The sequence below is a fragment of the Nocardioides pakistanensis genome (genome assembly GCF_054781215.1).
This window is the reverse complement of the sequence record NZ_BAAGUV010000014.1, coordinates 1-57376: the sequence shown is the minus strand read 5'-3', so window position 1 is coordinate 57376 and position 57376 is coordinate 1. Positions and strand designations below refer to the sequence as shown.

Sequence of the window (57376 nt, the reverse complement as noted above, 5' to 3'; positions counted from 1 at the left end):
AGCGCGCGGTCCTGCGCCGTGACCCGCGGCGTCGTGGGGGACGCGGCGGCCTCCGACCCCGCGCCGGACGCGGTGACGGCTTCGTCCTGACCTGCCACGCCGGTCCCGCCCGACTGAGCGGCGGCGTCTGCCGGCCGGCGGCCGGTGTCGCGGCTGCCCGTGGCAGGGCGCTCGTCGACCTGACGCTCGCCGGGGGTGGTGGTGTCTGCGGCGGTGCTCGCCGCCGGCTTCGCTGCCGGTTTCGCTGCTGTCGCGGAGGCGGCACGCTTCGACGCGCCGCGCCGGCCTCCCGCGACGCGCGAGCCGGTGCCCGTCGTACCCGGGTCGGAGGGGGCTGCAGCGGCATCCTCGGCCGCGGACCTGTCCTCGACCACTGCCGGCGCCGCGGGCTTGCCTTTGCGGGTGGTCTTCGCACCGCCGGCGGCCAGGCTGCGGGCGGCGGCGGACGGGCGCGCGCTGCCGCTGCCGCGACCGGGGCGACCTCGCGTGCCGATCGGGATGATCTCGGCGTCAGCCACGGGCACCTCCCAGGGCCTGGTGCACGGCGTTCTCCACGGCCTGGACCCGGCGCGGCGAGATCGGTCCGGGGCCCATCGCGCGGCGGAGGTCCTCGAACGCCGACTCGGTGGTGTGCCGAGGGTCGAAGTGCAGCACGGTGCGCATCCGGGTGGTGTCCACTCCGCGGCCGTAGGTCAGGTAGGCGACCTGCTCGGGGGAGAAGTCGGCCACCCTGGACTGTCGGACCAGCGAGCCGACCTGGCTCACCGCGAACGACGGCATCGGGACCGACGGCTTGCCGAGCCGGCGCAGCGCCTGCGAGAGCATCAGGATCCCGTCGCCGGCGACGTTGAAGGTGCCGTGGACGCCGTCGAGCGTCGCGTGCCGGATCGCGCCGAGCAGGTCGTCCTCGTGGAGGAACTGCAGGCGAGCGTCGAACCCGAGCACGGTGGGTACGACGGGCAGCCGGAAGTACTGCGAGACGGGCGACTTCACGTTGGGGCCGACCGTGTTGGCCGCCCGCAGCATGGTGACCTCGATGTCCGGGCGCCGGCGCGAGAAGCCGCGCACGTAACCCTCCACCTCGACCACGTCCTTGGCGAAGCCGGAGCGGGGCAGGCGCTTGGGCGCCATGTCCTCGGTGAACATGGCGGGGTCGCGCGGCGAGGAGCCGTAGACCGCCGTCGAGGAGCGCACGACCAGCCGCTTCAGCCCCGGCGCCTTCTGGCAGGCGGCGAGGAGCTGCATGGTGCCGATGACGTTGAGCTCCTTCATCGACGCGCGGCCGCCGGCGGTGCCGGGGGTGGCGATCACGCTGAGGTGCACCACGGTGTCGACACCCTCCCCGGCGATCACCTTGGCGATCACGGGGTTGCGGATGTCGGCCCGGACGAACCGGACGCCGGCCATGTCGCCGCGCGGTGGCACCACGTCCACGCCGATCACCCGCTCGACGGCGGGGTCGGCGGCGATCAGGCGCGCGAACCTGCCACCGAGGTCCCCGGAGACCCCGGTGACGAGAACGACGCGGCCCATCAGGTGTCCACCTCGCAGGCTCCGGCCAGGTGTCGGCCGGGCTTACTTGCCCTGACGACGACGCTGGATGCGCGTCTTCTTGAGCAGCTTGCGGTGCTTCTTCTTCGCCATACGCTTGCGGCGCTTCTTGATGACAGAACCCACTGTGGACCTTTCGAGCCTTGAGTCGTTCACTCCGGCACGTGCGCCGGTGCGACAGCAGGGGCCAAGCCTACTTGCCGCGTGCAGGGCTGAGGAAATCGGTCGATCCGGCGAGATCGCGCCGCTCTCGCCGACTCTCACAGAGTAAAGCTTGGTGCGGGCTCAAGGCGGACGCGTCATGAACCGATGATCAACACGTCTCAACTCATGACAGCAGTACCAGATCACCCTGGGGGACAGTTTTTCCACGGTTTGCTCACAACATGGAGATGTGGGGGCATACTGAGGGTCCGGGACAGCTTGTCGCTGTTCAGCAGGTTTACGACGTGGTTCACGCTGGAACACTCCCCTGGGAGGGGGACGACCAGCTGTTCGTGGTCGAGCCGGTCCGCACAACGCTGACCGCCCCGGCCGCGCTCATGAGGCCTTGGGAGGGGCCTTAGCGATGGACATTTCTGGATTCGGCGTCCGGCGCCCGCGCACGATCACCCGCTCATTCGCCAGGCTCGCCGCGGTGGCCCTGGCCAGCTCCGCGATCACCATTGGCGCCTCCGGAGCCACGCTGGCGCCGGCGACCGCCGTACAGCCCGTCACCGCGCAGCCGGTGGTCGCGACGGTCAAGACCGCGCTGGCCGCACCTGAGACCTACGAGCGCCGCGTGCACCGCCTGGTGAACCTCCGCCGCGCCAACCACGGCCTCCGGCCGCTGAAGTTCGCCGGCTGCGCCGACAGCAGCGCCGAGAGCTGGGCGAGCTACCTGGCCCGCAACAACGAGTTCTTCCACCAGTCGATGCTCGACGTGCTGAACCGCTGCAACGCGCAGTACGCCGGCGAGACCCTGGGCCGCGGCGCGATGGCCCCGCGCAAGCTCGTCCGGATGTGGATGGAGTCCCCCGGACACCGCGCGGTCCTGCTGAGCAGCAAGTCCACCCGCCTGGGCATCGGCGCGGCGCCGGACGCCTACGGGCGCTGGGTGGTCGCCGCCAACTTCATCCGCCCCTGACCCACGGTCCACACGGGATCGGCCCCCTCCCCCCGGGGGCGCACGGCGCCGCACACCCCCCAGGCGCCCCGGTCCCTCCCTCGTGAAACGACGACGGTGGCGGTCCCTCACGGGACCGCCACCGTTGTCGTGTTTCAGGCTGCGCGAGCTCAGCCGGTCTGGAAGAAGCTCTTGCGCAGGTACTCGTTCACGGCGTCCTCGGGCACCCGGAACGATCGTCCCACCCGAACGGCCGGCAGCTCGCCGGAGTGCACCAGGCGGTACACGGTCATCTTGGAGACGCGCATGACTGTCGCCACCTCGGCAACCGTCAGGAACTTCACTTCGGAGATGTCTCCGGAGTTGTTTGAGGCCATCATGCACCGCACTTTCACTGCACACCACGTCCCCGGCTTCCCCACCGGAGACCTCAACGTATGTGCTTAGGTGAGAATAGAGCCTAGAGTTACCCGTGGGAAAGGGGTGACTTTTCGGACACTCTTTACCTATCGCCCGGCGTGTCGCAGAAGACACGCCGCCGTGGGCCTGATAGCGCCCCATCGGGGCACCGCGGACGTCACCACGGGTGGTGGTCCAGCCCGTTCAGCGGGAACGCCGCCTCGCGGGTGGCGTGGATCGCCCGGTCCAGCCAGGTGGCCGGGTCGTAGCCGCCGGACCAGTCCCGGTAGGCCGGCTCGCGGCCGTCGGTGAGCCGGAACGGCGCCACCCGGCCGAGCAGCGTCTGCACGTGGTCGCGCCACCCCTCGGGGGTCGGCGTGTGCGGGTCCAACGGCTTGCCGCCGACGATCGCCAGCAGGTGGGTCCACGCGCGCGGCACCACGTCGACCACGGCGTAGCCGCCGCCCCCGGTGGCCACCCACTTGCCGTCGCAGACCTCGTGCGCCAGGTCGTGGAGCGCGAGGTACGCCGCCCGCTGGCCGTCGACGGTGAGCATCAGGTGCGCGAGCGGGTCCTCGATGTGGGAGTCGCAGCCGTGCTGGGTGACGAGCACGTCGGGCTCGAACTCCCTGACCAGCGGCGGCACGACGGCGTGGAAGGCGCGCAGCCAGCCCGCGTCCGCCGTACCGGGGGGAAGGGCCACGTTGACCGCGCTGCCCGGAGCGTTCGGGCCGCCGGTGTCCTGGGGGAAGCCGGTGCCCGGGAACAGCATCTGCCCGGTCTCGTGGATGCTGATCGTCAGCACCCGCGGGTCGTCCCAGAACACCCGCTCGACGCCGTCGCCGTGGTGGACGTCGACGTCGACGTACGCCACCTTCTCGGCCCCGTTGTCGAGCAGCCACTGGATCGCCACGGCGACGTCGTTGTAGATGCAGAACCCACTGGACCTGCCCGGCATGGCGTGGTGCAGCCCGCCGGTGATGTTCGCGGCGTGGTCGACCTGACCGGTCCACACCCGCCGGGCCGCCTCGACCGAGGCCCCGACGATGTGCGCGGCCGCGGCGTGCATCCCCTCGAAGGTCGGGTTGTCCTCCGAGCCGAGCCCGTGCGCCTCGTCGACCTGGAACGGGTCGCGGCTCATCTTCTGCACGGCCTCGATCAGGTCACCGGAGTGCACCCGCGCAATCAGGTCGTCGTCGGCCACCGGCGCCGCGACCTGCGGCAGCCCGACGCCCTCGGTGCCGGGCGCGGCGATCACGCCGAGCTCGTCGGCCAGGCGCATGGTCAGGTCGACGCGCACCGGTGACATGGGGTGGCTCGGCCCGAAGTCGTAGTCGGTGAGTGTCTTGTCGAACACCACACATGCGCGGCCGGCCATGACGTTCACGCTACTACCTGTGAACCAGGCCCGTGACCGAGTCCACGCGGTGGCAGGTCCTCAGGCGCCGGTGTCCTTGCGGGATGCGCGCTGGTAGTGGAACACCGAGACCGCGACACCGCCCCACAGCAGGAGGCCACCGATCACGAGCATGATGACGGCGCTGGTTTCCATCCCGATCACTCCTTGACGGTGTGGACGATGTCGTCGTGCGGCGCCCTGCTGTTCAGCGACAGCGCGAGCGCGAACATCAGGGTCAGCAGCACGGCGCCGACCCCGAGGAACAGGATGCCGCTCGTCGGGTAGCCGCTGTAGTTCTCGCGGAGCTCCACCCAGAAGGTGTTGTAGATGATCATGAACGTCAGCAGCACCGGCGTGATGAACTTCAGCGACACCGTCCACCAGGCGCCGAGCCTGATGTAGGAGATGTCGTTGATGTGGTCACGCTGCGCGTTGAGCGTCCGGGCGATCCACGCGACCAGGAGCACCTCGGCGAGGCCCGCCACGATGAGGCCGTAGTTGTTCACGAAGTGGTCGATGGTGTCGAGGTAGAACAGCCCGCCCTTGGTGACGTACAGGATGCTGATCAGCGCCGCGAGACCGACGATGTAGTTCACCGCGGTGGTCCGGGTCAGGTCGAACTTCTCCCGGATCGCGGCGATCACGGCCTCGAGGATGGAGACCATCGAGGTCAGGCCGGCGAAGAACAGCGTGCCGAAGAACAGCACGCCGAACACCGTGTTCAGCGCCGGCAGGGTGCTGATGATCTGGGGGAAGATCATGAACGCCAGGCCGACGCCGCCGGTGCCTGCGACCTCGCCGACCTCGGCGCCCTGGGTCAGCGCCAGGAAGCCGAGCGCTGCGAAGACACCGATCGCGGCCAGGAACTCGAAGCCGGCGTTGGACAGCCCGACGATGAAGCCGCTGTTGGACAGGTCGGTCTTGCGCGGCAGGTAGCTGGAGTAGGCGATCATGATCGAGAAGGCGATGCTCAGCGAGAAGAACACCTGGCCGTAGGCCGCCACCCAGACCGCGGGGTCGTCCAGCGCCCCGAAGTCGGGGGTCAGCAGCACGTTGAGGCCCTCGGCGGCGCCGTCGAGGGTGATCGCGCGGATCACGATCAGGATCAGCATCACGATCAGGGCCGGCATAAGCACCCGGGAGGCGAGCTCGATGCCGTGCCGCACGCCGCGGACCAGCAGGACGTACACGATCACCCACGCGATCACCAGCGGGAGCAGCAGCTTCCACTGCAGGCCGCCGATCTCCCAGAAGCTGCCCGGGTCGGCCCCGCCGGAGGTGGCGAGGTACTCGCCGATGAAGAACCCGACCGTGTCGTCGCCCCACTGCTCGCCGAAGGAGTAGTAGAAGAAGCTCAAGCACCAGGCCAGGATCACCACGTAGTAGGTCGCGATGACGAACGAGACCGCCGCCTGCCACCAGCCGAGCCACTCCCAGCCGCGGTGCATGAGGTGGAAGGTCGCGGGGGCTCCCTGCCGGTAGCGGTGCCCGAGGGAGTACTCCAGCATGAGGATCGGGAGCCCGGCGGTCAGCAGCGCCACGAAGTACGGGATCAGGAAGGCGCCGCCGCCGTTCTCGTAGACCACGTACGGGTAGCGCCAGATGTTGCCCAGGCCGATCGCCGAACCCATCGCGGCGAGAATGAAGCCGAGCTTCGTGCCCCACTGGTCACGAGTGGGTGCGTCCTGACCGACGTTGCTCATCGAACCCTCCGGAGATCGTCCTGAATGGGCTGCTGGCAGGTTAGCGAACCTTCACGTGGACCGCCAGGGTGACACCCCAGGTTGCGCGCGACAACGGATCCGGTGGACTTCGAGGGTCTAGTGCATAGGATTCGCTTGTGACGACGCGAATCGAACACTGGATCAACGGTAAGCCGACGGCGCTGGACTCGACTCGCACCGGCCCGGTGCACAACCCCGCAACGGGCGAGGTCACCGGCGAGGTCCTGCTCGCCTCCCCCGACGACGTGGTCGCAGCGGTCGCGACCGCCCGCGAGGCCGCTCAGGAGTGGCGCGAGTCGTCCCTGTCGCGTCGCGCGGCGGTGCTGTTCGCGTTCCGCGAGATCCTGCACGCCCGGACCGACGAGCTCGCCGCCGTGGTGACCGCCGAGCACGGCAAGGTCCTCGCCGACGCGGCGGGTGAGGTGGCCCGCGGCCTGGAGAACGTCGAGTTCGCCACCGGCCTGCCGCACCTGCTCAAGGGCGGCTACTCCGAACAGGCATCCACCGGGGTCGACGTGTACTCCATGCGGCAGCCGCTCGGTGTGGTCGCCGGCATCACGCCGTTCAACTTCCCGGTCATGGTCCCGCTGTGGATGTGCGCGAACGCGGTCGCGGCGGGCAACGCCTTCGTGCTCAAGCCCAGCGAGAAGGACCCCTCGGCGTCGATGCTGCTCGCCGAGATGTGGCAGCAGGCCGGCCTCCCCGACGGGGTCTTCACCGTGCTGCACGGCGACCGGGACGCCGTCGACGGCCTGCTCTCGCACCCGGACGTCGCCGCGGTCAGCTTCGTCGGCTCGACCCCGGTCGCGCGGCACATCTACGAGACCGGCACCGCCCACGGCAAGCGGGTCCAGGCCCTGGGCGGCGCCAAGAACCACATGGTGGTGCTGCCCGACGCCGACGTCGATCTCGCCGCCGATGCAGCGGTCTCGGCCGCCTACGGCGCGGCCGGCGAGCGCTGCATGGCGATCTCGGTCGTGGTCGCCGTCGGCGCGGTCGCCGACCCCCTGGTCGAGGCGGTCGCCGCCCGTCTCCCCCGACTGGTCGTCGGTGACGGCGCCGCGCCGGGGACCGACATGGGGCCGCTGATCACCGCCGAGCACCGCGACAAGGTCGCCTCCTACGTCGCCGCCGGCGAGCAGGCCGGTGCCCGCGTCGTCGTCGACGGCCGGTCCGCCGACCTCCCATCGCAGGGCTTCTTCCTCGGCACGACGCTGCTCGACGACGTCACGCCCGACATGACCGTCTACACCGACGAGATCTTCGGTCCGGTCCTCAGCGTGGTGCGGGTGGCGTCGTACGACGAGGCCCTGGAGCTGGTGAACTCCAACCGCTACGCCAATGGGACCGCGATCTTCACCCGCGACGGCGGCGCGGCCCGGCGCTACCAGCGCGACGTGGAGGTCGGCATGGTCGGCGTGAACGTGCCGATCCCGGTGCCGGTGGCCTACTACTCCTTCGGCGGGTGGAAGGCGTCGCTGTTCGGCGACAGCCACATGTACGGCCAGGAGGGGCTGAACTTCTACACGCGCAACAAGGTGGTCACCTCACGCTGGCCCGACCCCGCCACCTCCGAGGTCGACCTCGGTTTCCCCCGCACCCGCTGACCCGCTCCCCCAGGTGCCCCAGTTTTCCCAAGTTAACGTGGGAAAACTCCACTTACCGCGGCAAATACGCCGTGCCAAGTACCGGTTCACCAAGCCAACGTGGGAAAACTGGGGCCGGGGAGTCACTGGGGCGGGAGGGCCTAGAGGCCCTCGGCGAGAGCGCGGGACCGGTCGCGGGCGGCCTCGAGCGCGGTGAGGAACGCGGCGCGCACCTTGTGGTCCTCCAGCTCGCGCACCGCGGCGGCCGTCGTACCGGCAGGCGAGGTGACCTGCTCGCGCAGCACGGTCGGGTGCACGCCGGTCTCGCGGAGCAGCTTGGCCGACCCGACGAGGGTCTGCACGACGAGGTCGTAGGCCGTCGAGCGCGGCAGGCCGAGGTGCACGCCGGCCTCGATCATCGACTCGACGACGAAGAAGATGTACGCCGGACCCGACCCGCTGACCGCGGTGACCGCGTCCTGCTGCCGCTCGGGCACCCGGAGCACCCGGCCCACGGCGTCCATCAGCGACTCGGCCTCGACCAGGTGCGTCTCGTCGCAGTGCGATCCGCGCGAGATCGCCGACATCCCCTCGTCGACGAGCGCGGGGGTGTTGGGCATCACCCGGACCACCGCGGTGCCCTCGGGCAGCCGGTTCTCGAGGAAGGCGGTGGTGATGCCGGCGGCCAGGGAGACGACGAGCTGGCCGGGGCGTACGACGGGCGCCAGCTCGTTGAGCAGGTCGCCCATGTCCTGCGGCTTCACCACGAGCACCAGCGTGTCGGCCTGCTTGGCCGCATCGACGTTGCTCACCACGCTGACGCCGTACCGCTCCTGCAGCTCGGCGGCCCGCTCGTGGCGCTTCTCGCCGACCAGGAGGTCCTCGACGTTGCGGCCGGCGCGGATCAGCCCGGACAGCAGGGTCTCCCCCATGACACCGGCGCCGATGATGGCCACCCGACTCATAGTCGCCACTTCCTCACTTCTTGGAGACCAAGGACCTCAGGAAGAGTGCCAGGTTCGAGGGTCGCTCGGCCATTCGTCTCATGAGGTAGCCGTACCACTCGGTGCCATAGGGCAGGTACACCCGCACCTTCTCCCCGGCCTCGGCGAGCCGGCGCTGCTCGTCGGGCCGGATCCCGTAGAGCATCTGGAACTCGTAGCTGCCCTGCTGCCGCTCGTGCCGGGTGGCCAGCGACCCGGCGATGTCGACCAGCCGCGGGTCGTGGGTGGCGACCATCGGGTAGCCCTGACCGCCCATCAGCACCTTCAGGCAGCGGACGTAGGACCGGTCCACCTCCGCGCGGTCCTGGAACGCCACCGACTCGGGCTCCTTGTAGGCGCCCTTGCACAGCCGGACCCGGGAGCCCTCGTGGGCCAGGTCGCGGCAGTCGGACTCGGTGCGGCGCAGGTAGGCCTGCAGCACGGCACCGGTCTCGGGGAAGTCCTTGCGCAGCTCGTGGACGATGCCGAGCGTGGAGTCGGTGGTGGTGTGGTCCTCCATGTCGACGGTGACCGTCGTACCTGCGTTGCGAGCGGCGTGGCAGATCGCCCGCGCGTTCTCCAGCGCGATCTTCTCCCCGTCGCCGGGCAGCGCCTGCCCGATCGCGGACAGCTTCACCGACACCTCGGCGCTGCGCGAGAGGTTGTGCGCCGACAGCGCGGCGAGCAGCTCGAGGTAGGCCGAGACGGTGCTGTCGGCCTGCTCCCGGTCGAGGGTGTCCTCACCGAGGAAGTCGAGCGTGACGTGCAGGCCGTCGCCGACGAGCTGCTGGGTGGCACCGACGGCCGAGGCGGTGTCCTCGCCGGGCACGTAGCGGTTCACGATGCTGCTCGAGACCGGCATCGCGGTGACCAGGCCCTTGACCCGGTTGCTGCGCGAGAGCATCAGCAGCGGCTCACGTAACACGTCGGCTACCTCCCGTGACGCCCGCGCGTCGTTGCGACGGGCAGGGCCAGGCTACGCGGTGCGCCGGCGCAGCGTGGCCGCACCCAGCGCCAGGGAAGCGACCGCGAACGCCGCGATCACAGCCAGGTCGCCCCACACGCTGGTGTCCACGCCGCCGAACGCGGTGGAGGTGGTCGTGGAGACCGTGGTCATCGCGTCCACGGCGTACGACAGTGGCAGCACGTCGGAGATCGCGGAGAGTACGTCGGGCATCTGGTCGCGCTCGATGAACAGCCCGCACAGCAGGATCTGCGGGATCACGATCGCCGGCATGAACTGCACCGCCTGGAACTCGGTGCGCGCGAAGGCGGACACCAGCAGCCCGAGCGCCGTACCCAGCACTGCGTCGGCCACGGCAACCACGGTGAGCATCCACACCGGCCCGGCGACGTCGAGGTCGAGCACCCACACGCACAGGAGTACGGCGACCACCGACTGCACCGCAGCCACGAGGCTGAACGCGATCGCATAGCCGAACAGGAAGTCGAGCTTGCCGGTCGGCATGGCCAGCAGCCGTTCGAGGGTGCCGGAGGACCGTTCGCGCAACGTGGTGACCGAGGTGACCAGGAACATCACGATGAACGGGATCAGCGCGAGCAGCGGCGGGCCGAGGCTGTCGAAGCCGAACGCCTTCTCGTCGAACATCCACCACAGCAGGCTGAGCACGAGCGCGGGCAGCACGAGCAGCATCGCCGCGGTGCGGTGGTCGTGACGCAGCTGGGTGAGCACCCGCCCCGCGACGGCCAGCGTGATCCGCGGGCTCATCCGCAGCTCCTGCGCGGAGACGGCGGCACTCATGCGGCCGCGTCCACGAGCGAGAGGAACGCGTGCTCGATCGAGGCCTCGCCGGTGCTCGTGAGCAGTCCGGCGGGCGTGTCGTCGGCGAGGATCCGGCCCCGGCGCATCAGCAGCAGGCGGTCGCAGCGCTCGGCCTCGTCCATCACGTGGCTGGAGACCAGCACCGCGGCGCCGGCGTCGGCGAGCGAGTGGAACAGCCGCCACAGGTCGCGCCGCAGCACGGGGTCAAGGCCGACGGTCGGCTCGTCGAGCACGAGGAAGTCGGGGCTGCCGAGCAGCGCGACGGCGAGCGAGACCCGGGAGCGCTGGCCCCCGGAGAGCCGGTTGGCCAGGCGGTGCCGGTGGTCGTCGAGCTCGACGGCGTCGATGCACCGGTCCACCTCGGCACCGTCGAGGCCCAGGACGCGGGCGAAGAAGCGCAGGTTCTCCTCGACGGTGAGGTCGTCGTACACGCTCGGTGCCTGCGTCACGTAGCCGATCCGGTGCCGCAGGCTCGCGTCGCCGGCGGGCCGGCCGCCGACCAGGACGGTGCCGGACTCGACGATCTGCACGCCCACCACCGACCGCATCAGACTGGTCTTGCCGCAGCCCGACGGTCCGAGCAGGCCGGTCACCTGGCCGTGCGGGACGGTGAAGGTGACCCCGTCCACCGCGCGCACCCCGCCGCGTACGACGTGCAGGTCGGTGACCTCGATCGCGGCGTTATTCATCATGCGATGAATTCTCCTCCCGCGCCAGCCGCGCGGTCAAGCGGTTTCGGTACGTCGGTCACCGGGACGACCGACCGCGGGCGGCGACCCGCCGGCGACGTCGCGACGACCCGTCGGGCGGCGAGGCGGCGGCCCGGCGACTCGCCGGCTGACTTGCAACGTTCTGCACCAGTTCGGCTCCCGGAATGGTGCAGAACGTTGCAAGTGGGCGCGACCGGCGAGGGTCAGGGCTCTTCGGCGGTCAGGTAGCGCTGCACGGTCGGCGCCAGCCAGGCCGCGAGCTCGTCGGCGGGCATGGACGCGATCGGCTCGAGCCGCATGACGTAGCGGGCCACCACCAGGCCGACCATCTGCGAGGCCATCAGCGAGAGCCGGCGCTCGCCGTGGTCGAGGCCGAGGATCTCCACGAGGTGCCCGAAGACGAGCCGCTGGAGCGCCGCCTCCACCACCGACCGACCTGGCTCGCCCGCGACGCCGGCCTTGATGATCGCGAGCAACGGCAGCCTGGCATCGGGGTCCTCCCACACGCTGAAGAAGACCTCGACGAGCCGCTCGCCCAAGCGGTCGGGGTCTCCCTCGGCGACCGCGGCCATCAGCGGGCGCGGGTCGACTCGCACCTCGAGGGCGGCGAGGAACAGGTCGTCCTTGGTGCCGAAGTAGTGGTGCACCAGCGAGGGGTCCACCCCTGCTGCGGCGGCGACCTTGCGGATCGACGTACCGGCGTAGCCGGCGTCGGCGAACGACTCTCGCGCCGCGGCCAGGATCTCCCCGCGGGTGTCCCCGCCACCGGCCCGCCTGCCGCGGCCGGGCGTGACTGCGCGACCGGCGCCCGCAGTGCGGCCCGTGCCCGCAGCGCGACCGGCGGCGCCAGCGCGGCCGTCGGCGCCGGCGCGACCGGCGCGCGCAGAACTTCCGGCACGCGCAGAACTACCGGCGCCCGCAGCTCCACCCGCGCCCGCAGCCCGGCCCATGCTCATCGACCGGCCCCGGAACGCCCGGTCTCCCCTGCCCCGGCACGCCCTTCGCGGCGGCGCTCGAAGTTGAGCCGGACGAACGCCAGCGACTCCATCAGGTCGAGCTCGCGGGCCTCGCGGGTGCCGGACCGGCGGGTGTTGATCTCGACCACGATGTGCCCGCGGAAGTCGTCCTCGGCGAGGTGCTCGAGCAGTTCGGCGACCGGCTGGTCGCCGCGGCCGGGCACCAGGTGCTCGTCGCGCGCGGAGCTGGTGCCGTCGGTCATGTGGATGTGCCGGAGCCGGTCGCCGAGCTCCTTGGCCATCGCGACCGGGTCGCTCTGCGAGGTGGCCGAGTGGGACAGGTCGATGGTGGCGTTGGCGTAGTCGTGGTGCGCGGGGTTCCAGTGAGGCACGTAGACCTGCATCTCACGCTTGGAGGCGCGCCAGGGATACATGTTCTCCACGGCGAACGCGATCCCGGTGCGCTCCTCGAGCTCGGCGATCCCCTCCACGAAGTTGCGCGCGTAGTCGCGCTGCCAGCGGAACGGCGGGTGTACGACGACCACGTCGGCGCCGACCTCGTGCGCCATCTCGGCGCTCTTCTCGAGCTTCCCCCACGGCTCGGTGCCCCACACCCGCTGCGTGATCAGCAGGCAGGGGGCGTGTACGGCGCACACCGGGATCTCGTGGTACTCCGAGAGGTGCTTGACCGCCGCGATGTCCTGGCTGACCGCGTCGACGCTGACCATCACCTCGACCGCGTCGTAGCCGAGTCGGCTCGCCATCGCGAACCCGTTGGCCGGCGACTCGGGGTAGACCGAGGCGGTCGACAGCGCCACGAGCGGCCCGTCGCGGTCCGCGATCGGCCGGACCTCGCGGGCAGACACCTGCTCCGCGTCGTCGGCTGCCACGTCGCTCACCTGTCCAGGGTATTCCTCACCCGGTGAACCGGGGTCAGCTCAGGATGCTCATCTGGTCGAGCCGCTCGAGGATCACGCCCTCGCGCAGCGCCCACGGGCAGATCTCCAGCTCGGGCAGCTCGAAGATGTCGAGCACCGCGTCAGCGACGAGCGCTCCGGCGAGCAGCTGGTGGGCCCGGTTCGCGGAGACACCGGGCAGCGTCGCGAGCTCGGCGTGGGTCATCGTGGCGAGGTCGGGGAGCTTCTTGGCCAGCACGTCGGCGGGTAGCGACCGCCGTACCAGGAGCCCCTCGCCCGACGGCGCCGCACCGCACACCCGCGCCAGCGACCGGAAGGTCTTCGAGGTGCCGACCGCGTGGTCCGGCGCGCCACCGCGCAGCACCGCCCCGGCGTCGCGGGCGATGTCGGCGCGGATCTGCTTGCGCAGGTGCCGCACGTCTGCCGGGTCGGGCGGGTCGCCGCGCAGCCAGTCGCGACTGATCCGGCCGGCGCCGAGCGGGAGGGACTGTGCGACGTCGGGCGACTCGTCGGTGCCGGCGGCGATCTCCAGGGAGCCGCCGCCGATGTCGAACACCGCGAGGCGACCCGAGGACCAGCCGAACCACCGGCGCACGGCGAGGAAGGTCAGCCGGGCCTCGTCCTCACCGGACAGCACGCCGACCTCGACGCCGGTTGCGGCGTGCACGTGTTCGAGCACCTCGGTGCTGTTGACGGCGTCGCGGACCGCGGAGGTCGCGAACCCGAGGATCTCCTCGCAGCCCTTGTCCTCGGCGACCAGGAGCGCCTGCGAGACGAACCCGGTCAGCGCCTCGACGCCGGCAGCGGACACGGCGCCGCGCTCGTCGAGGTGCTCGGCGAGCCGCAGCGGCTCCTTGTAGGAGAAGGCCGGCATGGGTGCGGCACCGCCGTGCGCGTCGACGACGAGCAGGTGGCCGGTGTTCGAGCCGATGTCGAGAACTCCGAGTCGCATAAGGGTTCCAGCCTCCCACACAGGACGTAGGGTGACCCTCGTGCCTGAGGTCGATCTCGTCTTTCCCCGCGCCTGGGTGGAGTTCCCCGATCCCGCCGACGAGAGCCAGGTGTTCCGCTGCGACCTGACCTGGCTGACGTCGAACTGGATGTGCATCTTCGGCCAGGGCTGCCAGGGCATCTACGCCGAGCGGCCGCTGGACGGTTGCTGCACCCTCGGCGCGCACTTCTCCGACAAGGACGACGAGAAGCGTGTGGCCTCGTTCGTGAAGCAGCTCGACGCCTCGACGTGGCAGTTCCACGACGCGGGCCGCAAGCACGGCTGGGTGGAGACCGACGAGGACGGCGACCGCAAGACCGCCGTGCACGAAGGCGCCTGCATCTTCCTGAACCGCCCCGGCTTCCCCGGCGGCGAGGGCTGCGCGCTGCACGGCCTGGCCCTGCGCCTGGAGCGGCACCCGCTGGAGACCAAGCCGGACGTGTGCTGGCAGCTGCCGATCCGGCGCACCTTCCGTGACGTCGAGCTGCCGGACGGCACCAGCTACACCGAGGTCAGCATCGGGGAGTACGACAGGCGGGGCTGGGGTCCCGGCGGCCACGACCTCGACTGGTACTGCAGCGGCAACACCGAGGCGCATGTCGCCGCCGAGCCGGTGTACGTGTCGAACGGCCCCGAGCTGGTCGAGCTGATGGGCCGGCCGGCGTACGACGAGCTGGTCCGGCTGTGCGAGGCGCACCTGCGCTCCCGTTCGGCCCTCGCCATCCACCCCGCCGACCCCCGCTGACCCTGCCGGCAGCCGAGCTCGTCGAGACCTCCGGTGGTCGAGCTCGTCGAGACCCGGTGGCCGCAGCCAGACGTCAGAACCGTTCAGCTGAACGGTTCTGACGCCGGTTCGGCCGGATCGGACGTCACAACCGTTCAGCTGAACGACTGTGACGTCGCCCGGTGGTCGAGCTCGTCGAGACCCGGCGGCGCTCAGTCCTCCTTGAGGTAGCGCTCGGCGACGTTGGCCGGCATCGGCTCGTAGCGGACGAACGTGCGACTGAACGACGCCGTGCCGTGGGAGAACGACCGCAGGTCGACCGCGTAGCGCACGATCTCCACCTGCGGCACCTCCGCCCGCACCAGCGTCCGGTCGTCGCCGACGGACTCGCTGCCGAGCACCCGGCCACGCCGGCCGGACAGGTCGCTCATCACGGTGCCGACCAGGTCGTCGGGCACGATCACCGACACCTCGTCGACCGGCTCCAGCATCGCGATCTTCGTGGCCGCCGCGGCCTCGCGGAGCGCGAGCGCGCCGGCGGTCTGGAAGGCCATGTCCGAGGAGTCGACCGGGTGCGCCTTGCCGTCGGTGAGGGTGACCCGGATGTCGACGACGGGGTAGCCGTTGGCGACGCCCTTCTCCATCTGGGCGAGCACGCCCTTCTCCACGCTCGGGATGAACTGTCGGGGCACCGCACCGCCGACGACCTTGTCGACGAACTCGAAGCCCGAGCCCTCCGGCAACGGCTCCACCTCGATGTCGCAGACCGCGAACTGGCCGTGGCCGCCGGACTGCTTGACGTGGCGGCCGTGTCCCTTGGCGAGGCCGGCGAAGGTCTCCCGCAGCGGCACCCGCAGCGGCACCTGGTCGACGGTGGCGCCGTACCGGTTCGCGAGCCGCTCGAGTGCGACGTCGACGTGCGCCTCGCCCAGGCACCACAGCACCAGCTGGTGGGTCTCCGGGTTGTGCTCGACGCGCAGGGTCGGGTCCTCGGCGGCGAGCCGCTGCAGGCCGGAGGAGAGCTTGTCCTCGTCGGCCTTGGCGTGCGCCTGGACCGCGACCGGGAGCAGCGGCTCGGGCATGTTCCACGGCTTGAGCACCAGCGGCTGGTCCTTGTCCGAGAGCGTGTCGCCGGTCTCGGCGCGGCTCAGCCGGCCGATGGTGCACAGGTCGCCGGCGACGACCAGCTCGACGGGCCGTTGCTGCTTGCCGAGCGGCACGGAGAGCACGCCGATCCGCTCGTCCTCGTCGTGGTCCTCGTGCGTGGTCTGCTCGCCGAAGAAGGAGCTGAAGTGACCCGAGACGTGCACGGTCATGTCGGGGCGGATGGTGCCGGAGAAGACCCGCACCAGGCTGACCCGACCGACGTACGGATCCGTCGAGGTCTTCACGACCTCGGCCACGAGCGGGCCGTCGGGGTCGCAGGCGATCTCGGGTCCGCGCTTGCCCTCCGGGGTGAACACCTCGGGCAGGGCGTGCTCGGGCGGCGACGGGAAGCCGGACACGACCAGGTCGAGCAGCTCCGTGGTGCCGAGACCGGTGGAGGAGCACACGGGGACCACGGGGAAGAAAGAACCTCGGGCGACAGCGCGCTCGAGGTCCTTGACGAGGAGGTCACGGTCGACGGCTTCACCGCCGACGTAGCGCTCCATCAGGGTCTCGTCCTCCGACTCCTCGATCACCGCCTCGATCAGCGCCCTCCTCTGCTCCTCGTGGGCGGGGTCGTCGCCGGTGAGCAGGCCGACCATCTGGTCGTTCTCGTGCAGGTACGCCGGCACGACCTTCTCCCCGAACGCCGCCTGGGCTCCGGCGACCACGGCGTCGTAGTCGGCCCGCGCGTGGTCGAGCTTGGTGACCACGACGACGCGAGGCATGCCGACCGCAGCGCACTCCCGCCACACCTCACGGGTGGGTACGTCGACCCCCTCGTTGGCTGCGATCACGAACATCGCGCAGTCGGCGGCTCGTAGCCCCGCGCGCAGCTCACCGACGAAGTCGGCGTAGCCGGGGGTGTCGAGCAGGTTGATCTTCACGCCGTTGTGGAGCAGGGGTGCGAGCGAGAGCCCGACGGACCGCTGCTGGCGGATCTCGGCGTCGTCGAAGTCGCTGACCGTCGTACCCTCCTCGACCCGGCCGGCACGCCCGATCACGCCCGCGGTGGTCAGCAGTGCCTCGACCAGCGTGGTCTTCCCGGAGCCGGCGGGTCCGACGAGGACCACGTTGCGGATGGACTCGGGGCGGTCGGTCGTCGGGACCGGGTCGGCGCCGAGCTGAGCAGATGACTTGCTGGCCACATCTACCTCCTCGCGTGCGGTGCATCTCACCTTTCACCCGTCGCGAGGGATGCACAAGGGGTCGAAGGTCAGGTCAGTGACGGGACGAATGGGACGTCTTCGCTCCGGCACCACCGGCCCCCGCGAGGCTCTGTGTCTCAAACCCGACCCCGCTGTCCGCGTGTCCAAGATCAACGGTGAGAATGCTTGACATGCGCCTCGACCATCTCTCGTACGCAGCCGGACCCGACGGACTCACCAGCACCGCCGCCCGTATCGGCGAGCTGCTCGGGGAGGAGTTCCACGACGGCGGCATCCACCCGCGCTTCGGCACCCGCAACATGGTGCTGCCGCTGAGCGACGGCACCTACCTCGAGATCGTGGAGGTGCTCGACCACCCCGCCTCGGACAAGGCGCCGTTCGGCCAGGCCGTCCGGGCCCGCTCGGAGCTCGGCGGCGGCTGGATGGGCTGGGTCGTCGCCGTCGACGACATCAAGCCGGTCGAGGAGCGGCTCGGCCGTGAGTCGGTCCAGGGCAACCGGCACCGTCCCGACGGGGTCGAGCTGCGCTGGCGCCAGATCGGTGTGAAGGGTCTGCAGTCGGACCCGCAGCTGCCGTTCTTCGTGCAGTGGGAGGAGGGTGTCGAGCACCCCAGCACCGGGTCCAGCGGCGACCTCCACCTCGACTGCCTCGAGATCGCCGGCGACCCCGAGCGGGTGCGCGAGTGGCTCGGCAGCGACCGCGACCCGCTGGAGGACGTGAAGGTCGAGTGGGTCGCCCCGCACGGCACCCCGGGCCTGATCGCCGCGCAGTTTTACACCCCCAACGGCGTCGTCCGGATCTGACCCCGGCCGGTGCGGGCGGCCGACGGGGCGATCCCGAGCCCCAACATCTGGAACCACACCGAGACCTACGAGATCGAGAACCGTGCCGTCGACCCCGACGGGCGGATCGAGGCCGCGATGCGGTCGGTGCTCGACTGGTCCGGGCGCGACGTGCTGGACCTCGGCTGCGGCACCGGCTTCCACCTGCCCCGGTGGGCCGAGGCGGCGCGGTCGGTGGTCGGCGTGGAGCCGCATCCCGGCCTCGCGGCGGTCGCGCGGCGTCGTACCTCCAGGCTGCCGAACGTGACGGTGCTGCAGGGCACCGCGCAGGCCGTCCCGCTGCCGGACGCGAGCGTGGACCTGGTGCACGCGCGCTGGGCGTACTTCTTCGGGCCGGGCTGCGAACCGGGACTGGCGTCGCTGGCGAGGGTGGTACGCCGGGGCGGCGCGGCGTTCGTGATCGACAACGACCCGACGCGGAGCACGTTCGGCCGGTGGTTCCGCCGGGGGTACCCCGACGTGGACCCGGTCGCGGTCGAACGGTTCTGGTCCTCGCACGGCTGGACCCGGATGCCGCTGGACATCGAGTGGCGGTTCGAGAGGCGGGAGGACCTTGAGGCCGTCGTGGGGATCGAGTTCACCCCGGAGCTGGCCCGCGAGATCGTCGCCGAGCACGAGGGGCTGGTCGTCGACTACGCCGTGAACCTGTGGTGGCGCCGCTTCTGACTCCTCCCCCCAACCCGCTGTAACGCGGGGTTATGGACGCTCCACACGCGTCAGACCGCTTGTGATGCGTCCACGGCACGGGGGAAGTACGGCGGCAGGGCAGGTCAGCTCGAGCCGCGCACGGAGAGGGTCGGTGCGAGCAGCAGGCCGGGGACCTCGATCGGCTTGTGCGAGAGCAGCTTGCCGAGCAGGTTCACGATCTCCACCGCGACCTGCTCCAGCGGCTGGCGCACCGAGGTGAGCCCCGGCGGGACGCACTGCGCGGCGATCGAGTCGTCGAAGCCCACCACGGCGATGTCGCGGCCGACGGCGAGCCCGCGCTCGGCGAGGGCGTGCAGCACGCCCATTGCCACGGTGTCGCTGACGCAGACGAACGCCGTCGGCTGCTCGTTCTCGAGCAGCGCGAGGGCCGCGCGCCTGCCGAAGTCGAGGGTGTCGTCGCCGCGCGCGCTCAGCTTGCTGGTCGACAGCCCGTGCCCGTGCATCGCGTCGGCCCAGCCGGTGCGGCGGTCCTCGCCGATGAACGAGGTCTTCTGCCAGCCGACCCAGGCGATCCGCTGGTGGCCGCGTTCGACGAGGTGGTCCACCGCGAGCATCACGCCGGTGCGTCCGTCGACGTCGACCCACGGGTGGGTCGCCGCTGGCTCGTCCCACGGCCGGCCGAACGCGACGAACGGCGCGCCGCGCTCCTCGAGCCAGCCGGCCTGCGGGTTGCCGCGGTAGGTGTCGGTGATCACGAACGCGTCGACGGCCGTGGAGCGCAGCAGGTCGTCGTACCCGGCGATCGCGGTGGACTCGTCGAGCCCGCCGTCCGCACCGTCGCCGGCGTCGACGCCGGAGGAGAACAGCAGCACGTGGTAGCCGGCGTCCTTGGAGCTCTCCACCAGCGAGTGCAGGAACCGGTCCATGGTCGCGTTGGCGGTGCCCTCGACCACGCGGTCGATGCGCAGCCCGATCAGGTGCGAGGACCGGGTGCGCAGGTTGCGGGCCGCGCGGTTCGGGGAGTACCCGAGCTCGTCGATCGCGCGGCGCACCCGGTCGAGCGTCTCCGGGCGGAGCAGGTGCGGGCTGTTGAGCGCGTTGGACACCGTCTGCCGCGAGACCCCGGCCTCGTGGGCGACCGTCGCCAGCGTCGGGGCCCGGCCCTCGCGCCGGACACCGCTGGTCGCTCCTCGGGTCATCGGGCCTGGCTCCCCCTGGATTGTGCGGATGGATCGTTCAAATCCTAGTCGTCCGCATGATCGCTCGTGGCAACTCCGGCGTCAACCGGAGCGGTCTGCCCCGGATTGTCGGTGGGGTGGCATAGCGTCGCGGCCATGAGCAAGTCGACGGCACGACCCCGCCCCTCCTTCCGGTGCTCCGAGTGCGGGTGGGAGACGGCGAAGTGGGTGGGCCGGTGCGGCGAGTGCCAGGCCTGGGGCAGCGTCGCGGAGGCGGGTGCTCCGGTCGGGCGTACGTCGGCCGGGCCGGTGACCAGCCCCGCGGTCCCGATCGGCCAGGTCCGAGCCGAGGAGTCCCGGGCCGGCACCAGCGGCGTCCCCGAGCTCGACCGGGTGCTCGGCGGCGGGCTCGTCCCGGGGGCGGCGGTGCTGCTGGCCGGCGAGCCGGGCGTCGGCAAGTCCACGCTGCTGCTCGAGGTGGCCGCCCAGCATGCCCGGGCGGGAGCCCGGACCCTCTACGTCACCGGCGAGGAGTCGGCCTCGCAGGTGCGGCTGCGTGCCGACAGAACCCGCAGCGTGCACGACGAGCTGTTCCTCGCCGCCGAGACCGACCTCGGTGCCGTGCTCAGCCACATCGAGGCGGTGCGGCCCAAGCTGCTCGTGGTCGACTCGGTGCAGACGATCAGCGCCGCCGACGTCGACGGGGTGCCCGGCGGGGTGACCCAGGTCAAGGAGGTCGCCGCGGCGCTGATCCGGGTCGCCAAGGCGCACAACATCGCCACCCTGCTCGTCGGCCACGTCACCAAGGACGGCTCGATCGCCGGCCCGCGCGTGCTCGAGCACCTCGTCGACGTGGTGCTGCACTTCGAGGGCGAGCGCAGCAGCCGGCTGCGCATGGTGCGCGCCATCAAGAACCGGTTCGGTCCCGTCGACGAGGTCGGCTGCTTCGACCTCTCCGCCGACGGGATCGTCGCGGTCACCGACCCCACCGGCCTGTTCGTCGCCCGCCACCACTCGCCGGTGCCCGGCACCTGTGTCGCGGTCACGCTGGAGGGGCGACGTCCGATCCTCGCCGAGGTGCAGGCCCTGGTGACCCCGTCGGCCTCGGAGCGGCCGCGGCGCACCACGTCCGGGCTGGACAACGCCCGGATCGCGATGACCGTGGCGGTGCTCCAGCAGCGCGCCCGGATCCGGCTGCACGCGCACGACGTGTTCGCCTCGACGATCGGCGGTGCCAAGGTGGCCGAGCCGGCCGGCGACCTCGCGGTGGCGATCGCGATCGCCTCGGCGTGGAAGGACCGCGAGGTGCCGACCGACGTGGTGGCGATCGGCGAGCTCGGCCTGGCCGGCGAGCTGCGTCGCGTCCGCGACCTGCCGCAGCGGCTCGCCGAGGCGGCCCGGCTCGGGTTCCGGGCCGCGATCGTCCCGAGCGAGCCGGGCACCCGTGGTTCGGCGGGGCCCGGGTCGGTGCGCAAGGTCGACGGGATGCAGGTGGTGAGCGTGCCCGACATCGACTCCGCGCTCCGCGTCCTCGACCTGGCCAAGGGTGACGTCACCCCGCTGATCGCCCCGGACACCACCTCCCCGCAACGGCCCGCGCTCGGACTGGCGTGATCCGCCGAAAGGACCTGCTTCGGGCTGGCGCGAACCGCGGGCCCGGTGTGACCCAGATCCCCTACACTGAGCGCGTCGCAGACACCTGAGCAGGGGAGCACCTTGGTATCCATCGACCGGTCGGACAACACGCTCCGGTTACGGGCCACCCTGGCCAACATCGCCCCCGGCACGTCGCTACGCGACGGGCTCGAGCGTGTCCTGCGCGGACGCACCGGCGCCCTGATCGTGCTCGGCAACGACAAGGTCGTGGAGTCGATCTCCACCGGCGGGTTCGTGCTCGACGTGCCGTTCACCGCCACCGGTCTGCGCGAGCTGGCCAAGATGGACGGCGCGATCATCCTCGACAAGGACTCCACCCGGATCCACCGGGCCGCGGTTCACCTGATGCCGGACCCGTCGATCTACAGCGAGGAGACCGGCACCCGGCACCGCACCGCCGACCGCGTCGCGCGCCAGACCGGCTTCCCGGTGATCTCGGTGTCGCAGTCGATGCAGATCATCGCGGTCTACGTCGGTGAGAGCCGCTACGTGCTCGAGGACTCCGGGCAGATCCTGTCGCGGGCCAACCAGGCACTGGCCACCCTGGAGCGCTACAAGCTCCGTCTCGACGAGGTCTCCAGCACGCTGTCCGCCCTGGAGATCGAGGACCTGGTCACCGTCCGCGACGTCGCGGTGGTCGCCCAGCGGCTGGAGATGGTCACCCGGATCGCCCGGGAGATCGAGGACTACGTGCTCGAGCTCGGCAGCGACGGCCGGCTGCTGTCCCTGCAGCTCGACGAGCTGGTCACCGGTGTCGACCTGGAGCGGGAGCTCGTCGTACGCGACTACCTGCCGGGCGGGCGCAAGCAGCGCAAGCCCGAGGAGATCCTCGCCGAGCTGGAGAGCCTCAGCGCCTCCGACCTCGTCGACATCGCGTCGGTGGCCCGGGCGCTGGGCCTCGGGGCCAGCGAGCACCTCGACGGCGCGGTTACCCCGAAGGGCTACCGGCTGCTGGCGAAGGTCCCCCGGCTGCCGGGCACCGTCGTCGACCGGCTGGTCGATCACTTCGGCAGCCTGCAGAAGCTGCTGTCGGCAGGCATCGACGACCTCCAGGCCGTCGACGGGGTCGGCGAGCTGCGAGCCCGCAGCGTGCGCGAGGGGCTGTCCCGGCTGGCGGAGTCCAGCATCCTCGAGCGCTACGTCTGAGCCTCGGCGCGCTCCCCGACTGGGCCCCTCCGGAGCGAGCTGTAACGCGGGGTTACGGACGCTCCACACGCGGCAGGTCGCGTGTGAACCGTCCACACCGCGTGCAGAGACGGCTCCGACGAGGTAAGCGCTGGGCCGTCAGGCGTCGCCCTCGCGGCGCTTCTTCTTCGCCGGCTTCTTCTCCCCCGGCTCCGGGGTGGGCGTCGGGGTGATCGTCACCGGCGCGGGCGAGAACAGCTGGAACTGCTCCGACTCCGGCTCGGACCCCAGCGCGGCAGCGGCCACGTGGTAGTAGCCGGGCTCGGCCCACAGCGTGTTGCGTGAGCACTGCGCGTCCGAGCGGCGACCCGACCAGGTGACGTCGACGGTGGTCGCCGGTCGCCGGCGCAGGACGAGCTGGGTGGTCGGGATCGCCTTCCCGCACTCCTGCGAGGACCAGATCCGGTCGCTGCCCGAGGTCAGCCTGACCGCGACCGAGTCCGGGGAGACCTCCCAGTTGCACGCCGGTGACTGGAAGGTCGTGAGCTTCAGGGTGAGCCGTACGTCGCCGCCGGCGTAGGCCCGCTCGACCAGCGTGGGAACGACCTTGACGTCGCTGTCCTGGCAGGGGCCGGTCGGCATCGGCAGCGGCGTCTTGGTCCGCTTCGGCTTCCTCGGTCGCTGCGGATCGGCGCGCGGGATGTCGGCTGTCGCGACCGCGGTCGGAGACTCGGCCGGGGTGCTGACCGCCGAGGCCGGCATCGCCGCGGGCGTCTGGTCCTTCCCCTCGTCACCGCCGCCGAGAAGTCCCCGGATCCCCAGCACCAGACCCAGCACGACAGCGAGGACGAGCAGCCGCCGGAACCAGTACACACGGGCCGGCAGCGGGCCACGGGGTCTGGTCACGGACATGGGCACACCGTAACTTTTCGCCACCACCCGAGCCGGGAGGCCACACCGGGCGTGGGCGGATCCACACGGTTACGATCGCCGCACCATGACCGATCTGCACGAGCGCGTCCTCGACTGGTACGCCGCGAACGCGCGCACCCTGCCCTGGCGCGAGGAGTCGACGCCGTGGGCGGTGATGGTCAGCGAGTTCATGCTCCAGCAGACCCCGGTCAACCGGGTGCTGCCGGTGTTCGAGCAGTGGATGGACACCTGGCCCACCCCGTCGGCGCTGGCCGCGGCGAGCACCGGTGACGCGGTGCGGGCGTGGGGGCGACTGGGGTACCCGCGACGGGCGCTGCGCCTTCACGCGGCTGCCACCGCGATCGTCGAGCAGCACGACGGCGTCGTGCCCTCCTCTCACGCGGCACTGCGGGCGTTGCCCGGCGTCGGCGACTACACCGCGGCGGCGATCGCGTCGTTCGCGTTCGGTCAGCGTCACGCGGTGCTCGACACCAACGTCCGTCGGGTGCTGGCCCGGGTCGTCGGTGGTGCAGAGCTCCCGCCCGCCTCGCTCACCCGCGCCGAGCGGGCGAGAGCCGAGGGACTGCTGCCTGGCGACGACGCGACGGCTGCCACCTGGGCGGTGGCCGTGATGGAGCTCGGGGCGCTGGTGTGCACCTCGACGAGCCCGCGCTGTGGCGTGTGCCCGGTCGAGGACCTGTGCGCGTGGGTGCTGGCCGGGCGACCGCCGTACGACGGTCCGCCGCGGCGCGCGCAGACCTACGCCGGGACCGACCGGCAGTGTCGTGGGCGGCTGCTCGCGGTGCTCCGCGACGCCGAAGGGCCGGTGCACCGGTCACGGCTCGACGCGGTGTGGGCGGACGAGGCGCAGCGCACCCGCTGTCTGGCCTCCCTCGTCGACGACGGCCTGGTCGCGGCGACCTCGGCGGACACCTTCGCGCTTCCCTGACCCGACCGCTGGCACGCAGCGGCGCGGGCTACGCGTACCGCCGGCGACGCGAGCCCGGATAGCGTCCGCATATGCTCACCGCCTTCCTGCTGCTGCTGGCCGCGATCGCCACCGAGGTGGCCGCCACGTCCTCCCTGCCCCGGACCAACGGGTTCCGTGACCCCGGCTGGACGGTCGCTGTGCTGGCCGGCTACGCGGTCTCGATCTGGCTGCTGGCGCTGGTGGTGCGCACGATCCCGGTGTCGGTGACCTACGCGATCTGGTCCGGGCTCGGCACGGCGGCCGTCGCGGTGGTGGGAGTGCTCTGGCTCGGCGAGCGGCTCGACGTGGTGAAGGCCGGTGCCATCGCAATGATCATCCTCGGCGTCGTCGTACTCAACCTGCGGCCGGCCTCCTGAGCCGCCGCCGGAGATGCAGAAGGGGCGCCTCCCTCGCGGGAGGCGCCCCTTCGTGAGACGGAACCGTCAGTCGTTGTCGCCGCTGGTGGCGGTCTCGATCGGCGGCAGGTCGGGCAGCTCGGACTTCGGCTCACCCTTGAAGGTGAACGTCGCGCTCGGGCCCTCGCCCTCGACGTCGACCAGCACGATCTGGCCGGGGCCGACCTCGCCGTACAGCATCTTCTCGGCGAGCACGTCCTCGATCTCGCGCTGGACCGTGCGACGCAGCGGACGGGCGCCGAGCACCGGGTCGAACCCGCGCTGGGCGAGCAGGTCCTTGGCGGCCTGGGTCAGCTCGATCGACATGTCGCGGTCCTTCAGCCGGAGCTCGACGGCGGCGATCATGTTGTCCACCATCGCCACGATCTGCTCCTGCGACAGCGGCGGGAACACGATGATCTCGTCGACACGGTTGAGGAACTCCGGCCGGAAGTGCTGCTTGAGCTCCTCCGAGACCTTCGCCTTCATCCGGTCGTAGGACCCCTGCGTGTCGCCGGCCTGCTGGAAGCCGAGGTTCACACCCTTGGCGATGTCGCGCGTGCCGAGGTTGGTGGTCATGATGATCACGGTGTTCTTGAAGTCGACCACCCGGCCCTGGGAGTCGGTCAGGCGACCCTCCTCCAGGATCTGCAGCAGCGAGTTGAAGATGTCCGGGTGCGCCTTCTCGACCTCGTCGAACAGCACGACCGAGAACGGCTTGCGGCGCACCTTCTCGGTGAGCTGGCCGCCCTCCTCGTAGCCGACGTAGCCCGGAGGCGAGCCGAACAGCCGCGAGACGGTGTGCTTCTCGCTGAACTCCGACATGTCGAGCTGGATCAGCGCGTCCTCGTCGCCGAAGAGGAACTCCGCGAGCGTCTTGGACAGCCACGTCTTACCGACGCCGGACGGGCCGGCGAAGATGAACGAGCCGCCGGGACGCTTCGGGTCCTTCAGGCCGGCACGAGTACGACGGATCGCCCGGGAGAGTGCCTTGACGGCCTCCTCCTGACCGATGACCCGCTTGTGGAGCTCGTCCTCCATCTTGAGCAGACGGGTGGACTCCTCCTCCGACAGCTTCACGATCGGGATGCCGGTGGCCACGGCGAGGACCTCGGCGATGAGCTCCTCGTCGACCTCGGCCACGACGTCCATGTCGCCGGCCTTCCACTGCTTCTCGCGCTCGCTCTTGGCGAGAATCAGCTTCTTCTCCTCGTCCCGCAGCGACGCGGCAGCCTCGAAGTCCTGGCTGTCGATCGCGCCCTCCTTGCGGCGGCGCACGTCGGCGATCTTGTCGTCGAACTCGCGCAGGTCCGGCGGCGCGGTCATCCGGCGGATCCGCAGCCGCGAGCCCGCCTCGTCGATCAGGTCGATCGCCTTGTCGGGCAGGAACCGGTCGGAGACGTAGCGGTCGGCCAGCGTCGCCGCGGCGACCAGCGCCTCGTCGGTGATGGTGACCCGGTGGTGCGCCTCGTAGCGGTCGCGCAGACCCTTGAGGATCTCGATGGTGTGCGCGATCGAGGGCTCCTGGACCTGGATCGGCTGGAACCGTCGCTCGAGCGCGGCGTCCTTCTCGAGGTGCTTGCGGTACTCGTCGAGGGTGGTCGCACCGATCGTCTGCAGCTCACCGCGGGCGAGCATCGGCTTCAGGATCGAGGCGGCGTCGATCGCGCCCTCGGCGGCACCGGCACCCACGAGCGTGTGCAGCTCGTCGATGAACAAGATGATGTCGCCGCGGGTCTTGATCTCCTTGAGCACCTTCTTCAGGCGCTCCTCGAAGTCACCGCGGTAGCGGGAGCCGGCGACCAGGGAGCCCAGGTCGAGGCTGTAGATCTGCTTGTCCTTCAGCGTCTCCGGCACGTCGCCGCGCACGATCGACTGGGCCAGGCCCTCGACGCAGGCGGTCTTGCCGACGCCGGGCTCACCGATCAGGACAGGGTTGTTCTTGGTGCGGCGGGAGAGCACCTGCATCACGCGCTCGATCTCCTTCTCGCGCCCGATGACCGGGTCGAGCTTTCCTTCGCGCGCGGCCTGGGTGTAGTTGCGGCCGAACTGGTCGAGCACCAGCGAGCTCGACGGCGCACCCTCGGGCGCGGTGCCGGCCGTGGCCGTCTCCTTGCCCTGGAAGCCGGAGAGCAGCTGGATCACCTGCTGGCGGACCCGGTTCAGGTCGGCGCCGAGCTTGACCAGCACCTGGGCGGCGACGCCCTCACCCTCGCGGATCAGGCCGAGCAGGATGTGCTCGGTGCCGATGTAGTTGTGGCCGAGCTGCAGCGCCTCGCGCAGGGACAGCTCGAGCACCTTCTTCGCGCGGGGCGTGAAGGGGATGTGGCCGCTGGGCGCCTGCTGGCCCTGACCGATGATCTCCTCGACCTGCGCACGCACCGCCTCGAGCGAGATGCCCAGGCTCTCGAGCGCCTTGGCGGCAACGCCCTCGCCCTCGTGGATCAGGCCCAGGAGGATGTGCTCGGTGCCGATGTAGTTGTGGCTGAGCATCCGGGCCTCTTCCTGGGCCAGGACGACCACCCGACGGGCTCGGTCTGTAAACCGCTCGAACATGTTTTCCTCATCGCTCCTTGCGTGCTCACCGCCGACGCTGCGACGGGGGCTGTTCTCTGCACTCTAGTCCGCGTCGAAGTCGGCTGTCTGCGCCCCGGACACTGCTCGCCGGCACCTTCACCGGCCCCTCTGTCGGCTCTGACAAGGACAACTCCCCGCCAACCCTATGTGTTCCCTCGGGAGGCCCCTCACGCTTCGCTGAGAGCGAACGAGCCGCCCGGCCCCGTCGTCGTGGGCCGTGCGGCTCGTCCGGTGGTCTCCGGTGGTCGGTGACTCCGAGGGGAGTACGGCGGCCCGCGGTGGCTGTGCCCTGGACGGGCCACGGCATGCGGCTGCCGCGAGACGGTCTAGTGCGCTGCGGCGTACGCCTCCCGCACCTCCGCGGAGACCCGGCCGCGCTCGGGCACGTCCCAGCCGTTGTCGCGCGCCCAGGCCCGGATGTCGGACGCACTGGGGCCGGTGTCGCCGCCGGCGGCGATCCGCTGCCCGCGACGCCGGCCCGACGCCTTGCGACCCGCGACACGACGGCCGGCCTCGATGTAGCGGCCCAGGGCCTGGCGGAGCTCGGCGGCGTTGTTCTCGTTCAGGTCGATCTCGTACTCCACGCCGTCGAGGCCGAAGGAGACCGTCTCGGCGGCGTCGTCACCGTCGAGGTCGTCGACGAGGATGACATTGACCCGCTGCGCCATATTTCGATGCCTTTCTTGTTTCCCCGTCCGGTGGTTTCCGACGCCGCAGGCTAATCCCCCATCCGCCGGCGTCGCCACGAACATAGTGGCACGCCGGTGGTATTTCCGAATCGGACCGGCCGAAAATGTCTGGGCGATTTGTTTCAACGCCCGGACTTGCACCGTGTTTTGGACGCTTTGCACGCGGCATACCGCGTGTTTTGCGTCCATAACCCCGCGTTACAAGGAGAAGGGGGAGGTCATTCGGGGCGCAGCAGCGGGAACAGAATCGTCTCCCGGATTCCGGCACCGGTCAGCAGCATGACCAGCCGGTCGACGCCCATGCCCATTCCGCCGGCCGGCGGCATCCCGAACTCCATCGCCTTCAGAAATGCCTCGTCGAGCTCCATCGCCTCGGGGTCGCCCTGCGCGGCCAGCAGCGACTGCTCGACGAGCCGCTCGCGCTGGATCACCGGGTCGTTGAGCTCGGAGTAGGCCGGGGCCAGCTCGATGCCGTTGATGATCAGGTCCCAGGCCTCGACGAGCCCCGGCTCGGAGCGGTGCGGCTTGGCCAGGGGGCGGACCGCCTCGGGGTAGTCGCGCACGAACGTGGGCTTGATCAGGGTGTGCTCGACGAGCTTCTCGTAGAGCTCGAGCGCCACCTCGCCGGCGTTCCAGTGCGGCTGCAGCTCGACGCCGTGCTTGTCGGCGTAGCCCTTGAGCGTCTCGTGCGACGTGTGCTGGTCGACCTGCTCGCCGAGCCGCTCGGAGATCAGCTCGAACAAGGTCGCCTCGCGCCACGGCTCCTCGAGGTCGACGTACGACCCGTCGCGGGCCGGGATCACGGTGCGGCCGACCGCGCGGGCGCACTCGATCACCAGGGTGCGGGTGAGCTCGGCCATCGTGTTGTAGTCGCCGTAGGCCTGGTAGGCCTCGAGCATCGAGAACTCCGCGGCGTGGGTGGAGTCCAGGCCCTCGTTGCGGAAGGTCCGGCCGATCTCGTAGACCCGGTCGACGCCGCCGATCATCGCCTTCTTCAGGTCCAGCTCGAGCGCGATCCGCAGCAGCATCGGCTGGTCGAAGGCGTTGAGGTGCGTGCGGAACGGCCGGGCCGCGGCGCCGCCGTTGGTCAGCTGCAGGACCGGGGTCTCCACCTCGATGAAGCCCTGGTCGTCCAGCACCGACCGCAAGGTGCGCAGCACGGTGGCCTTGGTGCGCACGATCGAGCGCGACTCCGGGTTGACGATCATGTCGACGTAGCGCAGCCGGACCCGGGCCTCGTCGGAGAGCGGCTTGTACTCGTTGGGCAGCGGGCGCAGCGTCTTCGCGGCCATCTGCCAGGCGGTCGCCTGCACCGACAGCTCGCCGCGACGGCTGGTGATCACCTCACCCTGTACGGCGATCAGGTCGCCGATGTCCACCAGGGACTTGAACTCCTCGAGGCTCTCGGCGCCCACGTCGGCCAGCGACAGCATCACCTGGAGCTCGGTGCCGTCGCCCTCGCGCAGCCGCGCGAAGCACAGCTTGCCGGTGTTGCGCACGAACACCGCGCGGCCCACGACCGCGACCTGCTCGCCGGTGCGGGTGTCAGGAACCAGGTCGCCGGCCTCCAGCAGCGGGTCGTACTTCTCCCGGATCTCGCGCAGCGTGTGGGTGCGCTCGACGTTGAGGGGGTAGGCCGGCCGGCCGGACCCGAGCAGGCGCTCCCGCTTCTCGCGCCGCACCCGCATCTGCTCGGGGAGGTCGTCCTCCACGGCGGTGGCGTCGGGGTTCGTCTGCTCGGTCATGGTGCCCAAGCCTATGGGGTCGGACGAGCCGGACGCTCAGGGGTTGTTGCGGTGGAACACCAGCTCCAGGCCGCGGAGGGTGAGCCATGGCTGGTGGTCGGTGACGGTGGCGCACTCGTCCACGACGAGCGGGGCCAGACCCCCGGTGGCGATCACGTTCACCGGCCCGTCGACCCCGAGCTCGGCGACCATCCGCGTGACGATCCCGTCGACCTGGCTGGCGAACCCGTAGAGCACGCCGGACTGCAGCGCCTCGACGGTGTTCTTGGCGATCACGTGCCGGGGGCGGAGCAGCTCGACCTTGCGCAGCTGCGCGCCACGCCGGCCCAGCGCCTCCAGCGAGATCTCGATGCCCGGGGAGATCGCGCCGCCGATGTACTCCCCCTTGGCGCTGACCACGTCGAAGGTGGTGGCGGTCCCGAAGTCGACGACGATCGACGGACCGTCGTACTCCGTCGCCGCGGCCAGCGCGTTGATGATCCGGTCCGAGCCGACCTCGCGCGGGTTGTCCATTAGGATCGGTACCCCGGTGCGCACGCCCGGCTCGACGACCACGTGCGGGATGTCGGCGTAGTAGTCGCGGAGCATGTCGCGCCACTCGTGCAGCACCGAGGGCACCGTCGAGCACACCGCCACGCCGGCCGGGTGGGTGTCGGAGTCGGCGACGAGGTTGCGGATCAGCACCGCCCACTCGTCGGCGGTGCGCCGCTCGTCGGTGGCCACCCGCCAGTGCAGCGACACGTCCCCGTCGGCGACGATCCCCATCGTCGTGTGGCTGTTGCCGATGTCGGCGCACAGCAGCGGCGCGGTCACTGCGTCGCCTCCGAGGGGCGCAGGTCCATGCCGATGTCGAGCACCTTCGCCGAGTGCGTCAGCGCCCCGATCGCCAGGAAGTCCACGCCGGTGGCCGCGACCTCGCGGGCCCGGTCGAGGGTGAGCCCGCCGGAGGCCTCCAGCTTGGCGCGGCCCTTGTTGATCTCGACCGCCTCGCGCATGGTCGCGGTGTCCATGTTGTCGAGCAGGATCTGGTCGCAGCCCGCGGCGAGCAGGTCGGTGAGCTGCTCGAGGGTGTCCACCTCCACCTGCACCGGCAGCTCGGGGAAGTGGTGCCGCACCGCCTGGTAGGCCTCGACGACACCGCCGGCGGCGAGCACGTGGTTGTCCTTGACCAGCGCCTGGTCGGACAGGGTGGCGCGGTGGTTGGTGCCGCCGCCGCAGCGCACGGCGTACTTCTCCAGCGCTCGAAGGTGCGGCGTGGTCTTGCGGGTGTCGCGGATCCGCGCGCCGGTGCCCTCGACCGCGTCCACCCAGGTGCGGGTGGTGGTGGCGACGCCGGACAGGTGGCCGAGGTAGTTCAGCGCGGTCCGCTCGGCGGTCAGCAGCATCCGCACCGGGCCGTGAACGGTCAGCACGACGTCGCCGGGACCGACCCGCGAGCCGTCCGGGATCTCGCGGGAGACCTCGACGTGGCTGCCCGCGACGAAGCGCATCACCAGCTCGGCGACCGCCGCGCCGGCCAGGACGCCCTCGCCGCGGACCACCAGGTCGGCGGTCGCGGTGGTGCTCGCGGGGATCGTCGCCTCGCTGGTCACGTCCACCTCGGGCACGTCCTCGTCGATCGCCTCGACGACGCTGTCGTAGACCGCACGCGGGTCCAGCCCGGCGTCGTCGAGCTCGGTGACCAGGCTGGTCGGCAGGTCGGCGAAGGGGGCCCGGACGATGCTCACGATGTCTCTCCTGTGGTGGCGGCGGCCGCTGCGGGGACGTAGCGGGTGCTCAGTGTGCCCTCGACCAGCTCCTCGTCGACGTGACCGAACCAGTGCGCGTCGTCGACGTCGGGGTAGTCCTCGCGCCAGTGCGAGCCGCGGGTCTCCTGCCGGATCCGGGCGGCCTCGACGAGCGCGCTGGCCACGGTCAGCAGGTTGGTGGCCTCCCAGGAGTACGTGTCCGGCTGCCCCGGCGTCGTACGCCCGATCTCGGCGAGGGTCAGCGCGGCCTCGGCCAGCCCGGCGTCGGTGCGCAGCACTCCGGCGTGCTCGGTCATCACCTTCTGCACCGCGGGAGTCGCGTCGGCCCCCACCAGCCCAGGGGTACGACGGTCCGCGGCGCCCTGCCGTGCCGGCGGCAGGTCCTGGGCCAGCGCCGCGGCGATGCGCCGGGCGAAGACGACGCCCTCGAGCAGGGAGTTCGACGCCAGCCGGTTGGCGCCGTGCACGCCGGAGCAGGCCACCTCGCCGCAGGCGTAGAGGCCGGGCACCGTGGAGCGGCCGTCGAGGTCGGTGGCCACCCCGCCGGAGGCGTAGTGGCAGGCGGGGGCGACCGGGATCAGGTCGGTGACCGGGTCGATCCCGTGGACGCGGCAGGAGGCGAGGATCGTGGGGAACCGGTGCTCCCACATCTCGGCGCCGAAGTGGCGGGCGTCGAGCCACACGTGCGCTGCGCCGGTCTCGCGCATCCGGCGCATGATCGCCTTGGCGACCACGTCGCGCGGGGCGAGGTCGGCCAGCGGGTGCACGCCCTCCATGAACCGGACGCCGGCGTCGTCGACGAGGAAGCCGCCCTCGCCGCGGACCGCCTCGGAGATCAGCGGCTGCTGCCCCTGGGACTCCTCGCCGAGCCACATCACGGTGGGGTGGAACTGCACGAACTCGATGTCGCGCAGCACGGCGCCTGCCCGCAGCGCCAAGGCGACACCGTCGCCGGTCGACACCGACGGGTTCGTGGTCGCGGAGAACACCTGACCCATCCCGCCGCTGGCGAGCACCACGGCCCGCGCGACCACCGCGCCGACGCCGTGCGGCTGGCCCTCGCCCATCACGTGCAGGGTCACCCCCGCGACGCCGCCGTCGGCAGCGGGCAGCGCGTCGAGCACCAGCGCGTGCTCGATCACCTCGATGCCGGGGTCGGCGGCGACGGCGGCGACCAGGGCGCGCTGGATCTCCGCGCCGGTGGCGTCGCCGCCTGCGTGCGCGATCCGCCGGCGCAGGTGGCCGCCCTCGCGGGTGAGCGCGAGCTCGCCGGCGGGGGTCTGGTCGAAGTGGGTGCCGAGCGCGATCAGCTCCCGGACGGCGTCCGGGCCCTCGGTGACCATGGTCCGCACCGCGGTCTCGTCACACAGGCCGGCGCCGGCGACCAGGGTGTCGGTGAGGTGCTCGTCGGGGGTGTCGGCCGGGTCGAGCGCCGCGGCGATCCCGCCCTGGGCCCAGGTCGTCGAGCCGGCCGAGAGCAGGTCCTTGGTGACCACGAGCACCTTGCTGCCCGGGAGGTCGGCGCGCGTGCGCAGCGCGACGGTGAGCCCGGCGATGCCGGAGCCGACCACGACGACGTCCGCCTCGGTGGTCCAGCCGGGTTCGGGGGCCCCGAGTCGTTCGGGCAGCGAGGGCCCTGTCATGGTGCGGGGCCTACCGGGCGCCGGCGTAGGTGAGGTCCCCGCGCAGCAGGCCGCTGTCGGCGAGCGCCTCGGCAGGGTCGGCGCCGGTGGCGACGATCCGGTTGTCGGCGTCGACGAAGACCACGCTCGGCTTGTACTCCCGCGCCTCGGCGGTCTCCATCTGCCCGTAGGCGATCAGGATCACCAGGTCGCCGGGCTGCACGAGCCGGGCGGCGGCGCCGTTGATGCCGATCACCCCGGAGCCACGCTCGCCGGCGATCGTGTAGGTCTCCAGCCGGGCGCCGTTGGTGATGTCGACGATGTGCACCAGCTCGCCGGGCAGCAGGTCCGCTGCGTCGAGCAGGTCCTCGTCGACGGTCACCGAGCCGACGTAGTGCAGGTCGGCCTGCGTCACCGTGGCGCGGTGGATCTTGCTCTTCATCATCGTGCGCAGCATTAGTCGTTGCTCCCTGCTCGGCCGCCCAGGGTCAGGGCGGTGTTGTCGATCAGACGGGTGTTGCCGACCCGGGCGGCGATGAGCAGCCGGGCAGGTCCTTGTGCTGGCGCCGGCCCGAGGTCCGGCGCGGCCAGCTCGAGGTAGTCGAGGTCCACGCCGTGCGCGTCGCGGAGCACGGCTCGGGCGGCCCCGAGGGCGTGCTCGGCCGGGGGGCGGCTGCCAGTGGGCTCGGCGAGCTCCTCGCCTGCCTCGCGGCCGGCCGCGAGCGCGCGGGACAGCGCCAGGGCGGACACGCGCTGCTCCTCGTCGAGGTAGCGGTTGCGCGAGGACAGCGCAAGCCCGTCGTGCTCACGCACGGTCTCCACGCCGACCACCTCGACGCTCATGCACAGGTCGGCGACCATGCGCCGGATCAGCACGAGCTGCTGGTAGTCCTTCTCGCCGAAGAATGCCAGGTCCGGCCCGACCAGGCCGAACAGCTTGGCGACCACGATCAGCACGCCGCGGAAGTGGGTGGGCCGGCTGGCCCCCTCCAGCACCGTCGCGACCGGGCCGGGCTCGAGGGTGACCTGCGGCTCGCCGTCGGGGTAGACCTCGTCGACCGTCGGCGCGAACACCACGTCGACACCCTCGGCGGCACAGACCTCGAGGTCGGCGTCGAAGGTGCGCGGGTAGCGGTCGAGGTCCTCCCCCGGCCCGAACTGCATCGGGTTGACGAAGATCGACACCACGACCGCGTCGCCGCGCTCGCGCGCGGCCCGCATCAGCGTCGCGTGCCCCTCGTGCAGCGCCCCCATCGTCGGCACGAACGCCACCTTGCCGCCGCGGGTCCGGACGTCGGCCAGCGCTGCGGCCAGGTCGGCCCGGGTGCCCGCGACGACGGGGCGGCGTACGGCGGGCCCGACGACGGCACTGTTCGGCGCGTTCACGCGCCCCGTCCGCCACGGTCAGTGCTGGTCGAGACCCCACCGCTGGTCGAGCCCACCCCGGTGGTCGAGCCCGTCGAGACCCGGCCGCTGGTCGAGCCCGTCGAGACCCCACCGGTGGTCGAGCTTGTCGAGACCTCGCCTCCGACCGCCTCGTCGAGGATCCGGAAGATCTTGGCGCCGCGGATGGGCAGCAGCCGCCCGTCGAGCATCGCCCGCTCCGCGGTGGCGCGCGCCATCGCGACATAGGACTGCAGCGTCGACGGCGAGCTCTCGGCGATGTCGACGAGGTGGGCGCGGACGGTGTTCACGTCGCCGCGCACGATCGGGCCGGTCAGCGCCGCGTCGCCGTACGACAACGCGTTGTCGAGCGCGGCACCGAGCAGCGGGCGGAGCGTCGCGGCGGGGTCCTCGGCCCCGGACTCGCGGAGCAGGTCCATCGCCTGGGAGACGAGCGTGACCAGGTGGTTGGCGCCGTGGGCGAGACCGGCGTGGTAGAGCGCGCGGCGCTCCTCGGGCACCCAGATCGGGGAGCCGCCGAGGTCGGCGACCAGGGTCTCCGCGAGCGCGCGGGTGTCGTCGCCGGCGGTGACGCCGAAGACGCAGCCGGACAGGCGGCCGAGGTCGATCCCGGTGCCGGTGAAGGTCATCGCCGGGTGCATCGCGAGCACGTGCGCGCCGAGGTCGGCGGCCGGCTGCAGCGCGGCGAGCCCGTGCTTGCCGGAGGTGTGCACGACGTACTGCCCCGACCGGATCGCACCGCTCGCGCTCAGCATGTTCACGACGTTCTCGAGCATGTCGTCGGGGACGGTGAGCAGCAGCAGGTCGGCGGCGCGGGACACCGCGGACGGCTTGAGCACCGGGACGCCGGGCAGCAGCGCCTCGATCCGCGCGCGCGACGCCGGCGACTCACCGGCGACGGCCACGATCTCGTGGCCCGCGGCGCGCAGTGCGGCCGCGAGGACGGCGCCGACACGACCGGCGCCCACAACCCCGATACGGGTCATCTCGAACTCACCTTTCGTTCCAGTCCCCAGGTTTCGGGGTACCGGACGGTTTGCTGGGCTCGTGCGCCCTCAACGGTACGTCGCTGGGCGGACCGGGCGATACGTGGCCTCGGTCACAGATCTACCCCCTGTCCCGGTCCGCGTAACCTGACCGGCATGACCGGCCCGATCAGCCTGGGCATCCCGCCGATGCCGCCGCCGACCACCGACCCGCCGTGGAAGACGGCCTGGGACGCGGCGTTGTACGGACCCGGCGGGTTCTTCCGGCGGGAGTCGCCGCGGGCGCACTTCCGCACCTCGGTGCATGCCTCACCGCTGTTCGCCCGGGCGCTGGTCGACCTCGCCCGGCGGGCCGGCCTGGACACGATCGTCGACGTCGGCGCCGGACGCGGCGAGCTGCTCGCCGAGGCGCACCGGATCGACCCGTCGCTGACCCTGCTCGGCGTCGAGGTCGCAGAGCGTCCGGTCGAGCTGCCCGGGTCGATCGACTGGTCCCCGGCCCTGCCCGTGGAGGTCGACGGGCTCGTGGTCGCCAACGAGTGGCTCGACAACATCCCCTGCCACGTCGTCGAGGTGGACCCGGAGGGCGTGCCGCGCGTGGTGCACGTCGACCCCGCGACCGGCCGCGAGACGCTCGGCGCCCGGCTCACCGACCGGGTCGTGCCGGCGGGCCTGGCCGCGTGGTGCGAGCAGTGGTGGCCGCTCGACGGCGCCGAACCCGGCTCCCGGGTCGAGGTCGGCACCACCCGCGACGAGGCCTGGGCCGACGTGGTGAGCCGGGTCACCAACGGGCTCGCCGTCGCCGTGGACTACGGGCACACGGCGGCCGACCGGCCGGTGTTCGGGTCGATGCGCTCCTACCGCGACGGTCGCGAGGTCGACGTACTCCCGAACGGGTCGCGTGACGTGACCGCCGACGTCGCGGTCGACGCGGTCGCGGCGCGGGTCGGCGGGACCGTCGTACGCCAGAGAGACGCGCTGCACCGGCTCGGGGTCGAGGGCCGCCGACCCGACCTGGCGCTGGCCACCAGCGACCCACAGGGCTACGTCCGCGCGCTCTCCGCGGCGGGTGAGGCCGCCGAGCTCACCGACCCGGTCAGCCTCGGCGGGTTCTGGTGGGTGCTGACGGCTGCGGGCGGTCCCGCACGGGGTGCTGTGGGGTGGCTCACGCAGTCGGTTTGAGCCGGTTCCATCCGGGGGACAAAGGGCTTGTGCGCTCGCTCACCCGGAGTGGGCAAGGTAAAGGGAATTCCCGTAACGTCGATGCCCATGCCCTGGACCTACCGGCCTGCTCTCGATGGACTGCGCACCATCGCGGTCTACCTCGTCGTCCTCTTCCACGCCGGCCTGGCCTGGGCCGCCGGCGGGTTCATCGGGGTCGACCTGTTCTTCGTGCTGTCGGGGTTCCTGGTCAGCAGCGTGATCCTCAGCGAGCTCGACCGCACAGGCCGTCTCGACATCGGCCGGTTCTACGCCCGACGCGTCCGCCGGCTGCTGCCCGCGGCGGTCGTGGTGATCGTCGCGACGGCCACGGTCTTCCTGCTGATCACACCGCTGGCCCGCCGGCTGCCGCTGGTCGGTGACGCGCAGAGCGCCCTGCTGTACGTCGCGAACTGGAACTTCCTGTTCAAGCAGCAGGACTACTTCGCCTCCGGAATCGACGAGAGCCCGTTCCTGCACTTCTGGTCCCTGGCGATCGAGGAGCAGTTCTACCTGTTCTTCCCGCTGCTGCTGGTCTTCCTCTTCCGCCGTTCCGCCAAGCACCCCCGGTTGATCCCGGCCGTCGTCGGCGGCCTCCTCGCCGCATCCCTGGTCTCGCAGCTGGTGTGGGCACAGCTCAACGTCAGCTGGGCCTACTACGGCACCGACGCCCGGCTCTACCAGATGCTGGCCGGGGTGCTGCTCGCCCTCGGCATGCGTGCGCTCGCCGCCCGGCCGAGCGTCCGGCCCACCGGCCGGGCAGGTGGCGTGGTCGCGGGCGTCGGGCTCGTCAGCATGCTCGTGCTCGGCAGCGGCCTGCTCGAGCTGACCCCGTCGTGGCGCGGCATCCTCGCCACCGTCGCCTCGGTCGCGCTCGTCGGCGGCATCATGCTCAGCGAGGACGGCTTCCTCTCCCGGCAGCTGTCGCGGCACATCCCGGTCTTCCTCGGCAAGGTCTCCTACGGCACGTACCTCTGGCACTGGCCGGTGATCCTGGTGCTGACCGAGGTGCTCGAGATCAAGCCGCTGACCGTCGCGGCGCTCGCGATCGGCCTCAGCACCGGACTCGCGGCCCTGTCGTTCCAGGTGCTGGAGACCCCGATCCGCAGCGCGCAGGCGCTCCACCCCTTCCGCTGGCAGACCGCCCTGGTCGGCCTCACCAGCAGCGCCGCCGTCGCTGCGCTCGTGGTGCCGGTCGTGCTCAGCTCCGAGCGCACCCCGCGTCTGGCCTCGACCGCCGTCGCCTCGGTGCCGGTCGCCTCGGTGATGCCGGAGCCGAGCGAGGCAGCCCTGCGTGACTCCGACGTCCGCGAGGTCAGCCGCGCCGACCGCAAGGCGCCGGTGCCGAGCGGGATCGACTACGAGAAGCTGATGAAGGAGCCGGACGACTACCCGCCCTGCACCCCCGAGGACCCCGACGCCTGCGTCCTCGTGAAGGGCTCCGGCACGCACATCGCGCTGGTCGGCGACAGCCACGCCGAGATGCTGATCGCGATGTTCAAGAAGCTGGCGCAGGAGCACGACCTGACCCTCTCGGTCAACGCCGTCCGCGGCTGCCCGTGGCAGGCCGGCGTGGTCGACAGCGACTTCGACGAGGAGCGCGCCAGGGAGTGCCTCGACAGCCGCGGGCCCTGGTACGACAAGGTGCTGCCCGAGCTCGACCCCGACGTGGTCGTGCTCTCCGCGATGGCTCGCGAGGACGGTCGCTGGAAGAAGCGGCTGGTCCGCGCCGACGGCTCGACCGAGGACGACGTCCGCGAGCTGGTGTTCAACAGCACCAAGGAGACCGTGGAGCAGATCAGCGCCCAGGGCCGCCGCGTGGTGATGCTCAACAGCCTCCCGCTGACCGGCAACCGCGATCCGCTGGAGTGCCTCTCCGCGGCGGAGACCCTCGAGCAGTGCTCCGTGCCGATCGAGGAGCAACCGGCCAGCGACACCTTCTACGAGACCGTGGCGTCGCTCTCGGACAACGTCTACACCGCCGACGTCGCCGACGTGTTCTGCGACGGCGCGCCGCTGTGCCTGCCGGTCGTCGACGACATCGTGGTGTGGAAGGACAAGCTGCACCTGACCGAGGACATCGTCGTGCACCGCCGCGAGGCCGTGTGGCGCCGCCTCAAGCAGAGCGGCGTCCTGCGCGGCATCTGACCCCCCTCCTCCTCCCTTGTAACGCGGGGTTATGGACGCTCCACACGCGGCATACGCCGTGCGATGCGTCCACAGCGCTGGGGAAGTCGGACCTGTGGCCCTCAGCGCGCGTCGGCGTCGAGCTGCCTGCGCGCCCAGGCGGTCATCGCCACCTCGACGTCGAACAGCCGGCGGGCCTCGGTGGCGTCACGGTGCTTCGCGCGGGCGGTGACGGGGCCGGGCGGGCTGTCCAGGTGTACGTCGGCCAGCCCGAGCCTGCGCTGCAACGGTCCCTGGGTGAGCCGCACCGACTGGGCCCGGGCCTGCGGCACGGCATGGGTACGACGACCCACCCATCCCTCGCGGGCCACGACGAGCTGCTCGTCGGTGCCGACGCCGAGGTACCGGTACCCGATCGGCGCGAACCACCGGGCCCGCCTCGGCACAGGCTTGAGCTCCACCTCGGTCGGCTCCAGGCCCTGCAGGACGTGCCGGGCCAGCGCGTGCACCACGTCCCGCCGACCGACCGGGAGCACTGCCGTCGGAGGTGCGGCCTCGGACTCCACCCCGGTGCCGTAGCCGGCGATCGACACATCGAGCCGGGCCCAGCCGAACCGGCGCCACATCAGCGGCTCGGTCACCACCACGCCCTGCACCCGCTTCAGCGCGATCGTCTGCCGGCTCAGGTCGAACAGGCCGCGCTTGACCTGGAGGCCGGCCGGGGTCTCCGAGACGGTGAACCCGTAGTTCTGGGAGAACCGGCGGAACATCGACACGCCGAACCCCGCCACGACCGGCAGGATCGCCCCGATGCCGACCCACTCGCCGGCCACACCGAACCCGATCAGCAGCCCGACGATCACCACGAGCATGACCACGGTCTCGCCGGAGTACGCGATCGACTTCAGCAGCATCGGCAGCTCGATCCGCGCCACCACTCGCTCGCTCGCCCCGGTGGTCGAGCTTGTCGAGACCCCGCCGGTGGTCGAGCTCGTCGAGACCCCGCCGGTGGTCGAGCCTGTCGAGACCCCGCCGGTGGTCGAGCTCGTCGAGACTCCGCCCCCGGTGGTCGAGCTCGTCGAGACCCCATCCGGCCATCCCAGCCCGGTAGCCAGGCGGACCCCGCTGGTCGAGCCCGCGGTGCCCTGAGCCTGTCGAAGGCGATGTCCTGAGCCCGTCGAAGGGGTCGAGACCCCGCTGGTCGAGCCCGCGGTGCCCTGAGCCTGTCGAAGGGTCGAGACCCCGCTGGCCGAGCCCGTCGAGACCCCGGCGAGCTCCGGCCAGCCCAACCCGGTGGGCCGGCCGATTCCCTGGCTCACCCCACCTGCGGCGGCGGCGAGAATCGCTGCGCTCTGCCCGCCCGTCCCGGTCGCCCCGGCCGGCCCGGCCACGCCCGCTCTCGCGGCGCCGGCGCCCCCGAGCTCCGCGCGACGGTCGAGCAGCAGGTCCTTCAGCCGGGCCGCCTCGGCGAGCGGCAGGTACGCCAGCGAACCCTCGCGCGCGTTGCCGCCTGCCACGTCCATGCGCAGCTCGGCGAGCCCGAACAGCCGCGCGACGAACGGCTGCACGATGTCGACCCCTTGCAGCCGGTCGATCCGGATCCGGCGTGACTGCCGAGAGACCACGCCGGTGTCGACGCGAAGCTCGTCGGCCTCGATCCAGAACGTCGTGCGCAGCCACGACGCGAGGCCGTACACCGCCCCACCGATCAGCACGAGCGCGAACATGACCGCGGCGGGCCCGATCTCGCCCTGCGCGACGTCGCGGAACACCGTCGTGGCGGCGGCGACCAGCACGATGAACCCGCGGACGACCGGGGTCAGCGGGGACAGCCGCTGCGGGGGACGCTCGGTCACAGCCCGGCCGCCTGCGACTCCCCGAGCTCGGTCAGCCGGTCCCGTAGGCGAGCTGCGTCATCGGCGGGCAGGCCGGGGATGCGGGCGCTGGTGCCAGGGCTCGCCGTGTGCAGTCGCACGGTGGCGATGCCGTACAGCTGCTCCAGCGGTCCGGCGGTGATGTCGACGTACTGCATCCGGCCGTAGGGCACCGCCACGAGCTCGCGGAACAGCGCCCCGTGCTTGATGTAGAGGTCCTCGTCGCGCTCGGCGTACCCCCAGTGGTGCACGTTGCGGCCGACCAGCCACCACCCCCAGACCGCGAGCGCGACGACCGCCACCGCGGCGGGCACGGTCACGCCGAGTGGGAGCGAGAACAGCCAGGCGAGCACCAGCAGCGCCACGAGTACGACGCCCGCCCAGCCGGCGAGCACGACACGGCGCAGCCGCCTGAGCTGGGGCGAGACCGGCTGCCAGGTGTTGCCGGGGGGCGCGAAGAGATCGTCCATCGCCGCCAAGGCTAGCGATGGCCCGTTCGGGCGGCTCCGGACTGACCCGTCGGGGGCATCGGCTGCTGCCGAGAGGCCCCCGAACGGGCCCGAGAGGCACCGAAGACACGATTCGGCGAACAGAACGCGGGGCTCGGGGTGATCCTCGTAGTAGTTGGCCCTCGCGGAGATAGCACGTGGGGCTCCTCCATAGGGGGTTCCGGAGCCGATCCCACATCGGCTCCGGAACCGATGGAAGAGCTGCTGTCCCGTCCGAGGGCCGGCGGCGAAACCGGCGCGGTGGGCCCAAACCGGTCACCGCCGTGCCACGATGGGCCGGTGACCGGTCAGCAGCACGAGCAGATCACTGTCGGCATGGGCGCAGGCGCAGCCGGGTTCGGCTACGAACGCGGCGGCGGCCCGGGCATGGCCACCCAGGACATGATCCTCAACATCGGCCCGCAGCACCCCGCCACACACGGCGTGCTCCGGCTGCAGCTGACCCTCGACGGCGAGCGGATCGTCCACGCCGAGCCGATCATCGGCTACATGCACCGCGGCGCGGAGAAGCTGTTCGAGGTCCGCGACTACCGGCAGATCATCGTGCTCGCCAACCGGCACGACTGGCTCTCGGCGTTCTCCAACGAGCTCGGCGTGGTGCTCGCCGTCGAGCGGATGCTCGGCATGGAGGTGCCGGAGCGCGCGGTGTGGCTGCGGACCCTGCTCGCCGAGCTGAACCGGGTGCTGAACCACCTGATGTTCATGGGCTCCTACCCGATCGAGCTCGGTGCGATCACACCGATGTTCTACGCCTTCCGCGAGCGCGAGACGATCCAGCAGGTGATGGAGGAGCTCTCCGGTGGCCGGATGCACTACATGTTCAACCGGGTCGGCGGCCTCAAGGACGACATCCCGGCCGGCTGGCTCGACCGGTGCGGCGAGGCGGTGCGCGCCGTACGCTCCCGGATGCCGCAGATCGAGGACCTGATCTTCGGCAACGAGATCTTCCAGGCCCGCACCCAGAACGTCGGGATCCTGTCCCGGGAGCTGATCGACGCGTACGGCGTCTCCGGGCCGATCGCGCGCGCCTCCGGCGTGGACTTCGACCTGCGCCGCGACGAGCCCTACCTGGCGTACGGCGAGCTGGTCACCGACGGGGTGATGCGCGTGCCGGTGCGCACCGAGGGCGACGGCTACGCGCGCTTCGGCCTGCTGCTGGACCAGGTGCAGGTCTCCCTCGACATCGCCGAGGCGTGCATCGACCGGCTCCGTTCGCTCGACCGCGGCCCGATCAACGTGCGGCTGCCGAAGATCCTCAAGGCACCCGAGGGATCGACGTACGCCTGGACGGAGAACCCGCTCGGCATCAACGGCTACTACCTGGTCTCGCGCGGGGAGAAGACGCCGTGGCGGATGAAGCTGCGCACGGCGTCGTTCAACAACGTGGCCGTGCTGCCCGAGTTGCTGACGGGCTGCGTCGTGGCCGACATGGTGTCGATACTAGGCTCGATGTTCTTCGTAGTCGGTGACGTCGACAAGTAGGAGCATCCCGTGACGGTCCGAGTCCAGCCCACAGCGCAGGTCGCGGAGTCCGCGACGGTCGGCGACGGCACGTCGGTGTGGGAGCTGGCCCAGATCCGCGAGGACGCCCGGCTCGGCGCCGGGTGCGTGATCGGCCGCGGCGCGTACGTCGGACCGGGTGTCGTCATGGGCGACAACGTCAAGCTGCAGAACTACGCGCTGGTGTACGAGCCCGCCGAGCTCGGCGACGGGGTGTTCATCGGCCCGGCCGCGGTGCTGACCAACGACGAGTACCCCCGCTCGGTCGACCCCGACGGCAAGCTCAAGCGTGGCGGCGACTGGGAGGCGGTCGGCGTGAAGATCGGCGAGGGTGCCTCGATCGGGGCCCGCGCGGTGTGTGTCGCACCGGTCCGGATCGGTCGCTGGGCGATGGTCGCCGCGGGTGCCGTGGTGACCCGCGACGTGCCCGACTTCGCGCTGGTGGTCGGTGTGCCCGCCCGCCAGATCGGCTGGGTCGGCCGCGCCGGGATGCGCCTCGAGGCCGCCGACAGCGAGGGCACCTGGACCTGCCCCAAGACCGGCTCGCTGTACCGCGAGGAGCGCGCCCCCGACGGCTCCGTCCAGCTCGTCGAGCCGGGGCGCTAGGGCGCCGGGCCGGGCCCGCACCGCTGGACTCGACAAGCTCGACCAGCAGATGGCGCCCGGGTTTCGACTAGCTCGACCAGCGGAGACCAGCCGGGTCTCGACAAGCTCGACCAGCGGGGGCCGGCCGGAGACGCCACGTGCCCGAGCGGGGCTCTGTCGCCTCCCAGGCACGTCAGAGCTGCCACTCGGGCACGTGAGGGGTCCGGCCTGAGATCAGTGCTCAAGGCCTGGAGAAGCGTCGCCGGCCGGGCTCGACAGGGGTTCCGGGCCCGGTCGGCGACGGTGCGCGTGTGCCCTCCAGGCGGGTGGAGAGCACACGCGCGTCGTGGGGCGCCTCAGTCCTCGGAGTCGGTGTCCTCGGAGGCAGGGCGCTTCTCGGCCGACTTGGCCTGGCCGTCGGTCTTCTGCTCGGCCGACTTCGCCTCGCCGTCGGTGCGCTTCTCGGCCGACTTGGTCTCGCCGGTGGTGGGCTCGTCGTCACCCTCGGTCGGCTCCTCGCCGGACTCGGTGTCGTCGCCGTCCTCGGCGGGCTTGCCCTGCTGGTGGTTCTCACCGGCCTTGCTCTTGCCGCCGGAGGCGTAGCCGGAGACGGCCGCACCCTTCTCGACGCCGGAGGTCTCCTCGCTCTTCGCGAGCTCGCGGACCGCCTCACCCTTGCCGTTCGACTCGACGTCCTCGGAGCCGTCGTCCACGACAGCGGGGGCGTCGACGACGTCCTCGGTGCCCCCGGTGGTGGAGTCGTCCGTGGTCTGGGTGGCCTCGTCGGTGGACTCGGTCTCCTCGGCGTCGTCGGCCGACTTGCCACGCTGGTCGGGGTTGCCGGCGGCGTTCTCGTCGGCACCCGGCACGGTGACACCGACCTTGGTCAGCATCTCGCTGGCCTTGTCCTGGGCGGCACCGGGCAGCGACCCGGTCGCGGCGGCAGCGACGCCGCCGGTGAGCAGGACGCCGGCACCGAGCGCGGCGGCGAGTGCGGTCTTGGCCGGAGTGATGGGGGAACGCAAGAGTGACCTCCCAGTGGTCTGCTGCGACGCACGGAACGCGGCGAGCGCCTCCTCCTCCCCCGGCACGGGGCCGGTCTCGGTGGGGGCGGCTGCAGCCGCGAGCAGCGCGGCCACGCGCTCGTCGAGCGGGTGGTCGTCGTGTGGGCGTCGGTGATTGTTCAACATGTCACTCCGTTACCGATCCGCGCTTCGAATGCGTTACAGCCCCCGCGCCCGAACCGCCGGGTGCGGGCCCGAGCAGCTCGGCGAGCCGCTTGAGGCCGCGGTGTGCGGCGACGCGTACGGCGCCCGGCCGCTTGCCCACGACCTTCGCCGTCGCCGCGACGTCGAGCCCGGCGACGTACCGCAGCAGGACGATCTCCGACTGGTCCTTGGGCAGCCAGCCGACCAGGGCGAGTGCCGCCTCGGTGGAGAACATCTCCTCCACGTCGAGGGCGACGTCGGCGCGGCCGGGGCGGGTCTCCAGCAGCCGGGTGGTGTCAGCGGGCACGGGCGTGCGGACCGCCTTCCGTTGTGCGTCGCGCAGCCGGGCGTGGGCGATTGTGAACACCCAGCTGCGCCAGCAGGCCTCGTCACCCTTGAACCGGGGCAGTCCCTTGAGCACGCTCACCCAGGTCTCGGCCGCCACGTCCTCGGCCAGCGCGCCGCCCAAGGTGCTCAGGTAGCGCAGCAGCGATGGCTGCACGGAGCGGAAGAGCTCGACGAAGCATGCCTCGTCACCGGCCTTCGCCCCTGCGAGTCGCTCGGCGAAATCCGTCGCCATCGGTCACCGCCCAACAACTTTCCCGAGAGACTCAAGTGTGCAAGGCGGACATATACCCCAGGAGGTCCACCCGCTAAACCGACGCATCCGGACTCAGGCCTCGTCGATGGCCTCGTCGATGGCCTCGTCGATGGCCTCGTCGGCGCTCTCTCCGGTGACGTCGTGCGCCCCGCGGTCCTCGAGCGCGAGGCCGCCGAGCGGCTCGGTGGACCAGCGGGCCAGCTCCCAACCGCTCTCGGGATGGCCGTCGAGCACGCTCATCCCGGTGTTCATCAGCCGCAGCTCGGTGGCGACCTCCGGGTCGAGCTTGGCGGCGAGCGCGGTGTAGACCCGGATCGCGGCGCCGTGGCTGAACACCACGACGGTGTCGTCGGCATCGTGCTCCACGGCGATGGTTCGCAGCGCGGCCCCGTAGCGGCCGATGAACTCGTGTCCCGTGGTGCCGCCCGGCAGGCCGTGGTCGAGGTCGCCCTGCATCCAGCGAGCCACGCAGCCGACGTAGGCCTCCACGGCGTCGGTGTCGGATTGCAGCTCGAACGCACCCGCCGGGATCTCCTCGAGCCCGGCCCGCACCGAGACGTCGAGCTCCCGCACCTGCGCGAGGGGCTCCGCGGTGAGCTGCGTGCGGACCAGCGGCGAGGCGTAGATGCCCGCGATCGTCTCGCCGGCGAGCACGTCTGGAATCGCCTTCGCCTGGGCCTGTCCGAGCGCGGTCAGGCCGGCGCCGGGAAAGGCCGTGTCGAGCGCCCCGGCCACGTTGTTCGGGGTCTGTCCATGACGGATGAGAAGCAGGCGCACCGGCCGATCGTACGTGCGCCGGTTTCCCCGCCCACCGGTCGGCTCCGTTCGTACGATGGCGACATGAGTGGCAACAAGAAGTGGAGCGACCTGTCGTCGGGGCAGCGCAAGGCCCTGCTGGCCGGGATGGCGGTCGAGCTGGTCCTGACGACCTGGGCCGCGCGCGACCTCCGGCGCCGGCCGGCAGCAAGCGTCCGTGGCCCGAAGGCACTGTGGGGAGCGCCGTTCGCGGTGCAGCCGTTCGGCCCGCTGGCCTACTTGGCGTTCGGGCGCCGGTGAACTGAGCCCGGCGCCGCTGCGGGGCCCGGAGGGGTCAGCCGGCGCTTCGGCGGAGGCGACGCAGGGCGGCGCGCGCCACGTCGCGCGTCGGCAACGGGCCCACCTCGATCGCCAGTGCCCGACCCTTCGGGACTCGACCGACCCGGACCTCGTGCGGGCGCCCACGGTGCCAGAACCGTGCGGTCTGCTCGTGGGCCGGCGCGGGCAGGCGTACGTCGAACACGCCGGCGTCGAGCTCCCCGCACAGCACCAGCCGCCACGGGCCGGGACCGGATGACGCAACGGCACCGAGGTCGACGACGATGTCGAGGGTGAGCCCGTCGCCGGTCACCTGCACCGGGGTCACCGCGACGGCAGAGGGCGCGGGCGGACCGGCCTTGCCGACGGGGCCGGCCGACCCGAGCCGGCCGGCCTTGCTGACCTGGGCGGCCGAGCCGAGCGGGCCACCTGGCCCCACCGGATCCAGCCGCCCGGAGAACGCCGCAGCGGCATCGGCCCCGGTCACCGGCAGGCGCACCTCGACGTGCAGCTCGTCGTCGTGGACCCGCACGTCCCCGAGCCGGGCGAGCTCACCGAGGCGACCCGAGACACCGACCGGCGCCATCCGGAACAGCCGCTCGGGCAGGTCCGCGCGCCCGAAGCCGGGCAGGACCGCCAGCGCGTGTCCCTCGGCGAGGTGGATCACGTCGGGTGCGGTGCGGCCGTCACGGACCAGCTCGGTGAGCAGGTCGAGATCCTCGCGTCGCGCGGCGGACACGCGCAGCCGCGGCGAGACGGGGAGCTCGTCGAGCATCTCGTCGGTGAGCCACAGGTCGGCCATCCGACGTACACCTGCACACACGGCGCGCTGAGCCGACTCCGGGGAGTCCAGCAGGTCCTGGCGCAGCAGCCGCGGGATCTCCCAGGCGAAGTGTCGGGTGAGCAGGGTGTCGCGGTGCGGACCGGGCGGGACCAGGTCGGCGACGGCCTGCATCATCGCGTGGATGTTGTCGACGCGGTCCTCGTAGGGCGTCTTGTAGGAGATGTTGCTGCGGTCCTCGCGCTGCACGGCGTAGTAGCAGGTGTAGTCGGCGAGCACCGAGATCCGGCGGGCGTGCACGCAGGCGGCGAGCGTGAACGGCTGGTCGCTGCCGAACGGCATGTCCTCGCGGTAGCGGAGCCCGAGTCGCTCGATCAGCTCGCGGCGGAACAGCTTGGTGTTGGCCATCGCCCAGCGCAGCTTGGGGCCGTACACGTCGACGTCGACCTGGTTGCCGTCCGCGAAGAGCCCCTGGTGCACGCCGCGGCCGTTGACGCCGACCATCTTGCCGACCACGACATCGGACTCGTGCTCGTCGGCGAAGGCGACCATCCGCTCGAGCGCCTCGGGCCCGAGGTAGTCGTCGGAGCCGAGGAAGAACACATAGCGTCCGGTCGCGACGTCGAGCGCGCGGTTGCTCGGCGCCGCCGGGCCGCCGGAGTTCGGCTGGTGGATCACCCGGATCACACCCGCGTGCTGCTCGGCGTACTCGTCGAGCACCCGGCCGCTCTCGTCGGTGGACCCGTCGTCGACGGCGACGACCTCGAGCCGGTCGTGGCCGATGCTCTGCTCAAGCAGCGAGTCCAGACACCGCAGCAGGTACGGCATGGTGTTGTAGACCGCGACGACCACGGTCACGTCCGGAGTCGTCATCGGGTCCTTCCGAAAGCGCCGCGGGAGATCCCCGCGCTTGCCTGCCGTCTGGGCGGGTTGATACTAACAGCGAGCCTTTCCCGCACCCTGAGCCTTGAGGAGCCCCCATGCCACCGGCCGAGAACGTCGCCGTGCTCCTCGCCGGCGGGGTCGGCGCGCGCGTGGGACTCGACATCCCCAAGCAGCTGATCAAGATCGCCGGCCGCACGATCCTCGAGCACACGCTCGCGGCGTTCCAGGACCACGACGTGGTCGAGGAGATCGTGATCATGATGGCGCCGGGCCACCTCGACGCGGTGCACGCGATCCTGCGCGACGGCGCGTACCCGAAGGTGACCGCGGTGCTCGAGGGCGCCGAGACCCGCAACGGCACCACGCTGCGTGCGCTGGAGCACCTCGGCGAGCGGGACTGCAAGGTGCTCTTCCACGACGCGGTCCGTCCGCTGGTGACGCCGCGGATCATCGGGGAGTGCTTCGAGGCGCTCGACCGGTACGACGCCGTCGACGTCGCGATCCCCTCGGCGGACACGATCATCGAGGTCGACGAGGCGAACACGATCAGCGCGATCCCGCCGCGGGCCTCGCTGCGCCGCGGGCAGACCCCGCAGGCCTTCCGCGCGTCGGTGATCAAGCGGGCCTACGAGCTCGCCGGCGCCGACCCCGACTTCGCCGCGACCGACGACTGCGGTGTCGTGCTGCGCTACCTGCCCGAGGTGCCGATCTGGGTGGTGCCCGGCGACGAGCGCAACATGAAGGTCACCGAGCCGATCGACGTCTACCTCGCCGACAAGCTCTTCCAGCTGACCACCCAGGACCTCCCGGGCGGGCCGCGCACGGAGGCGGAGTACCAGGCTGCGCTGGCCGGGAAGACCATGGTCGTCTTCGGCGGCAGCTACGGCATCGGCGCGGACATCGTGAAGCTCGCCGCGGAGCACGGCGCGCACGTGCACGCGTTCAGCCGCTCCAGCACCGGCACCCACGTCGAGCGGCGGGCGGACGTCGCCGACGCGCTGGCCGAGGTGCTGGCCGAGCGCGGGTCGGTCGACTTCGTGGTCAACACCGCGGGCGTGCTGCCGCGCGGGGATCTGGTCGACTCCTCGGAGGAGACCGTCTACGCCGCGACCGAGATCAACTACATCGCGCCGATCCTGATCGCCCAGGAGTCCTTCCCCTCGCTCGCGGCGAGCCAGGGCGGCCTGCTGTTCTTCACCTCCAGCTCCTACACCCGCGGGCGCAGCGGCTACAGCCTGTACTCCTCGGCGAAGGCCGGCGTCGTCAACCTCACCCAGGCGCTCGCCGACGAGTGGGCGGGATCGGGCGTGAAGGTGAACTGCCTCAACCCCGAGCGCACGCGCACCCCGATGCGTTCCAAGGCGTTCGGCGAGGAGCCGGCCGAGACGCTTCTCGACTCGGTCGCCGTCGCCCGCTCGGCGCTCGACATCCTGCTCTCCGGGGAGACCGGTCACATCGTCGACTTGCGCAAGACCGACCCGAGCATCTGGGCCGACGAGTAGCCCCTTTCCCCTTGTAACGCGGGGTTATGGACGCTGAACACGCGGCATGACGCTGGTGATGCGTCCACAACGCGTGGGGAGTACGACGCGCAGCCCGGTGCTCGTCGTACCGCTCAGGACCCGGGCGGGGGACCGAAGAACGCCCGGACGACGCGCTCGGTGGCGTGCCCGTCCTGCCAGCGCTGGTAGGTGTCGAGGAAGGTCTCGATCGCCGGCCCGTGCTCGGCGGCGAGTCGGTCCAGGTCTCGCAGCGCGTCGACCACCTCGGCGGCGTCGGACAGCCGCGGCCCGGGCGCGGTGCTCCGGTAGTCGTACAGGAACCCGCGGACCGGACCGGAGTACACGTCGAGGTCGGGCACCAGGAACACCATCGGCCGCCGGGTCAGCGCGAAGTCGAACCGCAGCGAGGAGTAGTCGAGCACCGCGGCGTCGGCGGCGAGGATCAGGTGGTTGACCTCGGGGTAGTCGGTGACGTCGATCAGCCGCCGCGACCGGCCCAGCCGCTGCGCGCCGGAGGAGTGAAACCGGTGCCCGCGCATCAGGAACACATAGTCGGGCCCCAGCGCCTCCGAGGCGGTCTCCAGGTCGAGGTGCTCGGCGAGCTCGGCGGAGCGGTGCGCGGTGGCGAGGTGGTCCCGGAAGGTCGGCGCGTAGAGCACCACCTTCTGGTCCGGAGCGATGCCGAGCCGCTCCCGGGTCTCCCGTCGGACCTGCTCCGCCTCGGGCGAGACCAGCAGGTCGTCGCGCGGGTAGCCCTGGTTGTGGATCGGCCCGTCGTAGGCGTACTGCTCCCGGTAGTGCTCGTCCATCTCCGGCGACGGCGTGAGGATCAGGTCCCACTTGCGCATCGTGCGGTCGAGCTCGGCCTGGATCTTGCGCTCGGGGAACCGCTTGGCCCGCCACTGCACGAGCCCCATCGACTTGGCCGGGTAGCCGTGGAAGGTCTGCAGGAACCTCTGCCCCGGCTGCTTGACGAACCACTTGTCGAACTCGATGTTGTTGACCAGGTACGTCGCCCTGCCGAGCACGTCGTGCCAATCGCGGGTGCGCATCACGACCGGCACCGCACCCTCGGGCAGGTCGACGGAGAGGTCGGCCACGCCCCAGTACAACGTCAGGTGCGGGTAGTGCCGGTGCAGGTGCTCGTGGATCGCCCGCGCGCTGTCGGTGGCCGTCTGACCGGTGTAGGCCTGGAAGTACACGGCGTTGGAGTCCAGCACGTGCTGCTTGGTGAGGTACTCCTCGTGCAGCAGCCGCTGCGCCCGCGGGCCCACCTCGTCGTCGGCCTGCGGCGCCTGGAGGTGCAGCGCGAGCCGGTGTCTCGGGGTCTGCCGCACGCGGATCCTCAGCGTCGGTCCGAGCAGGTTGACCGGGGTGCGGGTGACCAGCTCCTCGTCGGTGCCCACCACCTCGGTCATGCCGTCCGGCGTGGTCAGCGCGAACCGGTAGATCCCGCTCGGCGCGGTGGTGGTGCCGAGGCCCCATTCGTCGCAGGTGGTGGGGATCCGGACGGTGGCGGTCCGGCCCTCCTGTGCGGCGATCGTGCCGGGCAGGGTGACGCGTACGTTGACCAGCGCCAGCGACCAGTCGGTGGGTGGCCGACCCAGCCACCGCAGGTGTACGACGATCTCCTCACCGTCGAGCTCGACGCCGGTGACCACCGCCCGGTGTGCGACCTCGTGCACCGCCGCGTGGCCGTCGCGGGAGCGGCGCCAGGCGACCTCGCCGACGTCGTCGCTGATCCAGCCGTCCGCAGGGGCTGCCGGGAACGCGATCGGGAGTTCCGTCCCGTCCGCCGTGGCTGCCCGCACCTGCCACTCAGGGTCCTCACCGTCACGGTTGCCGAACCCGATGTCCGGCAGCGGCACCTCGAACCCGTTGCTGGTCGAGCCTCCACCGCTGGTCGAGCCCGCCCCGGTGGTCGAGCTCGCGGTGCCCTGAGCCCGTCGAAGGGTCGAGACCTGGACCTCGACCACCTCGCCCGCCCTCGGTCCCTCGAGCCGTCCGCGAACCGTGCGCCCCTCGACTTCCGCATCGGCCAGCACGACCGCCGGCTCGGCGACCTCGATGACGACCCCGTCGCGACCGAGCGGGCTCGGCCCCCACAGCCTGCCGTGCGCGAGCCGGCGTGGCCGCTTCCCCACGACGCCGTTGAGCTCGCGGTGGTTGATCGTCCCGGAGCGCGTGATCCCCTTGTAGGCAAGGGAGATCTCGACCCGCCACCGCGTGGCACCGAGCAGCGAATCGGCCCTCGCGATCAGCGTGAAGCCACCCTGGTCGTGGCCCTGGAACCGCTCACGAGCAAAGCGCGTGACCTCCAGATCCGGTCTGTGCTCTACGTCCAGCGAGACGCGGTCGCCGGCGTCGGAGACGAGAACCGCCGTCAGCTCGGGGCGCTCGCCACCGTCGTCGACCAGGGTGGCGTAGGCGAACACATCCAACGCGAGCGTCTCGGCATCCACGAAGCGGACCATCCGCAGCGAGGCGACCAGGGGTGTCTCGTCCTCGGTGAGCTCCAGCCGGTCCTCCGGCAGTGGGACCGAAGCGTCGCCGTGCGGCCAGACGGTCGCGTACACCCGGCCGCCGCGCACCTCGGTCGGGTGTCCCGGACCCTCCCAGCGCCGGCGGTGCAGGAACTCCTCCAGCCAGTCGCGCCGCCGCTGCTCGACGAACCACAGCTTGGTCCGCGACTCCCACGGCAGGCCGGCGCGATGCTCGGCTCCCTCATCGATCAGCGGACCGAGCGCCTCGCAGAGCGCCTGCCACTGCTCGTCGGTGGCCGACTCCACCGCGTCGACGTAGCTGATCGCCTCGGTCTTGAGGAAGGCCGCCAGCCACGTCCGTCGTACCGGCGCGAGGTCGGGGGCGCGCAGCAGTTGGTCGGTCTCGGCAAGGGAGGCGAGCCAGTGCTCGACGCCGTCCATGACCGTCAGCACCTGCCCGAACGGCAGGCCGGCACCCGGGTCAGCGGCCTCGCAGACGGACCCGGGCAGCAGGTCGATCGCGCTGGCGGTGACGAGTGCGCGCGTGACGACCGCGCCGAGCCCGGCCAGTGGCGCGGCAGGCAGCGACGGGGTGACGGAGTCCCAGAACCCGCGCCGGAACAGCTTGTTGCCCCACGCGGAGTCGGTGACCAGCTCAGGCGTTGCGGCAACAGTTGTGCGGCTGCGGTCGGGGTGGCGTACGCCGGGCAGGTCACCCTCGCGATCCAAGCCGCCGACGGCCAGGTCCGAGCCGGTGGACTCGAGCCGCTCGACCATCGACGCGATCGCGCCGTTGGCGAGGGTCTCGGAGGCCTCGAGGAAGAGGACGCACTCCCCCTCCGCTCGATCCAGCGCGGCGTTTCGGGCCTCGCCGATCGTCTTGAACGCCTCGTCGCGGCCGTACCGCACCACGTGGGTCTCCACGGCGTCGTAGGTCTGCGAGTCGATGCTGCGCAGACACGCCTCGACGAGCTCCCGCTGCTCGTCCGCGACAGTGACGATCACGTCCACGACGGCGCTGGGAGTCGAGCCAGGGAGGCGGCGCAGACCCCGGCGCAGCCGGTCAGCTGCCTTTCCGGTCCACCGCATCGCTGGGTCCTCGCTGTCGCCGTCGGGTCGGGCTGGCCGATCCCGCATGCTACCCGCGTCCGAAGGATGTCAGCTGACGTCGTCGATGGGGCCGACGAAGTACGCGGTCTCGCCGGAGAAGTCGGGGTCACCGCAGCTGGACTCGATGTAGAACTCCTGGTCGGCGTACGCCTTCTCGATGTAGTACTCGTCCACACCGAACTTCGTCGAGCCCGGGAAGATCTTGCCGCCCAGCTCACGGTAGTGGTCGCCCGCCACCGGCGACAGCGCCTCGTCGTCGCTGCCACTCGTGGCGTGCAGCTGTCCGGGGCAGCCCATCGGGTCGAACGGCTCGGAGTACGTCTCGGGGACGGTCACCTCGTACTTCAGCACGAACCGGGTGTCATCGGGGTTGGCCACCCCGCAGCTCCCGTCCCCACAAAAGTCGTCGGTGGCTCCCCAGGGCTCGACCCGCTCGACGCTCATCTTCAGGGTGATGCCCGAGTCCCAGGTGTAGCTGCCCCCGTCGAGAGGCAGGCTCTCGAAACCGCCACCCTCCTCCTCCGCGGGGTCCGTGCCACGTTCGGCTGCGTCCACCTCGGTCGCGGGCGGCTCCTCCCCGGAGGCGACCGCTACCAGGCGGTCGACCGCGACCTCAGCGAGCGAGCCGATCATCGAGGAACCACCGTCGCCGAGGTCACTCACCCCGACCATCGTGAGGTGGTTGTCGACGCGCGCGACGGTGAACCAGAGCCCCATCGGAAGCTCGAAACCTTCGGACTCGATCGACCCCGTGCCAGAGAAGTTGATCTGATCGTCAACGTCGGTGGTGACCTTCGCGTCATCGAGGGTCAGATCCAGGGTCATCGTGGCGCCGTCCTCGTCGGTGTGCTCGATGCGGTCACAGCCCTCCATCTCGGAGCGGAACCGCTCGAACGCATCAGTGAGCTCACCGGTCTTCGCATACGACGAGACAGCGCTGAAGACGACAGGCAGCCCCATCTCATCGTCGAACTCGTAGTCGACCTCCGCCTCCGTGTCGGCTTCCTTCTCCTCGAGGTCGCCGAGGGCGGTGAGACAGCCCATGTCGGTCAGGTCGTCATTGTCATCTTCATCGTCGGGCGCGACGCGATACTGCTCGCCGAGATTCTCCTCGCTGAGCAGCGCCTCCTCGGCCTGCTGTTGTGTGAGGACCTCAACCTCATCGACCTTGCCGCCACTCGAACCTGTGCCGCCACACGCGGCGAGCGAGAGCAGCAGCCCCGCCGACACGGCGGCGGCGGCGCGGCGCCCGAGGGGTCGGACGGTCGTCAACGGTCGAGGCATTGGTCCCCATTCGAGGTGATTCGGACACGGCAAGTCTGCCGGTATCCCCTCGCACGCGGACCATGCCCCACACACGGCGATGCCGGACCGCCACTGTGGGGAGGGCGGCCCGGCACCACGTTCTTCGGTGGTCGAGCTTGTCGAGACCCGACCGGTGGTCGAGCTCGTCGAGACCCGAGCTCGACAAGCTCGACCGACGGGACTACTGGTGGATCCTCAGGTGGGTCCGCAGCAGCGTGGTGTTTCCGGCCATGTCCTTGACCTTCATCACCAGCGTGTAGCGGCCCGGTTCGCAGAGCTTCTTGTCGAGGTCGGTGCCGTTCCAGTACCTGGTCACCAGACCCTTGCCGACGAGCTTCGGACCGAACTGCTTGACCAGCTTGCCCTCGTGCCGGATCAGGAAGGTGGCGAACACCTGCTCGCTGGTCCGCATCCGGAGCATCAACCGGTCGTGGTCACCGAGGTCGAGAACGAACGGTCCCTTGCCCATGCGCCGGTGGATCATCGCCGGCGTGTGGTCGTAGAGCGTCGTCGTGTCGGCCTTGGCCGGCGCCTTCTCGACGTTGCCCGCGACGTCGGTGGCCACCGTGTAGAACTGGTAGACCCCTTCACCCGCGGACGCGGTGTAGCGGAACTTGCCGTCGATCCGGTCGGCACTATCGACCGCGACCTTGCTGTACGACGCCGCACCCGGCGCCTTTACGAACAGCTCGACCTTGGCTAGGCCCGAACCCGCGGACTCGTCCTTGGCGGCGTAGTGCACCCTGAAGGACTCGTGCCGCGCGACCTTCGGCGACCTCGCCTTCGACACCGGAGCGGTCAGGTCGGTGATGACCGGGCCCGCCTTGGTGTACTCGGTCACCGCATCCGGCGTAGCCGGAACGGCCTCGATGTTCCCGGACTTGTCGGTCGCCACCGTGTAGAAGGCGTAGTCACCTTCCACGCCACCGGAGTCGAACGCGAACTTCCCGTCCAGGCTCGTGGTGTCGACGCCCGCGGAGACGTAGGTCGTCGCGCCGGGCTTCTTCACGAAGAGCTCGACCTTGCCCACACCCGAGGAGTTGTCGGTCGCGGTGTAGGTGACCTGCCAGGTCGCCGCGGTCGAGACCGCCGGGGCCGACGCCTTCGAAACCGGAGCCGTCGTGTCCGACGGAGACGGCGGAGGCGGAGGCACGGCCTTCGCGGTGAGCTTGATGAGCTCCCAGCCACCCTCGGGGTAGGCATCGGTCTTGTCGGTCATCAGGTTCATCGGGTTGGCGGAGCCGATGTAGAGAGCATCGGAGTCGCCCAGCATCGTGCGCACGCCGTAGTTGAGGTAGTTGCCCACACCCTCGAGGCTCTCGGGCACTGCCTTGCTGCCCGGGGCCGGGAAGCGCCACAGGTCCGCACCGGACTTGATCATCGGGATGGACGCGATCAGGTTCGCCAGCGTCGGGAAGAGGTTGTCGCTCTCCTGCAGCGCGGTCACCTCAGGCTGAGGCTCGTCGAGCATGTCCTCGATCAGGTAGGTGTAGTCCATCGTGCCGACGAACATCTGCCCGTTGTAGACGCTCATCGTCCAGGTGTAGTTGTTGAACGGAGTCCCGAACCCGGACGCGCCGTACGAGCCGCCGCCGGTCGGGGTGCCCGCGTGGCCACCGGTCGGCTTCTGCGACCAGGTGCCGGTCTCACCGTCGAACGCCCACTCCTGCGCGTCCCCGTAGAGAACCTCGATCGGGGTGTCGGTCTTGCCGTCGGTGAAGTTGTCGCCGCGGAAAATCACGATCGCCCGGTTGGCCCGGATGTAGGCCTCGACACCCATCTCGTCGGGGTACTCCTCGCCGTAGGTGGCGCTGAGCTCGGCGAGCGCGGTGCCCGGGACGTGCATGGTGCCCCAGTACAGCTGGCCGCCGTAGGAGACCAGCGCGCCGCCGCCGTAGTGGCTGCCGATGATCGGGTCAGGGTCGTAGTCGGCCGTCGACCAAACCTTCGTCCAACCGTTGAGGTCCGCAGCCTTGAGCATGTGGTCGCTGCCGAACAGCGGGCTCATCCACACGCCTGCGGGGGCCTCGTCGGTCACAGTCTCGGACTCGCAGCACGGCCAGGTCGCGACGAACAGCCGTCCGTCGTGCTCGGCCAGCTCCGCGCCCTCACCGTCGATGTAGCCGACGTTCTCGAACTGGAACGGGTCCGTTCTCGAGCCCGTCCAGCGCATGATCATGCCGCCGCCCTTGGGGTGCTCCGTGCTCGGCTTCACCGCGACGCCGGTGTAGAGCTCGCCGTTGACGAGGACCCACTTCCGGATGTTGGTGTACTGCGCGAAGCTCGTCGAGCCGAGGTACGCGCCGGTGGTGTCGTCGAAGGCGAAGATGTTGATCCCGCCGGTGTACGCCGGCCCCGCGAAGAAGACGACGCCGTCAGCCGCGCCGGCGGAGCGGATACCGAGCGTCCCGCCGAACTTCGTGGCATCTGCTGTGGAGACCCGGCTGTTCAGCTTGGTCTGGACACCGGTCACCTCGTCGTACATGAAGATGTCCGGAGGCACGAAGTTCTGGTCGGGGTCACAGACGTAGGAACTGGTCTCGACCGGGTTGTTCTGGCCGAGATAGCCCGACATCACCAGGCAGTGGATGTTCGGGCCGGTGCCCCACCACAGCCGGTGGTTCGCGGACTTCGCGAGGCCCCAGACGTAGGCCTGGTTGACCTTCAGTGTGCCCTCACGGGTCACGGTAGTCTCGCCAACGGTGAACGTCTTGGTCGGGCAGGTGCCGTCGGGGTCGATGGCCCCCATCGGCACGTCGGTGCCGTAGTAGCAGCGGTCCGGCGTCGCCTTGGCGAGCACATTGCGCTGGAGCGTCTGCACGCTCTCGCTAGCCGGGTCCCGGAGCGGGTCCGGCGTCAGATCTGCCTGGGCGAGGCCGGCGCTTCCGAGCACCAGCGTCCCAGAACACACGACGACCGCGGCCCGTCTGACCCGGATTCGCAGGTAGGTGTGCGGCTCGCCGGGGTGTGAACGCAACAGATGCCTTTCAGA

General features: G+C 71.1%; 50 protein-coding genes (1 of these 50 cut by a window edge). 15 read left to right on the top strand and 35 right to left on the bottom strand.

The genetic code is table 11. The features are described 5' to 3' along the window. The 3 genes in view from ACYVIH_RS06570 to ACYVIH_RS06560 are tightly spaced (at most 42 nt apart) and all read right to left on the bottom strand, a layout consistent with a single transcriptional unit that may run on beyond the window. Positions 1-518, bottom strand: the 5' portion of a protein-coding gene (locus tag ACYVIH_RS06570) for a lysophospholipid acyltransferase family protein (RefSeq protein ID WP_460867363.1). Its footprint begins 901 nt before the window's first position; only the first 518 of its 1419 coding nucleotides appear in the window; its start codon is at positions 516-518; the stop codon falls past the left edge of the window. Further along, positions 511-1533: an SDR family oxidoreductase gene (locus tag ACYVIH_RS06565; protein WP_460867361.1), complete on the bottom strand. Its 1023-nt coding sequence runs from the start codon at positions 1531-1533 to the stop codon at positions 511-513. The genes ACYVIH_RS06570 and ACYVIH_RS06565 overlap by 8 nt, the downstream gene beginning before the upstream one ends. 42 nt (positions 1534-1575) lie before the next feature. Beyond that, positions 1576-1677: a 30S ribosomal protein bS22 gene (locus ACYVIH_RS06560; RefSeq protein WP_013161846.1), complete on the bottom strand. Its 102-nt coding sequence runs from the start codon at positions 1675-1677 to the stop codon at positions 1576-1578. Positions 1678-2119: 442 nt separating this feature from the next. Between ACYVIH_RS06560 and ACYVIH_RS06555 the strand changes: the two genes are divergently transcribed. After that, positions 2120-2677, top strand: a complete 558-nt coding sequence (locus tag ACYVIH_RS06555; protein ID WP_460867358.1) for a CAP domain-containing protein — start codon at positions 2120-2122, stop codon at positions 2675-2677. A 149-nt stretch (positions 2678-2826) separates the two neighbouring features. On the opposite strand, the gene ACYVIH_RS06550 is transcribed toward ACYVIH_RS06555, so the two are convergent. The 4 genes from ACYVIH_RS06550 to ACYVIH_RS06535 all read right to left on the bottom strand — a co-directional run bounded on the left by ACYVIH_RS06550 (position 2827) and on the right by ACYVIH_RS06535 (position 6157). Further along, positions 2827-3033 (bottom strand): helix-turn-helix domain-containing protein, encoded by a 207-nt coding sequence (locus tag ACYVIH_RS06550; protein WP_460867543.1) that lies wholly within the window; start codon positions 3031-3033, stop codon positions 2827-2829. 200 nt (positions 3034-3233) lie between these two features. Next, positions 3234-4433 (bottom strand): acetoin utilization protein AcuC, encoded by a 1200-nt coding sequence (locus ACYVIH_RS06545; protein ID WP_460867356.1) that lies wholly within the window; start codon positions 4431-4433, stop codon positions 3234-3236. A 60-nt stretch (positions 4434-4493) separates the two neighbouring features. Then, on the bottom strand, positions 4494-4607 hold the full coding sequence (locus ACYVIH_RS06540; RefSeq protein WP_460867354.1) for a MetS family NSS transporter small subunit: 114 nt from the start codon (positions 4605-4607) through the stop codon (positions 4494-4496). A gap of 5 nt (positions 4608-4612) precedes the next feature. Continuing rightward, a complete protein-coding gene (locus ACYVIH_RS06535) occupies positions 4613-6157 on the bottom strand; it encodes a sodium-dependent transporter (protein WP_460867352.1) in 1545 nt (514 codons plus the stop codon). 137 nt (positions 6158-6294) lie between these two features. On the opposite strand from ACYVIH_RS06535, the gene ACYVIH_RS06530 reads away from it, so the two are divergent. Beyond that, positions 6295-7785, top strand: coding sequence for a CoA-acylating methylmalonate-semialdehyde dehydrogenase (locus ACYVIH_RS06530; RefSeq protein WP_460867350.1), 1491 nt, complete (start codon positions 6295-6297; stop codon positions 7783-7785). A gap of 140 nt (positions 7786-7925) precedes the next feature. On the opposite strand, the gene proC is transcribed toward ACYVIH_RS06530, so the two are convergent. From proC to ACYVIH_RS06495, 7 genes are all read right to left on the bottom strand, one after another. After that, positions 7926-8729: a pyrroline-5-carboxylate reductase gene (gene proC, locus ACYVIH_RS06525; protein ID WP_460867348.1), complete on the bottom strand. Its 804-nt coding sequence runs from the start codon at positions 8727-8729 to the stop codon at positions 7926-7928. Between the two features lie 13 nt (positions 8730-8742). Beyond that, a complete protein-coding gene (locus ACYVIH_RS06520; RefSeq protein ID WP_460867346.1) occupies positions 8743-9672 on the bottom strand; it encodes a proline dehydrogenase family protein in 930 nt (309 codons plus the stop codon). 51 nt (positions 9673-9723) lie between these two features. Continuing rightward, positions 9724-10509 (bottom strand): ABC transporter permease, encoded by a 786-nt coding sequence (locus tag ACYVIH_RS06515; RefSeq protein ID WP_460867344.1) that lies wholly within the window; start codon positions 10507-10509, stop codon positions 9724-9726. Next, on the bottom strand, positions 10506-11222 hold the full coding sequence (locus ACYVIH_RS06510) for an ABC transporter ATP-binding protein (RefSeq protein ID WP_460867342.1): 717 nt from the start codon (positions 11220-11222) through the stop codon (positions 10506-10508). Before ACYVIH_RS06510 ends, ACYVIH_RS06515 begins: the two co-directional genes overlap by 4 nt. A gap of 221 nt (positions 11223-11443) precedes the next feature. After that, the gene (locus ACYVIH_RS06505; protein WP_460867339.1) at positions 11444-12196 is read right to left on the bottom strand and encodes a TetR/AcrR family transcriptional regulator; all 753 of its coding nucleotides are present in this window, start codon (positions 12194-12196) and stop codon (positions 11444-11446) included. Continuing rightward, entirely contained in the window at positions 12193-13095 is a 903-nt protein-coding gene (locus ACYVIH_RS06500) for a sugar phosphate isomerase/epimerase family protein (RefSeq protein WP_460867337.1), read from the bottom strand. Before ACYVIH_RS06500 ends, ACYVIH_RS06505 begins: the two co-directional genes overlap by 4 nt. Positions 13096-13129: 34 nt before the next feature. Further along, complete coding sequence (locus ACYVIH_RS06495; RefSeq protein ID WP_460867335.1) at positions 13130-14065, bottom strand: Ppx/GppA family phosphatase; 936 nt, start codon at positions 14063-14065, stop codon at positions 13130-13132. 40 nt (positions 14066-14105) lie between these two features. Here ACYVIH_RS06495 and ACYVIH_RS06490 point away from each other — a divergent pair, with 40 nt between their 5' ends. Continuing rightward, entirely contained in the window at positions 14106-14849 is a 744-nt protein-coding gene (locus ACYVIH_RS06490) for a hypothetical protein (RefSeq protein WP_460867334.1), read from the top strand. Positions 14850-15040: 191 nt separating this feature from the next. Here the strand turns inward: ACYVIH_RS06490 and ACYVIH_RS06485 are convergent, their stop codons facing one another. Further along, on the bottom strand, positions 15041-17122 hold the full coding sequence (locus ACYVIH_RS06485) for an elongation factor G-like protein EF-G2 (protein ID WP_460867331.1): 2082 nt from the start codon (positions 17120-17122) through the stop codon (positions 15041-15043). Between the two features lie 191 nt (positions 17123-17313). On the opposite strand from ACYVIH_RS06485, the gene ACYVIH_RS06480 reads away from it, so the two are divergent. Continuing rightward, positions 17314-17946, top strand: coding sequence for a VOC family protein (locus ACYVIH_RS06480; RefSeq protein ID WP_460867329.1), 633 nt, complete (start codon positions 17314-17316; stop codon positions 17944-17946). 9 nt (positions 17947-17955) lie between these two features. Next, positions 17956-18651 (top strand): class I SAM-dependent methyltransferase, encoded by a 696-nt coding sequence (locus tag ACYVIH_RS06475; RefSeq protein ID WP_460867326.1) that lies wholly within the window; start codon positions 17956-17958, stop codon positions 18649-18651. 104 nt (positions 18652-18755) lie between these two features. Here the strand turns inward: ACYVIH_RS06475 and ACYVIH_RS06470 are convergent, their stop codons facing one another. Continuing rightward, the gene (locus ACYVIH_RS06470; RefSeq protein ID WP_460867323.1) at positions 18756-19832 is read right to left on the bottom strand and encodes a LacI family DNA-binding transcriptional regulator; all 1077 of its coding nucleotides are present in this window, start codon (positions 19830-19832) and stop codon (positions 18756-18758) included. Positions 19833-19967: 135 nt separating this feature from the next. Between ACYVIH_RS06470 and radA the strand changes: the two genes are divergently transcribed. Both radA and disA read left to right on the top strand, forming a co-directional pair. Then, positions 19968-21425 (top strand): DNA repair protein RadA, encoded by a 1458-nt coding sequence (gene radA, locus ACYVIH_RS06465; protein WP_460867321.1) that lies wholly within the window; start codon positions 19968-19970, stop codon positions 21423-21425. 102 nt (positions 21426-21527) lie between these two features. Further along, positions 21528-22613, top strand: a complete 1086-nt coding sequence (disA, locus tag ACYVIH_RS06460; protein ID WP_460867319.1) for a DNA integrity scanning diadenylate cyclase DisA — start codon at positions 21528-21530, stop codon at positions 22611-22613. A gap of 138 nt (positions 22614-22751) precedes the next feature. Here disA and ACYVIH_RS06455 read toward each other — a convergent pair whose 3' ends face one another. Continuing rightward, positions 22752-23504 (bottom strand): hypothetical protein, encoded by a 753-nt coding sequence (locus ACYVIH_RS06455; RefSeq protein ID WP_460867317.1) that lies wholly within the window; start codon positions 23502-23504, stop codon positions 22752-22754. 85 nt (positions 23505-23589) lie between these two features. Between ACYVIH_RS06455 and ACYVIH_RS06450 the strand changes: the two genes are divergently transcribed. Both ACYVIH_RS06450 and ACYVIH_RS06445 read left to right on the top strand, forming a co-directional pair. Beyond that, positions 23590-24453: an HhH-GPD family protein gene (locus ACYVIH_RS06450; protein WP_460867314.1), complete on the top strand. Its 864-nt coding sequence runs from the start codon at positions 23590-23592 to the stop codon at positions 24451-24453. A gap of 71 nt (positions 24454-24524) precedes the next feature. Beyond that, positions 24525-24851 (top strand): DMT family transporter, encoded by a 327-nt coding sequence (locus tag ACYVIH_RS06445; RefSeq protein WP_460867312.1) that lies wholly within the window; start codon positions 24525-24527, stop codon positions 24849-24851. 66 nt (positions 24852-24917) lie between these two features. On the opposite strand, the gene ACYVIH_RS06440 is transcribed toward ACYVIH_RS06445, so the two are convergent. From ACYVIH_RS06440 to ACYVIH_RS06400, 9 genes are all read right to left on the bottom strand, one after another. Then, the gene (locus ACYVIH_RS06440; protein WP_460867310.1) at positions 24918-27425 is read right to left on the bottom strand and encodes an ATP-dependent Clp protease ATP-binding subunit; all 2508 of its coding nucleotides are present in this window, start codon (positions 27423-27425) and stop codon (positions 24918-24920) included. A gap of 347 nt (positions 27426-27772) precedes the next feature. Further along, positions 27773-28114: a histone-like nucleoid-structuring protein Lsr2 gene (locus ACYVIH_RS06435; RefSeq protein ID WP_460867308.1), complete on the bottom strand. Its 342-nt coding sequence runs from the start codon at positions 28112-28114 to the stop codon at positions 27773-27775. 239 nt (positions 28115-28353) lie between these two features. Then, positions 28354-29880, bottom strand: coding sequence for a lysine--tRNA ligase (gene lysS, locus ACYVIH_RS06430; protein WP_460867307.1), 1527 nt, complete (start codon positions 29878-29880; stop codon positions 28354-28356). A 36-nt stretch (positions 29881-29916) separates the two neighbouring features. Then, entirely contained in the window at positions 29917-30693 is a 777-nt protein-coding gene (locus ACYVIH_RS06425) for a type III pantothenate kinase (RefSeq protein ID WP_460867305.1), read from the bottom strand. Beyond that, positions 30690-31607, bottom strand: coding sequence for a carboxylating nicotinate-nucleotide diphosphorylase (gene nadC, locus ACYVIH_RS06420; protein ID WP_460867304.1), 918 nt, complete (start codon positions 31605-31607; stop codon positions 30690-30692). Before nadC ends, ACYVIH_RS06425 begins: the two co-directional genes overlap by 4 nt. Beyond that, positions 31604-33271 carry an L-aspartate oxidase gene (locus tag ACYVIH_RS06415; RefSeq protein ID WP_460867302.1) on the bottom strand — a complete coding sequence of 556 codons (1668 nt, stop codon included), beginning with the start codon at positions 33269-33271 and terminating at the stop codon, positions 31604-31606. Before ACYVIH_RS06415 ends, nadC begins: the two co-directional genes overlap by 4 nt. 10 nt (positions 33272-33281) lie before the next feature. After that, positions 33282-33707, bottom strand: a complete 426-nt coding sequence (panD, locus tag ACYVIH_RS06410; RefSeq protein ID WP_460867301.1) for an aspartate 1-decarboxylase — start codon at positions 33705-33707, stop codon at positions 33282-33284. Then, complete coding sequence (gene panC, locus ACYVIH_RS06405; protein WP_460867299.1) at positions 33707-34636, bottom strand: pantoate--beta-alanine ligase; 930 nt, start codon at positions 34634-34636, stop codon at positions 33707-33709. Before panC ends, panD begins: the two co-directional genes overlap by 1 nt. Beyond that, positions 34633-35640: a Rossmann-like and DUF2520 domain-containing protein gene (locus tag ACYVIH_RS06400; RefSeq protein WP_460867297.1), complete on the bottom strand. Its 1008-nt coding sequence runs from the start codon at positions 35638-35640 to the stop codon at positions 34633-34635. Before ACYVIH_RS06400 ends, panC begins: the two co-directional genes overlap by 4 nt. A gap of 156 nt (positions 35641-35796) precedes the next feature. Between ACYVIH_RS06400 and ACYVIH_RS06395 the strand changes: the two genes are divergently transcribed. Both ACYVIH_RS06395 and ACYVIH_RS06390 read left to right on the top strand, forming a co-directional pair. Beyond that, positions 35797-36822 (top strand): SAM-dependent methyltransferase, encoded by a 1026-nt coding sequence (locus ACYVIH_RS06395; RefSeq protein WP_460867296.1) that lies wholly within the window; start codon positions 35797-35799, stop codon positions 36820-36822. Positions 36823-36909: 87 nt separating this feature from the next. Then, complete coding sequence (locus ACYVIH_RS06390; RefSeq protein WP_460867294.1) at positions 36910-38988, top strand: acyltransferase family protein; 2079 nt, start codon at positions 36910-36912, stop codon at positions 38986-38988. Positions 38989-39089: 101 nt separating this feature from the next. On the opposite strand, the gene ACYVIH_RS06385 is transcribed toward ACYVIH_RS06390, so the two are convergent. Both ACYVIH_RS06385 and ACYVIH_RS06380 read right to left on the bottom strand, forming a co-directional pair. Further along, positions 39090-40823 carry a PH domain-containing protein gene (locus tag ACYVIH_RS06385; RefSeq protein ID WP_460867291.1) on the bottom strand — a complete coding sequence of 578 codons (1734 nt, stop codon included), beginning with the start codon at positions 40821-40823 and terminating at the stop codon, positions 39090-39092. Then, a complete protein-coding gene (locus ACYVIH_RS06380) occupies positions 40820-41311 on the bottom strand; it encodes a PH domain-containing protein (protein WP_460867290.1) in 492 nt (163 codons plus the stop codon). Before ACYVIH_RS06380 ends, ACYVIH_RS06385 begins: the two co-directional genes overlap by 4 nt. A 318-nt stretch (positions 41312-41629) precedes the next feature. On the opposite strand from ACYVIH_RS06380, the gene ACYVIH_RS06375 reads away from it, so the two are divergent. Together ACYVIH_RS06375 and ACYVIH_RS06370 are read left to right on the top strand one after the other, a co-directional pair. Next, complete coding sequence (locus ACYVIH_RS06375; protein WP_460867288.1) at positions 41630-42832, top strand: NADH-quinone oxidoreductase subunit D; 1203 nt, start codon at positions 41630-41632, stop codon at positions 42830-42832. Between the two features lie 9 nt (positions 42833-42841). Beyond that, a complete protein-coding gene (locus ACYVIH_RS06370; RefSeq protein ID WP_460867286.1) occupies positions 42842-43456 on the top strand; it encodes an acyltransferase in 615 nt (204 codons plus the stop codon). 335 nt (positions 43457-43791) lie between these two features. On the opposite strand, the gene ACYVIH_RS06365 is transcribed toward ACYVIH_RS06370, so the two are convergent. From ACYVIH_RS06365 to ACYVIH_RS06355, 3 genes are all read right to left on the bottom strand, one after another. After that, the gene (locus ACYVIH_RS06365; protein WP_460867284.1) at positions 43792-44625 is read right to left on the bottom strand and encodes a hypothetical protein; all 834 of its coding nucleotides are present in this window, start codon (positions 44623-44625) and stop codon (positions 43792-43794) included. A gap of 1 nt (position 44626) precedes the next feature. Continuing rightward, positions 44627-45223 (bottom strand): RNA polymerase sigma factor, encoded by a 597-nt coding sequence (locus ACYVIH_RS06360; RefSeq protein ID WP_460867281.1) that lies wholly within the window; start codon positions 45221-45223, stop codon positions 44627-44629. 93 nt (positions 45224-45316) lie between these two features. After that, complete coding sequence (locus tag ACYVIH_RS06355) at positions 45317-46021, bottom strand: histidine phosphatase family protein (protein ID WP_460867279.1); 705 nt, start codon at positions 46019-46021, stop codon at positions 45317-45319. A 63-nt stretch (positions 46022-46084) separates the two neighbouring features. On the opposite strand from ACYVIH_RS06355, the gene ACYVIH_RS06350 reads away from it, so the two are divergent. Further along, the gene (locus ACYVIH_RS06350) at positions 46085-46300 is read left to right on the top strand and encodes a PLD nuclease N-terminal domain-containing protein (protein ID WP_460867277.1); all 216 of its coding nucleotides are present in this window, start codon (positions 46085-46087) and stop codon (positions 46298-46300) included. A gap of 34 nt (positions 46301-46334) precedes the next feature. On the opposite strand, the gene ACYVIH_RS06345 is transcribed toward ACYVIH_RS06350, so the two are convergent. Continuing rightward, on the bottom strand, positions 46335-47972 hold the full coding sequence (locus ACYVIH_RS06345; protein WP_460867274.1) for a glycosyltransferase family 2 protein: 1638 nt from the start codon (positions 47970-47972) through the stop codon (positions 46335-46337). 107 nt (positions 47973-48079) lie between these two features. On the opposite strand from ACYVIH_RS06345, the gene ACYVIH_RS06340 reads away from it, so the two are divergent. Then, positions 48080-49486, top strand: a complete 1407-nt coding sequence (locus tag ACYVIH_RS06340) for an SDR family NAD(P)-dependent oxidoreductase (RefSeq protein WP_460867272.1) — start codon at positions 48080-48082, stop codon at positions 49484-49486. 113 nt (positions 49487-49599) lie between these two features. Here the strand turns inward: ACYVIH_RS06340 and ACYVIH_RS06335 are convergent, their stop codons facing one another. The 3 genes from ACYVIH_RS06335 to ACYVIH_RS06325 form a co-directional block, all read right to left on the bottom strand. Then, on the bottom strand, positions 49600-53058 hold the full coding sequence (locus ACYVIH_RS06335; protein WP_460867270.1) for a bifunctional glycosyltransferase/CDP-glycerol:glycerophosphate glycerophosphotransferase: 3459 nt from the start codon (positions 53056-53058) through the stop codon (positions 49600-49602). A gap of 69 nt (positions 53059-53127) precedes the next feature. Next, on the bottom strand, positions 53128-54363 hold the full coding sequence (locus ACYVIH_RS06330; RefSeq protein WP_460867268.1) for a hypothetical protein: 1236 nt from the start codon (positions 54361-54363) through the stop codon (positions 53128-53130). A 202-nt stretch (positions 54364-54565) separates the two neighbouring features. Continuing rightward, the gene (locus ACYVIH_RS06325) at positions 54566-57361 is read right to left on the bottom strand and encodes an Ig-like domain repeat protein (RefSeq protein ID WP_460867266.1); all 2796 of its coding nucleotides are present in this window, start codon (positions 57359-57361) and stop codon (positions 54566-54568) included. Positions 57362-57376: the final 15 nt, after the last annotated feature.

Bases quoted from the DNA above. Each gene is read 5' to 3' on its own strand.
- ACYVIH_RS06565 (WP_460867361.1), bottom strand. From the start codon at position 1,533: ATGGGCCGCGTCGTTCTCGTCACCGGGGTCTCCGGGGACCTCGGTGGC.
- ACYVIH_RS06555 (WP_460867358.1), top strand. From the start codon at position 2,120: ATGGACATTTCTGGATTCGGCGTCCGGCGCCCGCGCACGATCACCCGC.
- ACYVIH_RS06550 (WP_460867543.1), bottom strand. From the start codon at position 3,033: ATGGCCTCAAACAACTCCGGAGACATCTCCGAAGTGAAGTTCCTGACG.
- ACYVIH_RS06545 (WP_460867356.1), bottom strand. From the start codon at position 4,433: ATGGCCGGCCGCGCATGTGTGGTGTTCGACAAGACACTCACCGACTAC.
- ACYVIH_RS06540 (WP_460867354.1), bottom strand. From the start codon at position 4,607: ATGGAAACCAGCGCCGTCATCATGCTCGTGATCGGTGGCCTCCTGCTG.
- ACYVIH_RS06535 (WP_460867352.1), bottom strand. From the start codon at position 6,157: ATGAGCAACGTCGGTCAGGACGCACCCACTCGTGACCAGTGGGGCACG.
- proC (WP_460867348.1), bottom strand. From the start codon at position 8,729: ATGAGTCGGGTGGCCATCATCGGCGCCGGTGTCATGGGGGAGACCCTG.
- ACYVIH_RS06515 (WP_460867344.1), bottom strand. From the start codon at position 10,509: ATGAGTGCCGCCGTCTCCGCGCAGGAGCTGCGGATGAGCCCGCGGATC.
- ACYVIH_RS06510 (WP_460867342.1), bottom strand. From the start codon at position 11,222: ATGATGAATAACGCCGCGATCGAGGTCACCGACCTGCACGTCGTACGC.
- ACYVIH_RS06505 (WP_460867339.1), bottom strand. From the start codon at position 12,196: ATGAGCATGGGCCGGGCTGCGGGCGCGGGTGGAGCTGCGGGCGCCGGT.
- ACYVIH_RS06495 (WP_460867335.1), bottom strand. From the start codon at position 14,065: ATGCGACTCGGAGTTCTCGACATCGGCTCGAACACCGGCCACCTGCTC.
- ACYVIH_RS06480 (WP_460867329.1), top strand. From the start codon at position 17,314: ATGCGCCTCGACCATCTCTCGTACGCAGCCGGACCCGACGGACTCACC.
- ACYVIH_RS06470 (WP_460867323.1), bottom strand. From the start codon at position 19,832: ATGACCCGAGGAGCGACCAGCGGTGTCCGGCGCGAGGGCCGGGCCCCG.
- radA (WP_460867321.1), top strand. From the start codon at position 19,968: ATGAGCAAGTCGACGGCACGACCCCGCCCCTCCTTCCGGTGCTCCGAG.
- ACYVIH_RS06455 (WP_460867317.1), bottom strand. From the start codon at position 23,504: ATGTCCGTGACCAGACCCCGTGGCCCGCTGCCGGCCCGTGTGTACTGG.
- ACYVIH_RS06450 (WP_460867314.1), top strand. From the start codon at position 23,590: ATGACCGATCTGCACGAGCGCGTCCTCGACTGGTACGCCGCGAACGCG.
- ACYVIH_RS06445 (WP_460867312.1), top strand. From the start codon at position 24,525: ATGCTCACCGCCTTCCTGCTGCTGCTGGCCGCGATCGCCACCGAGGTG.
- ACYVIH_RS06440 (WP_460867310.1), bottom strand. From the start codon at position 27,425: ATGTTCGAGCGGTTTACAGACCGAGCCCGTCGGGTGGTCGTCCTGGCC.
- ACYVIH_RS06435 (WP_460867308.1), bottom strand. From the start codon at position 28,114: ATGGCGCAGCGGGTCAATGTCATCCTCGTCGACGACCTCGACGGTGAC.
- lysS (WP_460867307.1), bottom strand. From the start codon at position 29,880: ATGACCGAGCAGACGAACCCCGACGCCACCGCCGTGGAGGACGACCTC.
- ACYVIH_RS06415 (WP_460867302.1), bottom strand. From the start codon at position 33,271: ATGACAGGGCCCTCGCTGCCCGAACGACTCGGGGCCCCCGAACCCGGC.
- panD (WP_460867301.1), bottom strand. From the start codon at position 33,707: ATGCTGCGCACGATGATGAAGAGCAAGATCCACCGCGCCACGGTGACG.
- ACYVIH_RS06400 (WP_460867297.1), bottom strand. From the start codon at position 35,640: ATGACCCGTATCGGGGTTGTGGGCGCCGGTCGTGTCGGCGCCGTCCTC.
- ACYVIH_RS06395 (WP_460867296.1), top strand. From the start codon at position 35,797: ATGACCGGCCCGATCAGCCTGGGCATCCCGCCGATGCCGCCGCCGACC.
- ACYVIH_RS06390 (WP_460867294.1), top strand. From the start codon at position 36,910: ATGCCCTGGACCTACCGGCCTGCTCTCGATGGACTGCGCACCATCGCG.
- ACYVIH_RS06380 (WP_460867290.1), bottom strand. From the start codon at position 41,311: ATGGACGATCTCTTCGCGCCCCCCGGCAACACCTGGCAGCCGGTCTCG.
- ACYVIH_RS06365 (WP_460867284.1), bottom strand. From the start codon at position 44,625: ATGTTGAACAATCACCGACGCCCACACGACGACCACCCGCTCGACGAG.
- ACYVIH_RS06360 (WP_460867281.1), bottom strand. From the start codon at position 45,223: ATGGCGACGGATTTCGCCGAGCGACTCGCAGGGGCGAAGGCCGGTGAC.
- ACYVIH_RS06350 (WP_460867277.1), top strand. From the start codon at position 46,085: ATGAGTGGCAACAAGAAGTGGAGCGACCTGTCGTCGGGGCAGCGCAAG.
- ACYVIH_RS06345 (WP_460867274.1), bottom strand. From the start codon at position 47,972: ATGACGACTCCGGACGTGACCGTGGTCGTCGCGGTCTACAACACCATG.
- ACYVIH_RS06340 (WP_460867272.1), top strand. From the start codon at position 48,080: ATGCCACCGGCCGAGAACGTCGCCGTGCTCCTCGCCGGCGGGGTCGGC.
- ACYVIH_RS06335 (WP_460867270.1), bottom strand. From the start codon at position 53,058: ATGCGGTGGACCGGAAAGGCAGCTGACCGGCTGCGCCGGGGTCTGCGC.
- ACYVIH_RS06330 (WP_460867268.1), bottom strand. From the start codon at position 54,363: ATGCCTCGACCGTTGACGACCGTCCGACCCCTCGGGCGCCGCGCCGCC.